The sequence below is a fragment of the Mesorhizobium sp. B2-4-1 genome, from assembly GCF_006442185.1.
GTDB lineage: Bacteria > Pseudomonadota > Alphaproteobacteria > Rhizobiales > Rhizobiaceae > Mesorhizobium.
On the sequence record NZ_VFVN01000019.1, the window covers coordinates 1 to 53,740 of the forward strand.

The 53,740-nt window shown below is 62.2% G+C and carries 65 protein-coding genes and 1 pseudogene (1 of these 66 cut by a window edge); 57 read left to right on the top strand and 9 right to left on the bottom strand.

Translation table 11 applies throughout. From position 1 onward, the window contains the following. The 37 genes and pseudogenes from tuf to FJ949_RS29140 all read left to right on the top strand — a co-directional run. A pseudogene (gene tuf, locus FJ949_RS28960) lies at positions 1-420 on the top strand (elongation factor Tu); the annotation flags it as partial. Between the two features lie 66 nt (positions 421-486). After that, the gene (gene rpsJ / locus FJ949_RS28965) at positions 487-795 is read left to right on the top strand and encodes a 30S ribosomal protein S10 (RefSeq protein ID WP_006205468.1); all 309 of its coding nucleotides are present in this window, start codon (positions 487-489) and stop codon (positions 793-795) included. Positions 796-856: 61 nt separating this feature from the next. Beyond that, on the top strand, positions 857-1,585 hold the full coding sequence (rplC, locus tag FJ949_RS28970) for a 50S ribosomal protein L3 (RefSeq protein WP_140501257.1): 729 nt from the start codon (positions 857-859) through the stop codon (positions 1,583-1,585). Beyond that, positions 1,585-2,205, top strand: coding sequence for a 50S ribosomal protein L4 (gene rplD / locus FJ949_RS28975; protein WP_140501259.1), 621 nt, complete (start codon positions 1,585-1,587; stop codon positions 2,203-2,205). The genes rplC and rplD overlap by 1 nt, the downstream gene beginning before the upstream one ends. Continuing rightward, positions 2,202-2,495: a 50S ribosomal protein L23 gene (locus tag FJ949_RS28980; RefSeq protein WP_006205465.1), complete on the top strand. Its 294-nt coding sequence runs from the start codon at positions 2,202-2,204 to the stop codon at positions 2,493-2,495. Before rplD ends, FJ949_RS28980 begins: the two co-directional genes overlap by 4 nt. Positions 2,496-2,517: 22 nt before the next feature. After that, positions 2,518-3,351 (top strand): 50S ribosomal protein L2, encoded by an 834-nt coding sequence (gene rplB / locus FJ949_RS28985; RefSeq protein WP_140501261.1) that lies wholly within the window; start codon positions 2,518-2,520, stop codon positions 3,349-3,351. 16 nt (positions 3,352-3,367) lie between these two features. Further along, on the top strand, positions 3,368-3,646 hold the full coding sequence (gene rpsS / locus FJ949_RS28990; protein WP_006205463.1) for a 30S ribosomal protein S19: 279 nt from the start codon (positions 3,368-3,370) through the stop codon (positions 3,644-3,646). 2 nt (positions 3,647-3,648) lie between these two features. Next, a complete protein-coding gene (rplV, locus tag FJ949_RS28995) occupies positions 3,649-4,038 on the top strand; it encodes a 50S ribosomal protein L22 (RefSeq protein ID WP_006205462.1) in 390 nt (129 codons plus the stop codon). Continuing rightward, on the top strand, positions 4,038-4,766 hold the full coding sequence (rpsC, locus tag FJ949_RS29000) for a 30S ribosomal protein S3 (protein WP_140501263.1): 729 nt from the start codon (positions 4,038-4,040) through the stop codon (positions 4,764-4,766). Before rplV ends, rpsC begins: the two co-directional genes overlap by 1 nt. A gap of 27 nt (positions 4,767-4,793) precedes the next feature. Beyond that, positions 4,794-5,207 carry a 50S ribosomal protein L16 gene (gene rplP, locus FJ949_RS29005; protein ID WP_027026963.1) on the top strand — a complete coding sequence of 138 codons (414 nt, stop codon included), beginning with the start codon at positions 4,794-4,796 and terminating at the stop codon, positions 5,205-5,207. A gap of 13 nt (positions 5,208-5,220) precedes the next feature. Then, positions 5,221-5,421 carry a 50S ribosomal protein L29 gene (gene rpmC / locus FJ949_RS29010; RefSeq protein ID WP_006205459.1) on the top strand — a complete coding sequence of 67 codons (201 nt, stop codon included), beginning with the start codon at positions 5,221-5,223 and terminating at the stop codon, positions 5,419-5,421. An 11-nt stretch (positions 5,422-5,432) separates the two neighbouring features. Continuing rightward, positions 5,433-5,672 carry a 30S ribosomal protein S17 gene (gene rpsQ / locus FJ949_RS29015; protein ID WP_010909280.1) on the top strand — a complete coding sequence of 80 codons (240 nt, stop codon included), beginning with the start codon at positions 5,433-5,435 and terminating at the stop codon, positions 5,670-5,672. An 85-nt stretch (positions 5,673-5,757) separates the two neighbouring features. Further along, the gene (gene rplN / locus FJ949_RS29020) at positions 5,758-6,126 is read left to right on the top strand and encodes a 50S ribosomal protein L14 (protein WP_006205457.1); all 369 of its coding nucleotides are present in this window, start codon (positions 5,758-5,760) and stop codon (positions 6,124-6,126) included. Positions 6,127-6,138: 12 nt separating this feature from the next. Further along, positions 6,139-6,453, top strand: coding sequence for a 50S ribosomal protein L24 (gene rplX / locus FJ949_RS29025; RefSeq protein WP_006205456.1), 315 nt, complete (start codon positions 6,139-6,141; stop codon positions 6,451-6,453). Continuing rightward, positions 6,446-7,024, top strand: a complete 579-nt coding sequence (rplE, locus tag FJ949_RS29030; protein ID WP_140501265.1) for a 50S ribosomal protein L5 — start codon at positions 6,446-6,448, stop codon at positions 7,022-7,024. The genes rplX and rplE overlap by 8 nt, the downstream gene beginning before the upstream one ends. 27 nt (positions 7,025-7,051) lie before the next feature. Beyond that, positions 7,052-7,357 carry a 30S ribosomal protein S14 gene (gene rpsN / locus FJ949_RS29035; RefSeq protein WP_013895695.1) on the top strand — a complete coding sequence of 102 codons (306 nt, stop codon included), beginning with the start codon at positions 7,052-7,054 and terminating at the stop codon, positions 7,355-7,357. A 12-nt stretch (positions 7,358-7,369) separates the two neighbouring features. Continuing rightward, entirely contained in the window at positions 7,370-7,768 is a 399-nt protein-coding gene (gene rpsH / locus FJ949_RS29040; protein ID WP_140501267.1) for a 30S ribosomal protein S8, read from the top strand. Between the two features lie 91 nt (positions 7,769-7,859). Continuing rightward, on the top strand, positions 7,860-8,393 hold the full coding sequence (gene rplF / locus FJ949_RS29045) for a 50S ribosomal protein L6 (RefSeq protein ID WP_140501269.1): 534 nt from the start codon (positions 7,860-7,862) through the stop codon (positions 8,391-8,393). 139 nt (positions 8,394-8,532) lie between these two features. Then, positions 8,533-8,892 carry a 50S ribosomal protein L18 gene (gene rplR / locus FJ949_RS29050; protein ID WP_140501271.1) on the top strand — a complete coding sequence of 120 codons (360 nt, stop codon included), beginning with the start codon at positions 8,533-8,535 and terminating at the stop codon, positions 8,890-8,892. Positions 8,893-9,039: 147 nt separating this feature from the next. After that, a complete protein-coding gene (gene rpsE, locus FJ949_RS29055; protein WP_006333394.1) occupies positions 9,040-9,603 on the top strand; it encodes a 30S ribosomal protein S5 in 564 nt (187 codons plus the stop codon). Positions 9,604-9,627: 24 nt separating this feature from the next. Further along, positions 9,628-9,825: a 50S ribosomal protein L30 gene (rpmD, locus tag FJ949_RS29060; protein WP_006205449.1), complete on the top strand. Its 198-nt coding sequence runs from the start codon at positions 9,628-9,630 to the stop codon at positions 9,823-9,825. A gap of 22 nt (positions 9,826-9,847) precedes the next feature. After that, a complete protein-coding gene (gene rplO / locus FJ949_RS29065; protein WP_140501273.1) occupies positions 9,848-10,321 on the top strand; it encodes a 50S ribosomal protein L15 in 474 nt (157 codons plus the stop codon). 191 nt (positions 10,322-10,512) lie between these two features. Continuing rightward, positions 10,513-11,853 carry a preprotein translocase subunit SecY gene (secY, locus tag FJ949_RS29070; RefSeq protein WP_140501275.1) on the top strand — a complete coding sequence of 447 codons (1,341 nt, stop codon included), beginning with the start codon at positions 10,513-10,515 and terminating at the stop codon, positions 11,851-11,853. Beyond that, complete coding sequence (locus FJ949_RS29075; RefSeq protein WP_140501277.1) at positions 11,850-12,458, top strand: adenylate kinase; 609 nt, start codon at positions 11,850-11,852, stop codon at positions 12,456-12,458. Before secY ends, FJ949_RS29075 begins: the two co-directional genes overlap by 4 nt. Before the next feature lie 208 nt (positions 12,459-12,666). Beyond that, positions 12,667-13,035, top strand: coding sequence for a 30S ribosomal protein S13 (gene rpsM, locus FJ949_RS29080; protein WP_006205445.1), 369 nt, complete (start codon positions 12,667-12,669; stop codon positions 13,033-13,035). Positions 13,036-13,191: 156 nt separating this feature from the next. Continuing rightward, entirely contained in the window at positions 13,192-13,581 is a 390-nt protein-coding gene (gene rpsK / locus FJ949_RS29085; RefSeq protein ID WP_006205444.1) for a 30S ribosomal protein S11, read from the top strand. Positions 13,582-13,682: 101 nt separating this feature from the next. Then, entirely contained in the window at positions 13,683-14,693 is a 1,011-nt protein-coding gene (locus tag FJ949_RS29090) for a DNA-directed RNA polymerase subunit alpha (protein WP_023682599.1), read from the top strand. A gap of 43 nt (positions 14,694-14,736) precedes the next feature. After that, a complete protein-coding gene (gene rplQ, locus FJ949_RS29095; RefSeq protein WP_140501279.1) occupies positions 14,737-15,168 on the top strand; it encodes a 50S ribosomal protein L17 in 432 nt (143 codons plus the stop codon). Between the two features lie 162 nt (positions 15,169-15,330). Further along, a complete protein-coding gene (locus FJ949_RS29100; protein ID WP_140501281.1) occupies positions 15,331-16,821 on the top strand; it encodes a DegQ family serine endoprotease in 1,491 nt (496 codons plus the stop codon). Positions 16,822-16,866: 45 nt separating this feature from the next. Continuing rightward, positions 16,867-18,174, top strand: coding sequence for a replication-associated recombination protein A (locus FJ949_RS29105; protein WP_140501283.1), 1,308 nt, complete (start codon positions 16,867-16,869; stop codon positions 18,172-18,174). A gap of 134 nt (positions 18,175-18,308) precedes the next feature. Next, complete coding sequence (locus FJ949_RS29110; RefSeq protein ID WP_140501284.1) at positions 18,309-18,692, top strand: DUF930 domain-containing protein; 384 nt, start codon at positions 18,309-18,311, stop codon at positions 18,690-18,692. A 161-nt stretch (positions 18,693-18,853) separates the two neighbouring features. Beyond that, positions 18,854-19,684 (top strand): aspartyl/asparaginyl beta-hydroxylase domain-containing protein, encoded by an 831-nt coding sequence (locus FJ949_RS29115; RefSeq protein ID WP_140501286.1) that lies wholly within the window; start codon positions 18,854-18,856, stop codon positions 19,682-19,684. Positions 19,685-19,751: 67 nt separating this feature from the next. Continuing rightward, positions 19,752-20,126, top strand: a complete 375-nt coding sequence (crcB, locus tag FJ949_RS29120) for a fluoride efflux transporter CrcB (protein ID WP_140501288.1) — start codon at positions 19,752-19,754, stop codon at positions 20,124-20,126. Between the two features lie 60 nt (positions 20,127-20,186). Then, positions 20,187-21,167: an RluA family pseudouridine synthase gene (locus tag FJ949_RS29125; RefSeq protein ID WP_140501290.1), complete on the top strand. Its 981-nt coding sequence runs from the start codon at positions 20,187-20,189 to the stop codon at positions 21,165-21,167. 2 nt (positions 21,168-21,169) lie between these two features. Continuing rightward, on the top strand, positions 21,170-22,093 hold the full coding sequence (locus tag FJ949_RS29130; RefSeq protein WP_140501292.1) for a DMT family transporter: 924 nt from the start codon (positions 21,170-21,172) through the stop codon (positions 22,091-22,093). 1 nt (position 22,094) lies between these two features. Beyond that, a complete protein-coding gene (locus FJ949_RS29135; RefSeq protein ID WP_140501294.1) occupies positions 22,095-22,886 on the top strand; it encodes an ATP12 family chaperone protein in 792 nt (263 codons plus the stop codon). 171 nt (positions 22,887-23,057) lie between these two features. Further along, positions 23,058-24,947 (top strand): MFS transporter, encoded by a 1,890-nt coding sequence (locus FJ949_RS29140; RefSeq protein WP_140501296.1) that lies wholly within the window; start codon positions 23,058-23,060, stop codon positions 24,945-24,947. Positions 24,948-25,024: 77 nt separating this feature from the next. Here FJ949_RS29140 and FJ949_RS29145 read toward each other — a convergent pair whose 3' ends face one another. Beyond that, positions 25,025-25,219 (bottom strand): DUF2735 domain-containing protein, encoded by a 195-nt coding sequence (locus FJ949_RS29145; RefSeq protein ID WP_140501298.1) that lies wholly within the window; start codon positions 25,217-25,219, stop codon positions 25,025-25,027. 311 nt (positions 25,220-25,530) lie between these two features. Here FJ949_RS29145 and FJ949_RS29150 point away from each other — a divergent pair, with 311 nt between their 5' ends. Next, on the top strand, positions 25,531-26,571 hold the full coding sequence (locus tag FJ949_RS29150; RefSeq protein ID WP_140501300.1) for a glutamine synthetase beta-grasp domain-containing protein: 1,041 nt from the start codon (positions 25,531-25,533) through the stop codon (positions 26,569-26,571). 851 nt (positions 26,572-27,422) lie between these two features. Here the strand turns inward: FJ949_RS29150 and glnA are convergent. Continuing rightward, positions 27,423-28,832 (bottom strand): type I glutamate--ammonia ligase, encoded by a 1,410-nt coding sequence (glnA, locus tag FJ949_RS29155; RefSeq protein WP_140501302.1) that lies wholly within the window; start codon positions 28,830-28,832, stop codon positions 27,423-27,425. A gap of 58 nt (positions 28,833-28,890) precedes the next feature. Then, a complete protein-coding gene (locus FJ949_RS29160; RefSeq protein WP_006205430.1) occupies positions 28,891-29,229 on the bottom strand; it encodes a P-II family nitrogen regulator in 339 nt (112 codons plus the stop codon). A gap of 335 nt (positions 29,230-29,564) precedes the next feature. On the opposite strand from FJ949_RS29160, the gene FJ949_RS29165 reads away from it, so the two are divergent. Beyond that, on the top strand, positions 29,565-31,094 hold the full coding sequence (locus tag FJ949_RS29165; RefSeq protein WP_140501304.1) for an NAD(P)H-hydrate dehydratase: 1,530 nt from the start codon (positions 29,565-29,567) through the stop codon (positions 31,092-31,094). A gap of 17 nt (positions 31,095-31,111) precedes the next feature. On the opposite strand, the gene FJ949_RS29170 is transcribed toward FJ949_RS29165, so the two are convergent. Then, on the bottom strand, positions 31,112-32,644 hold the full coding sequence (locus FJ949_RS29170) for an acyl-CoA carboxylase subunit beta (RefSeq protein ID WP_140501306.1): 1,533 nt from the start codon (positions 32,642-32,644) through the stop codon (positions 31,112-31,114). Positions 32,645-33,042: 398 nt separating this feature from the next. Between FJ949_RS29170 and FJ949_RS29175 the strand changes: the two genes are divergently transcribed. Then, complete coding sequence (locus tag FJ949_RS29175) at positions 33,043-34,458, top strand: DEAD/DEAH box helicase (protein ID WP_140501308.1); 1,416 nt, start codon at positions 33,043-33,045, stop codon at positions 34,456-34,458. Positions 34,459-34,566: 108 nt separating this feature from the next. Here FJ949_RS29175 and FJ949_RS29180 read toward each other — a convergent pair whose 3' ends face one another. Together FJ949_RS29180 and FJ949_RS29185 are read right to left on the bottom strand one after the other, a co-directional pair. Next, positions 34,567-35,541 (bottom strand): alpha/beta fold hydrolase, encoded by a 975-nt coding sequence (locus FJ949_RS29180; protein ID WP_140501310.1) that lies wholly within the window; start codon positions 35,539-35,541, stop codon positions 34,567-34,569. A 92-nt stretch (positions 35,542-35,633) separates the two neighbouring features. Next, positions 35,634-36,455: an SDR family oxidoreductase gene (locus tag FJ949_RS29185; protein ID WP_140501312.1), complete on the bottom strand. Its 822-nt coding sequence runs from the start codon at positions 36,453-36,455 to the stop codon at positions 35,634-35,636. A 230-nt stretch (positions 36,456-36,685) separates the two neighbouring features. Here FJ949_RS29185 and FJ949_RS29190 point away from each other — a divergent pair, with 230 nt between their 5' ends. The 6 genes from FJ949_RS29190 to FJ949_RS29215 all read left to right on the top strand — a co-directional run bounded on the left by FJ949_RS29190 (position 36,686) and on the right by FJ949_RS29215 (position 41,227). Next, positions 36,686-37,720, top strand: a complete 1,035-nt coding sequence (locus FJ949_RS29190) for a cysteine synthase A (RefSeq protein WP_140501314.1) — start codon at positions 36,686-36,688, stop codon at positions 37,718-37,720. After that, positions 37,720-38,463 carry an alanyl-tRNA editing protein gene (locus FJ949_RS29195; protein ID WP_140501316.1) on the top strand — a complete coding sequence of 248 codons (744 nt, stop codon included), beginning with the start codon at positions 37,720-37,722 and terminating at the stop codon, positions 38,461-38,463. Before FJ949_RS29190 ends, FJ949_RS29195 begins: the two co-directional genes overlap by 1 nt. A gap of 81 nt (positions 38,464-38,544) precedes the next feature. After that, a complete protein-coding gene (sseA, locus tag FJ949_RS29200) occupies positions 38,545-39,396 on the top strand; it encodes a 3-mercaptopyruvate sulfurtransferase (protein ID WP_140501318.1) in 852 nt (283 codons plus the stop codon). A 2-nt stretch (positions 39,397-39,398) separates the two neighbouring features. After that, entirely contained in the window at positions 39,399-39,962 is a 564-nt protein-coding gene (locus FJ949_RS29205) for a GNAT family N-acetyltransferase (RefSeq protein ID WP_140501320.1), read from the top strand. A 96-nt stretch (positions 39,963-40,058) separates the two neighbouring features. After that, a complete protein-coding gene (locus FJ949_RS29210; protein WP_140501321.1) occupies positions 40,059-40,616 on the top strand; it encodes an OmpA family protein in 558 nt (185 codons plus the stop codon). A 143-nt stretch (positions 40,617-40,759) separates the two neighbouring features. Beyond that, a complete protein-coding gene (locus tag FJ949_RS29215) occupies positions 40,760-41,227 on the top strand; it encodes a DUF1203 domain-containing protein (RefSeq protein WP_140501323.1) in 468 nt (155 codons plus the stop codon). Between the two features lie 375 nt (positions 41,228-41,602). Here the strand turns inward: FJ949_RS29215 and ald are convergent, their stop codons facing one another. Beyond that, positions 41,603-42,718, bottom strand: a complete 1,116-nt coding sequence (gene ald, locus FJ949_RS29220; protein WP_140501325.1) for an alanine dehydrogenase — start codon at positions 42,716-42,718, stop codon at positions 41,603-41,605. 158 nt (positions 42,719-42,876) lie between these two features. Here ald and FJ949_RS29225 point away from each other — a divergent pair, with 158 nt between their 5' ends. Beyond that, positions 42,877-43,350, top strand: a complete 474-nt coding sequence (locus FJ949_RS29225) for an Lrp/AsnC family transcriptional regulator (RefSeq protein ID WP_140501327.1) — start codon at positions 42,877-42,879, stop codon at positions 43,348-43,350. 30 nt (positions 43,351-43,380) lie between these two features. Here the strand turns inward: FJ949_RS29225 and FJ949_RS29230 are convergent, their stop codons facing one another. Then, positions 43,381-44,040 (bottom strand): 5-formyltetrahydrofolate cyclo-ligase, encoded by a 660-nt coding sequence (locus FJ949_RS29230; protein ID WP_140501329.1) that lies wholly within the window; start codon positions 44,038-44,040, stop codon positions 43,381-43,383. Between the two features lie 165 nt (positions 44,041-44,205). Here FJ949_RS29230 and FJ949_RS29235 point away from each other — a divergent pair, with 165 nt between their 5' ends. The 7 genes from FJ949_RS29235 (at position 44,206) to FJ949_RS29260 (ending at position 50,662) form a co-directional block, all read left to right on the top strand. Further along, the gene (locus FJ949_RS29235; protein ID WP_140501331.1) at positions 44,206-45,471 is read left to right on the top strand and encodes an NAD(P)/FAD-dependent oxidoreductase; all 1,266 of its coding nucleotides are present in this window, start codon (positions 44,206-44,208) and stop codon (positions 45,469-45,471) included. Positions 45,472-45,623: 152 nt separating this feature from the next. Next, positions 45,624-47,600, top strand: coding sequence for a bifunctional 2',3'-cyclic-nucleotide 2'-phosphodiesterase/3'-nucleotidase (locus FJ949_RS29240; protein ID WP_140501333.1), 1,977 nt, complete (start codon positions 45,624-45,626; stop codon positions 47,598-47,600). A gap of 200 nt (positions 47,601-47,800) precedes the next feature. Next, positions 47,801-47,935 (top strand): hypothetical protein, encoded by a 135-nt coding sequence (locus FJ949_RS31045; protein WP_263496466.1) that lies wholly within the window; start codon positions 47,801-47,803, stop codon positions 47,933-47,935. A gap of 117 nt (positions 47,936-48,052) precedes the next feature. Further along, a complete protein-coding gene (locus tag FJ949_RS29245; RefSeq protein ID WP_140501335.1) occupies positions 48,053-48,343 on the top strand; it encodes a Dabb family protein in 291 nt (96 codons plus the stop codon). Between the two features lie 48 nt (positions 48,344-48,391). After that, positions 48,392-49,282, top strand: coding sequence for a VOC family protein (locus tag FJ949_RS29250; protein WP_140501350.1), 891 nt, complete (start codon positions 48,392-48,394; stop codon positions 49,280-49,282). After that, entirely contained in the window at positions 49,279-50,124 is an 846-nt protein-coding gene (gene kdsA / locus FJ949_RS29255; RefSeq protein ID WP_140501337.1) for a 3-deoxy-8-phosphooctulonate synthase, read from the top strand. The genes FJ949_RS29250 and kdsA overlap by 4 nt, the downstream gene beginning before the upstream one ends. Before the next feature lie 172 nt (positions 50,125-50,296). After that, positions 50,297-50,662 (top strand): PRC-barrel domain-containing protein, encoded by a 366-nt coding sequence (locus FJ949_RS29260; protein ID WP_140501340.1) that lies wholly within the window; start codon positions 50,297-50,299, stop codon positions 50,660-50,662. Between the two features lie 68 nt (positions 50,663-50,730). On the opposite strand, the gene FJ949_RS31050 is transcribed toward FJ949_RS29260, so the two are convergent. Continuing rightward, complete coding sequence (locus tag FJ949_RS31050) at positions 50,731-50,853, bottom strand: hypothetical protein (RefSeq protein ID WP_263483006.1); 123 nt, start codon at positions 50,851-50,853, stop codon at positions 50,731-50,733. 199 nt (positions 50,854-51,052) lie between these two features. Between FJ949_RS31050 and eno the strand changes: the two genes are divergently transcribed. From eno to pdhA, 3 genes are all read left to right on the top strand, one after another. Beyond that, complete coding sequence (eno, locus tag FJ949_RS29265; protein ID WP_140501342.1) at positions 51,053-52,327, top strand: phosphopyruvate hydratase; 1,275 nt, start codon at positions 51,053-51,055, stop codon at positions 52,325-52,327. Between the two features lie 157 nt (positions 52,328-52,484). Then, positions 52,485-52,808: a septum formation initiator family protein gene (locus FJ949_RS29270; protein ID WP_140501344.1), complete on the top strand. Its 324-nt coding sequence runs from the start codon at positions 52,485-52,487 to the stop codon at positions 52,806-52,808. A gap of 214 nt (positions 52,809-53,022) precedes the next feature. Beyond that, on the top strand, positions 53,023-53,740 hold the 5' portion of the coding sequence (gene pdhA / locus FJ949_RS29275; protein ID WP_140501346.1) for a pyruvate dehydrogenase (acetyl-transferring) E1 component subunit alpha. 320 nt of this gene lie beyond the right edge of the window; only the first 718 of its 1,038 coding nucleotides appear in the window; the start codon lies at positions 53,023-53,025; its stop codon lies beyond the right edge, outside the window.

Below are 53,740 nucleotides of genomic sequence, written 5' to 3' on the forward strand. Positions count from 1 at the left end.
TGCACGGGCGTCGAGATGTTCCGCAAGCTGCTCGACCAGGGCCAGGCGGGCGACAACATCGGCGCGCTGCTGCGCGGCGTCGACCGTGAAGGTGTCGAGCGCGGCCAGGTTCTGGCCAAGCCCGGTTCGGTGAAGCCGCACAAGAAGTTCGTGGCCGAAGCCTACATCCTGACCAAGGACGAGGGCGGCCGTCACACGCCGTTCTTCACCAACTACCGTCCGCAGTTCTACTTCCGCACCACCGACGTGACCGGCATCGTGTCGCTGCCGGCCGGCACCGAGATGGTGATGCCTGGCGACAACATCACGGTCGACGTCGAGCTGATCGTGCCGATCGCCATGGAAGAGAAGCTGCGCTTCGCCATCCGTGAAGGCGGCCGCACCGTCGGTGCCGGCATCGTCGTCACCATCAAAGAGTAATTTGGACTTAAACCGATCTGTCGCGGGCGCGGGTGCCCGCGCCGCGCCAGAACAAGGAAGTGACGCATGAACGGACAGAATATCCGCATCCGCCTGAAGGCGTTTGATCACCGGGTGCTCGACGCCTCGACGCGCGAAATCGTGTCGACGGCCAAGCGCACCGGTGCCAACGTCCGCGGCCCCATTCCGCTGCCGACGCGGATCGAAAAGTTCACGGTCAACCGGTCGCCTCACGTCGACAAGAAGAGCCGCGAGCAGTTCGAGATGCGCACGCACAAGCGTCTGCTCGATATCGTCGATCCGACCCCGCAGACCGTCGATGCTTTGATGAAGCTCGATCTGGCCGCCGGTGTCGACGTCGAGATCAAGCTCTAAGGGAATGAGAGCGCGGTAAGGGGCGGTGCCCCTGGCCCGGAACTCTAAAGGAATTGAACCGATGCGTTCAGGTGTGATTGCAAAGAAGGTGGGAATGACCCGCATCTACAACGATGCCGGGGAACATGTTCCCGTCACCGTTCTCCAGATGGAGAACTGCCAGGTCGTGGCGCAGCGCACGCAGGAGAAGAATGGCTACACCGCCGTTCAGCTCGGCGTTGGCCTTGCCAAGGTGAAGAACACGTCGAAGGCGATGCGCGGCCATTTCGCGACCGCTTCCGTCGAGCCGAAGGCCAAACTTGCCGAGTTCCGCGTCTCCGCCGACAACATGATCGATGTCGGCGCCGAGATCACCGTCGAGCATTTCGTCGCCGGCCAGAAGGTCGACGTCACCGGCACGACGATCGGCAAGGGTTTCCAGGGCGTCATCAAGCGCCACCATATGGGTGGTGGCCGCGCGACCCACGGTAACTCGGTCTCGCACCGCACGCACGGCTCGACCGGCCAGCGCCAGGACCCCGGCAAGGTGTTCAAGGGCAAGAAGATGGCCGGCCACATGGGCGACACGCGCGTCACCACGCAGAACGTCGAGATCGTCTCGACCGATGCCGACCGCGGCCTGATCCTGATCCGCGGCGCGGTTCCCGGGTCGAAGGGTGCCTGGATCCTGGTTCGCGACGCCGCCAAGGTGGCGCTTCCGGCCAATGCGCCGAAGCCCGCCGCGATCCGCCCAGTTGCTGCCGGTATGGGCACGAAGAATGAGGCTCCGGCCACAGAGGGAGCGGAATAATGGATCTCAAGATCACAACGCTGGGCGGCAAGGACGCCGGCAAGGTGAAACTCTCCGAGGAGATTTTCGGCCTTGATCCGCGCGAGGACATTTTGCAGCGCGTCGTGCGCTGGCAGCTCGCCAAGAAGCAGCAGGGCACGCACAAGGCCAAGGGCCGCGCCGAGATCGCGCGCACCGGCGCCAAGATGTACAAACAGAAGGGTACGGGCCGCGCCCGTCACCATTCGGCACGCGCTCCGCAGTTCCGCGGCGGCGGCAAGGCTCACGGCCCGGTCGTTCGCAGCCACGAGCACGAGCTGCCGAAGAAGGTCCGCGCGCTCGGCCTCAAGCATGCTCTCTCGGCCAAGGCCAAGAGCGCGTCGATCATCGTCATCGACGAGCTGAAGCTGACCGAGGCGAAGACCAAGGCGCTGATCGCGAATTTCGCGACGCTGGGCCTGACGAACGCCCTGGTGATTGGTGGCGCCGAGCTCGACCGGAACTTCAAGCTGGCCGCGACCAACATCCCGAACATCGACGTGCTGCCCATCCAGGGCATCAACGTCTACGACATTCTGCGCCGCGGCACGCTGGTCCTTTCGAAGGCCGCCGTCGAGGCTCTCGAGGAGCGCTTTAAATGACCGACCTTCGTCACTACGACGTAATCGTCAGCCCGGCGATCACCGAAAAGTCGACCATGGCTTCCGAGCAGAACCAGGTCGTCTTCAACGTCGCCAAGAAGGCGTCGAAGCCGGAAATCAAGGCCGCCGTCGAAGCGCTGTTCGGCGTCAAGGTGATGGCCGTGAACACGCTTGTCCGCAAGGGCAAGATCAAGCGCTTCCGCGGCACGATCGGCCGCCAGAGCGACGTCAAGAAGGCGGTAGTGACGCTGGCCGACGGCCAGTCGATCGACGTCGCGACGGGTCTCTGAGCAAGGCCGCGAGGACAGGACAATGGCACTTAAAAAATTCAACCCGATAACGCCGAGCACCCGTCAGCTGGTCATCGTCGACCGCTCGGGCCTCTACAAGGGCAAGCCCGTCAAGGGTCTGACCGAGGGCCTGACCAAGTCGGGCGGCCGTAACAATTACGGCCGCATCACTGCACGCTTCATCGGCGGCGGTCACAAGCGTTCGTACCGCATCATCGATTTCAAGCGCCGCAAGTTCGACGTCGTCGGCACGGTCGAGCGCATTGAATACGATCCGAACCGCACCGCCTTCATCGCGCTGATCAAGTATGACGATGGCGAGCTGTCCTACATCATCGCTCCGCAGCGCCTTGCCGCCGGCGACAAGATCGTGGCTGGCGAAGCGGTCGACGTGAAGCCGGGCAATGCGATGCCGCTGGCCTCGATGCCGGTCGGCACGATCGTCCACAACATCGAGCTGAAGCCGGGCAAGGGCGCCCAGGTCGCCCGTTCGGCTGGCGGTTACGCCCAGCTCGTCGGCCGCGACCAGGGCATGGCGATCCTGCGCCTCAACTCGGGCGAGCAGCGTGTCGTTCACGGCTCCTGCATGGCTACCGTCGGTGCCGTGTCCAACCCGGACCACGGCAACATCAACGACGGCAAGGCCGGCCGCACGGTTTGGCGTGGCAAGCGCCCGCACAATCGCGGCGTGACCATGAACCCGGTCGACCACCCGCATGGCGGTGGTGAAGGCCGCACCTCCGGTGGCCGCCATCCGGTCTCGCCGTGGGGCAAGCCGACCAAGGGCAAGAAGACGCGGTCCAACAAGGCGACCGACAAGTTCATCCTGCGCTCGCGCCATCAGCGCAAGAGCTAAGAAGAGGTAACGCCAAGTGACTCGTTCTATTTGGAAAGGCCCCTTCATCGACGGCTACCTTCTCAAGAAGGTGGACAAGGTTCGTGAAGGTGGTCGCAATGAGGTGATCAAGATGTGGAGCCGTCGCTCCACCATCCTGCCGCAGTTCGTCGGCTTCACCTTCGGTGTCTACAACGGCCAGAAGCATGTTCCCGTCTCGGTGAACGAGGACATGGTCGGTCACAAGTTCGGTGAATTCGCTCCGACGCGGACCTACTACGGTCACGGCGCGGATAAGAAGGCGAAGAGGAAATAATCATGGGCAAGGCCAAAGCTCCGCGCAGGCTTGCTGACAACGAAGCGCGCGCCGTACTGCGCACGATCCGTATCAGCCCGCAGAAGCTGAACCTGGTTGCCGCGCTGATCCGCGGCAAGAAGGTCGCGACAGCGCTTTCCGACCTGGAATTCTCGGCCAAGCGGATTTCCGGCACGGTCAAGAAGACGCTGGAATCGGCAATCGCCAACGCGGAAAACAACCACGACCTCGACGTCGATGCGCTGATCGTGGCGGAAGCCTATGTCGGCAAGTCGATCGTCATGAAGCGGTTTCATGCCCGGGGCCGTGGTCGCGCCAGCCGTATCGAGAAGCCGTTCTCGCACCTCACGATCGTCGTTCGTGAAGTCGAAGAAAAAGGGGAGGCCGCATAATGGGCCAGAAAGTCAATCCGATCGGTCTTCGCCTCGGCATCAACCGCACCTGGGATTCGCGCTGGTTCGCGAACACCGGCGAGTACGGGAAGCTGCTGCATGAGGACATCAAGATCCGCAAGTACCTCGAAAAGGAGCTCAAGCAGGCTGCCATCTCGAAGGTCGTGATCGAGCGTCCGCACAAGAAGTGCCGCGTCACAATCCATGCCGCGCGTCCGGGTCTGATCATCGGCAAGAAGGGCGCCGACATCGAGAAGCTTCGCAAGAAGCTGATGGAGATGACCAAGTCCGAGACGCACCTCAACATCGTCGAAGTGCGCAAGCCGGAAATCGACGCGACCCTGGTCGCCCAGTCGATCGCCCAGCAGCTCGAGCGCCGCATCGCGTTCCGCCGCGCCATGAAGCGTGCCGTGCAGTCGGCGATGCGCCTCGGTGCCGAAGGCATCCGCATCAACTGCTCGGGCCGTCTCGGCGGCGCCGAAATCGCGCGCATGGAATGGTACCGCGAAGGCCGCGTGCCGCTGCACACGCTGCGCGCCGATGTCGACTACGGCACGGCCGAGGCGAATACGGCGTACGGCATCTGCGGCGTCAAGGTGTGGGTGTTCAAGGGCGAGATCCTCGAGCACGACCCGATGGCTTCGGAGCGCCGCGCGACCGAGGGCGATCATGCGCATGGCGGTGGTGGTGGTGATCGCGAACGCGGTCGTCGTCGCGAAAACGCCTGAGACATTTAGGAATTTGGAGTTAGAACGATGCTGCAGCCAAAGCGCACAAAGTTCCGCAAGCAGTTCAAGGGCCGCATCCACGGTACCGCCAAGGGCGGCACCAACCTGGATTTCGGTGGTTTCGGGCTGAAGGCACTTGAGCCGAACCGCGTCACCGCGCGCGAGATCGAAGCGGCCCGCCGCGCGATCACCCGCGAGATGAAGCGCGCCGGCCGTGTCTGGATCCGTATTTTCCCGGATCTGCCGGTCACCTCGAAGCCGACCGAAGTCCGCATGGGCAAGGGCAAGGGCGCGGTCGACTACTGGGCGGCGCGCGTCAAGCCCGGCCGGATCATGTTCGAGATCGACGGCGTCAACGAAGAAACCGCCCGTGAGGCACTGCGTCTCGGCGCGGCCAAGCTCTCGGTCAGGACGCGCTTCGTACAGCGCATCGCAGAATAAGGACGGGCTGATCATGAAAGCCGAAGACATCCGGACCAAGACCCAGGACCAGCTGACCGACGACCTGGCCAGCCTGAAGAAGGAGCAGTTCAACCTGCGCTTCCAGAAGGCGACCGGCCAGCTCGAAAAGACCGCGCGCGTGAGGCAGGTCCGCAAGGACATTGCGCGTATCAAGACCATCGCTGCGGAAAAGTCCGCGGCTAAGAAGGCTTAAGGACGAAAACCATGCCAAAGCGCATTCTGCAGGGCACCGTCGTCAGCGACAAGAACGAGAAGACGGTTGTCGTCAAGGTCGAACGGCGCTTCACGCATCCCGTGATGAAGAAGACCGTGCGCATGACCAAGAAGTACAAGGCGCACGACGAGAACAACGCCCACAAGGTTGGCGATCAGGTGTTCATCCAGGAATCGAAGCCGATTTCCAAGGACAAGCGCTGGATTGTCGTGTCTTCGGACCAAGCCTGATCTCTGGGCGTAAACAAACGAATTTTGGACAGACCGGGGAGGGGTGAAGAACCCGTCCCGTTAGAAAAGAAGAAGGCGGCCAGTCATGATTCAGATGCAAACAAACCTCGACGTCGCGGATAATTCCGGCGCCCGTCGTGTCATGTGCATCAAGGTGCTGGGCGGCTCGAAGCGGAAATACGCTTCCGTAGGCGACATCATCGTGGTGTCGATCAAGGAAGCCATCCCGCGCGGCCGCGTGAAGAAGGGCGATGTGATGAAGGCGGTCGTGGTTCGCACGGCCAAGGACATCCGCCGCCCGGACGGCAGCGTGATCCGTTTCGACAAGAACGCGGCCGTTCTCGTCGACAACAAGAAAGAGCCGATCGGCACGCGTATCTTCGGACCGGTTCCGCGCGAACTCCGCGCCAAGAACCACATGAAGATCATCTCGCTCGCGCCTGAAGTGCTGTAAGGAGCCGGACCAATGCAGAAGATTAGAAAAGGCGACAAGGTCGTCGTGCTGGCTGGCAAGGACAAGGGCCGTTCGGGCGAAGTCCTGTCGGTTCAGCCGAAGGACGACACCGCGCTGGTGCGCGGCGTCAACATGATCCGTCGTCACCAGAAGCAGTCCCAGTCCCAAGAGGGCGGGATCATCACCAAGGAAGCGCCGATCCAGCTGTCGAACATCGCGCTGGCCGACCCCAAGGATGGCAAGCCGACCCGCGTCGGCTTCATCTTCCAGAAGGACGGCAAGAAGGTGCGCGTCGCCAAGCGCTCGGGAGAAGTCATCAATGGCTAAGGCTCAAACCAAGCAGGCGACTGCCCAGAACACGCCGCGCCTCAAGCAGGTCTACAACGATACCATCCGCAAGGCCTTGCAGGAGCAGTTCGGCTACGACAACGAGATGCAGGTTCCGCGCATCGACAAGATCGTGCTGAACATGGGCGTTGGCGAAGCGACCGGCGATTCGAAGAAGCCTTCGATCGCGGCCGAGGATCTGGCGATGATCGCCGGCCAGAAGGCCGTCGTCACCCGCGCCCGCAATTCGATCGCGGGCTTCAAGGTCCGCGAGAAGATGCCGATCGGCGCCAAGGTCACGCTGCGCAAGGAGCGCATGTACGAGTTCCTCGACCGCCTCGTGAACATCGCGCTGCCGCGTGTCCGCGACTTCCGCGGACTGAATCCGAAGAGCTTCGATGGTCGTGGCAACTACGCCATGGGCATCAAGGAACACATCGTGTTCCCGGAGATCAACTACGACAAGGTTGATCAGATCTGGGGCATGGACGTCATCGTTTGTACGACTGCGAAGACGGACGACGAAGCCAGGGCACTGCTCAAGGCCTTCAACTTCCCCTTCCGCCAGTAACGGCAGCGAGAAAAGGAAAAATCTGAAATGGCAAAGACCAGCTCAGTCGAGAAGAACAACAGGCGCCGCAAGCTTGCCGACCAGTACGGTCCCAAGCGCGCTGCCCTGAAGGCGATCATCATGGACCAGTCCAAGCCGATGGAAGAGCGCTTCCGCGCTCAGCTCAAGCTTGCCGCCATGCCGCGCAACTCGGCCAAGATCCGCATCCGCAACCGCTGCGAAGTCACCGGCCGCCCGCGTGCCTATTATCGCAAGCTCAAAGTATCGCGCATCGCGCTTCGTGATCTCGGCAATAACGGCCAGATCCCGGGCCTGGTCAAGTCGAGCTGGTAAGGAGGACATAACATGTCATTGAGCGATCCTCTCGGCGATATGCTGACCCGCATCCGCAACGCCTATGGCCGCAAGAAGTCGAGCGTGTCGACGCCGGCCTCGCGTCTGCGCACCCGCGTCCTCGAAGTGCTGAAGGCTGAAGGCTATATCCGCGACTACAGCCAGACCGACTTCGACAACGGCAAGTCCGAAATCGAGATCGAGCTGAAGTATTTCGATGGAGCGCCGGTCGTGCGCGAAATCGCCCGCGTCTCGAAGCCGGGCCGCCGCGTTTACGTTTCGGCCAAGTCGATCCCGCATGTCGCCAACGGCCTCGGTATCGCCATCCTTTCGACGCCGAAGGGCGTGATGGCCGACCACGAAGCGCGCGAACAGAACGTCGGTGGCGAGATCCTCTGCCAGATCTTCTGATCCGGCAGCGTGATCCCGAAAAATGGAATCCGGTCTTCGGATCGTTCCGAAGACAGAGACCTGAAACAAGAGAAGTGACGAGGACAACAAAATGTCTCGTATTGGAAAGAAACCCGTTTCGCTGCCGCAGGGCGTGACCGCGACCGTCAACGGCCAGACCGTGACGGCGAAGGGCCCCAAGGGCGAGCTGAAGTTCGTGGTCAACGACGAAGTGCTGGTCAAGATGGAAGGCAGCGAGATAGCTGTCGAGCCGCGCGACCAGTCCAAGACCGCCCGCTCCAAGTGGGGCATGTCGCGCACGCAGATCGTCAACATCCTGCAGGGCGTCAAGGACGGCTTCGAGAAGAAGCTCGAGATCACCGGCGTCGGCTATCGCGCCGCCTTGCAGGGCAAGAACCTGCAGCTGGCGCTCGGCTTCAGCCACGACGTCGTCTACGAGACGCCGCAAGGCATCACCATCACCGTGCCGAAGCCGACCGAAATCACCGTGGCCGGCATCGACAAGCAGCAGGTCGGCCAGGTGGCTGCGGAAATCCGCGAATACCGTGGTCCCGAGCCCTACAAGGGCAAGGGCGTCCGCTACGCAGGCGAGAAGATCGTCCGCAAGGAAGGCAAGAAGAAGTAGTGGGTTTGGCCCCGGGAAGGTGCAGACTTTTCGGAAGGGGCCAAGCCAGGAAGTGTAACGCCGCGGGGAGCGGTCGCGGGAGGCGCTTTCGCCTACCGCACAGGGCGGCCCCCGTTTTCTGAAGGCAAGGAAGACCATCATGGGTACCAAGGAAGCCACTCAGCGTCGCGCGCAGCGCGTCCGCCGCCAGATCAAGAAGGTCGCCGGCGAGCGTCCGCGCCTGTCGGTTCACCGCACGTCGAAGAACATCTACGTCCAGGTCATCGACGACGCCAAGGGCCACACCATCGCTGCCGCCTCGACCCTCGAGAAGGACCTCAAGGGTTCGCTCAAGACCGGTGCAGATACCGCTGCCGCTGCCGCGATTGGCAAGCTGATCGCCGAGCGTGCCGCCAAGGCGGGAGTCAAGGAAGTCGTCTTCGACCGCGGCCCGTACATCTATCACGGCCGCGTCAAGGCGCTGGCCGAGGCGGCTCGTGAAGGCGGCTTGAGCTTCTAAGCCTGATCCGGACCGAAAGTCGGCAGAAAGTTGCAGACTTTTCGAAACGGATCATGCAAGGGAGTGATGATTTTCACCGTCGGCGACCCGCAATGAGGCGTCGGCATTCAGCAACCCGTGCTTCCGGAAAAGAACAAGGAACAGGATATGGCACAGGAACGTAGGGATGGCGGCCGCGGCCGCGATCGTGAAGAACGCGATGACGGCATGGTCGACAAGCTCGTCCACATCAACCGTGTCGCCAAGGTCGTCAAGGGCGGCCGCCGCTTCGGTTTTGCAGCACTCGTCGTCGTCGGCGACCAGAAGGGCCGCGTCGGCTTCGGTCACGGCAAGGCGCGCGAAGTGCCGGAAGCCATCCGCAAGGCAACCGAATCGGCCAAGCGCGACATGATCTTCGTCCCGCTGCGCTCGGGCCGCACGCTGCACCACGATGTCGAGGGACGCTGGGGCGCCGGCCGTGTTCTCCTGCGCGCCGCCAAGCAAGGTACCGGCATCATCGCCGGCGGCCCGATGCGTGCCGTCTTCGAGACGCTCGGCATGCATGACGTGGTCGCCAAGTCGATGGGTTCGTCGAACCCTTACAACATGGTTCGCGCCACTTTCGACGCGCTGAAGAGCCAGATGCATCCCAAGGATGTGGCTGCCGCGCGCGGCATCAAGTATTCGACCCTTCAGGCCCGCCGCGGCACCGCCGTCGCGGCTGAAGAATAGTCGATCTGACCAGGGATTTTGACCATGGCCAAGAAAGCAACCAAGACCATCACCGTTGAGCAGATCGGCTCGCCGATCCGTCGCCCGAAGGAACAGCGCGCGACGCTGGTCGGCCTCGGCCTCAACAAGATGCACAAGCAGCGCACGCTGGAAGATACGCCTTCCGTGCGCGGCATGATCGCTGCCGTCCAGCATCTCGTCCGCGTCGTGGACGAGGGCTGAGCACAGGCGCAGGAGAAGCAAGATGAAACTCAACGATCTGCGTGACAAGGACGGCGCGACGCATTCGAAGAAGCGTCTCGGCCGCGGCATCGGCTCCGGTTCCGGCAAGACTGCCGGTCGCGGCGTCAAGGGCCAGAAGGCGCGCTCCGGCGTCGCCGTCAACGGCTTCGAGGGTGGCCAGATGCCGCTCTATCGGCGCCTGCCGAAGCGTGGCTTCAACAACATCTTCGCCAAGAGCTTCACCGTCGTCTCGCTGGCCCGTATCCAGGCCGCTGTAGACGCCAAGAAGCTCGATGCGAAGGCGACCGTGACGGCCGAGGCGCTGGTAGCCGCCGGCGTCATCCGTCGCGTGAAGGACGGCGTGCGCGTGCTGTCGGACGGCGATCTCAAGGCGAAGCTCGCCTTTGACGTCGCCGGGGCCTCCAAGGCCGCGATCGAGAAGATCGAAAAGGCCGGCGGTTCGGTCAAGCTGCCGCAAGAGGCGGCCGCCGAGTAACAGCAATTTGAAGCGCGCTCGGCAAGGCCGGATCCGGTTTTGCTTTCGATCGCGCTTCGACCTGTTCAATATGGCGGCCGCGTCAACGCGGCCGCTTGCATGTTTACAGTCCGGAGCTTATCTCGTGAGCTTCGGTGACACGCGCCGCCTGACCTTAGGGCCATCAAGCGTGACCAAGCGGAGAATCGGGCATGGCTTCGGCTGCTGAACAACTAGCCTCGAATCTGAATTTCTCAGCCTTCGCCAAAGCGGAGGACCTGAAGAAACGAATCTGGTTCACCGTCGGCGCGCTGCTCGTCTACCGCCTCGGCACCTACATCCCGCTTCCCGGCATCAATCCCGATGCCTTCGCGCAGGCCTTCTCTTCGCAGAGCAAGGGCGTGCTGGGCATGTTCAACATGTTCGCCGGCGGCGCCGTGCAACGCATGGCGATCTTCGCGCTCGGCATCATGCCTTACATTTCCGCTTCCATCATCATGCAGCTGATGACCTCGGTCATCCCGTCGCTGGAAGCGCTGAAGAAGGAAGGCGAGCAGGGCCGCAAGGTCATCAACCAGTACACGCGCTACGGCACGGTGCTCCTGGCGCTGGTGCAGGCCTATGGTATTTCGGTCGGGCTTGAAGGCGGCAACGGCATCGTCAGCGATCCCGGCATGTTCTTCCGCATCTCGACCGTCGTCACGCTGGTCGGCGGCACCATGTTCCTGATGTGGCTCGGCGAGCAGATCACCGCGCGCGGCATCGGCAACGGCATTTCGCTGATCATCTTCTCCGGCATCGTCGCCGGCCTGCCGCATGCCATTTCCGGCACGCTGGAACTCGGCCGCACCGGAGCGCTGTCGACCGGCCTGATCCTGGCGATCATCGTGCTGGCCATCGTCGTCATCGCGCTCATCGTCTTCTTCGAGCGCGCCCAGCGGCGTCTGCTGATCCAGTATCCGAAGCGCCAGGTCGGCAACCGCATGTTCCAGGGCGACACTTCTCACCTGCCGCTCAAGCTCAACACGTCGGGCGTCATCCCGCCGATCTTCGCCTCGTCGCTGCTGTTGCTGCCGGCCACCGTCGCCGGCTTCTCGCAGACGACGAACATGCCGGCCTGGGCCAGCACCATCCTGGCCTCGCTCGGCCATGGCCAGCCGCTCTATATGTTGTTCTACGCGGCGATGATCGTGTTCTTCGCCTTCTTCTACACCGCGATCGTCTTTAACCCGAAGGACACCGCCGACCAGCTCAAGAAGCACTCCGGCTTCATCCCCGGCTACCGTCCGGGCGAGCGCACCGCCGACTATATCGACTACGTTCTTACCCGCATCACTGTCGTCGGTGCCATCTATCTGGTGCTGGTCTGTCTGCTGCCGGAGTTCCTGATCTCGGCGACTGGCGTACCATTCTACCTTGGTGGCACATCGCTTCTGATCGTGGTCAGTGTCACGCTCGACACGGTTGCGCAGATTCAGGGCCACCTGATCGCGCACCAATATGAAGGCCTGATCAAGAAGTCGAAGCTGCGCGGGGGGAAGAAAGCCAGATGAGGTTGATTTTGCTTGGGCCGCCAGGAGCGGGCAAGGGGACACAAGCACAAAGACTGGTAGAGAGACACGGCATCCCCCAGCTTTCCACGGGCGACATGCTGCGCGCCGCGGTCCAGGCCGGTACCGAAGTCGGCAAGCGCGCCAAGGCGGTCATGGATGCCGGCGAGTTGGTCTCGGATGCCATCGTCAACGCCATCGTGGCCGAGCGCATTGACCAGCCCGATTGCGCCAATGGTTTCATCCTGGACGGCTACCCGCGTACGCTGGTGCAGGCTGATGCGGTTGAATCGATGCTTGACGAACGTGGCATCGCGCTCGACACCGTCATCGAGCTTGTCGTCGATGACAAGGCGCTGGTCGGCCGCATCGTCAAGCGCGCCGATGAGGCCAAGGCAGCCGGTCAGCCGGTGCGCAAGGACGACAATCCGGCGGTGTTCGAGGAGCGCCTGCGGGAATATTACAAGAAGACCGCTCCGCTGATCGGCTATTATTATGCCAAGCGCCGGCTGAAGAGCGTGGACGGCATGGCTGGTATCGATGCCGTGACGTCGGAGATCGAAGCCGTGCTCGCGGCGACGGTGAAAGAGGCCGCCTCGGCCAAATAGCGATTGTGCTTGACTGAAGCGGTCCGCTGGGGTATGGCGGCCCGTCTTCCTGTCAGGCATGGAGTTTGCTTGCCCGCAAGGGCGGGGCAGCCGTTTTTGACCAGGAAACTCCCGCAAGGGCCGGCCTCCACCGGACGCGGGGCAACGCAGACAGCGCCGGGCCTACCTTGTTTTGAAGGTGGCCGGCCCATATGGAGATGAGAAGAACATGGCTCGTATAGCCGGCGTCAACATTCCGACCAACAAGCGCGTTGTCATCGCGCTTCAGTACATTCACGGCATCGGCAAGAAGTTCGCCCAGGAAATCGTCGACAAGGTCGGCATCCCGGCCGAGCGCCGCGTCAACCAGCTGACCGACGCGGAAGTGCTGCAGATCCGCGAGACGATCGACCGCGACTATCAGGTCGAGGGCGACCTGCGCCGCGAAGTGTCGATGAACATCAAGCGGCTCATGGACCTCGGCTGCTACCGCGGCCTGCGTCACCGTCGCTCGCTGCCGGTTCGCGGCCAGCGGACGCACACCAATGCACGCACCCGCAAGGGCCCGGCCAAGTCGATCGCCGGCAAGAAGAAGTAATTTAGGGCAGTAAGGGAGTAGGGGAGTAAGGCAGTAGGGAATGCCCGGCAATCGGGTCGCACTTTCCCTACTCCCTTACTGCCCTATTCCCCACTCCCTTACCAAGGTGGAGCCGCTGGCATTACGGCGGTGTAGAGATCAACTGAAAGGAATACCATGGCCAAGGAAGCCGCTCGTGTTCGCCGTCGCGAACGCAAGAACATCTCGTCGGGCGTTGCCCACGTCAATTCGACCTTCAACAACACCATGATCACCATCACTGACGCACAGGGCAATTCGATCGCCTGGTCGTCGGCCGGCGCCCAGGGCTTCAAGGGTTCGCGCAAGTCGACCCCCTTCGCCGCCCAGATGGCTGCCGAGGATGTTGCCAAGAAGGCCCAGGAACACGGCATGCGCATGCTCGAGGTCGAGGTCTGCGGACCCGGCTCCGGCCGTGAATCGGCGCTGCGCGCCCTGCAGGCGGCTGGCTTCACCATCACCTCGATCCGTGATGTGACCCCGATCCCGCACAATGGCTGCCGTCCGCGCAAGAAGCGTCGCGTCTAAGGAATTACCGAACGCCGCGTGAACGCCAGAAGCGTTCCTCCGCGGTTTTCCAGGTCGCCCGCCACGATTGGATGGTGGCGGGTCAACGGAAGGAAAGCATCATGATCCAGAAAAATTGGCAGGAACTGATCAAGCCGAACAAGATCGAGTTCTCGTCGAAGAAGAAGACGCTGACCACGCTGGTGGCCGAGCCGCTCGAACGCGGCTTCGGCCTCACGCTCGGCAACGCGTTGCGTCGCGTGCTTCTGTCCTCGCTGCGCGGCGCGGCAGTCACCGCCGTACAGATCGACGGCGTCCTGCATGAATTCTCGTCCATCGCCGGCGTGCGCGAGGACGTGACCGACATCGTCCTCAACATCAAGGAAATCGCCATCCGCATGGAAGGCGACGGCCCCAAGCGCATGGTTGTGCGCAAGCAGGGCCCGGGTGCGGTTCTCGCCGGCGACATCCAGACGGTGGGCGACGTCGAGATCCTCAATCCGGATCACGTCATCTGCACGCTGGACGAGGGCGCTGAAATCCGTATGGAATTCACTGTCGATACCGGCAAGGGTTACGTGCCGGCCGACCGCAACCGCGCCGAGGATGCGCCGATCGGCCTGATCCCGGTCGACAGCCTCTATTCGCCGGTCAAGAAGGTCTCCTACAAGGTCGAGAACACCCGTGAGGGCCAGGTTCTCGACTACGACAAGCTGACCATGACCATCGAGACCGACGGTTCGATCTCGGGCGAGGACGCGGTGGCTTTCGCCGCCCGCATCCTGCAGGACCAGCTTGGCCTGTTCGTCAATTTCGACGAGCCGCAGAAGGAAGTCGCCACCGAAGCCGTCACCGAGCTTGCCTTCAACCCGGCGCTGCTCAAGAAGGTCGACGAACTCGAGCTTTCGGTGCGTTCGGCCAACTGCCTGAAGAACGACAACATCGTCTACATCGGCGATCTCATCCAGAAGACCGAAGCCGAGATGCTGCGTACCCCGAACTTCGGCCGCAAGTCGCTGAACGAGATCAAGGAAGTCCTGGCGGCGATGGGCCTGCACCTCGGTATGGAAGTGCCGGACTGGCCGCCGGAAAACATCGAAGACCTCGCCAAGCGTTACGAAGATCAATATTGAGGCTCCGAGGAGCTTCTCGAACCCGGAATGAAGGAGAAGAGCCATGCGCCATGGATTTAAAGGCCGCCGGTTCGCCCGCAGCATAAGCCATCGCAAGTCGATGTTTGCCAACCTTGCCGTGTCGCTGCTCGAACACGAGCAGATCGTCACCACCTTGCCCAAGGCGAAGGACCTGCGTCCGATCGTCGAGAAGCTGGTGACGCTCGGCAAGCGCGGCGACCTGCACGCCCGCCGCCAGGTGATCGCGCAGATCGGCAATGAAGGCGTCGTCAAGCGCCTGTTCGACACCATCGCGCCGCGCTACGCCACCCGCAACGGCGGCTATCTGCGCATCATGAAGGCGGGCTTCCGCCACGGTGACAATGCCGCGATGGCGGTCATCGAATTCGTAGACCGCGACACGGAGGCCAAGGGCGCCGGCGACCGCGCCCGCCTCGAAGCCGAAGGCACCGATGCGGAAGCCGCAGCCGCTTAAGGCTTCGCTTTTCAAATGATTTAAAGGGGCCTGCGGGCCCCTTTTTCATATTCTGGCCGCCTCGGCTGCTCCTGCGTCAAAATAATTCGATTTAATCGCCTTAGCCTTTCATTTTGCACATTCGTCGGGACAATGCGCCCCAACTCGCACGGAGGATTCGCAATGCGCGCTAAAAGACTGTCCCTGGTTCTGCTCTGCGCCTTTATGGCGTTCGCAACCACGCCGACAGTCCGGCAGGCATTGGCCGAGGATGCCCCCAAAGCCGATCCGGGCCTCTCCGACGTGCTCACCGACCTGCTGCACGGCGTCGAGGGCGAAAACGCCACCTCGGGCCCCGACAAGCGCGTGCCGTTCGGCCGTGAGGAGGTGCAGTTGTCGTTCGCGCCATTGGTCAAGCAGACGGCGCCAGCCGTGGTCAATGTCTATGCCTCGCAAACGGCCAAGGTCGTTTCGCCCTTCGAAGGCGATCCGTTCTTCGAAGAATTCTTCGGTCGCGCGCAGCCGCGCGCGCAGTCCTCCCTGGGCTCGGGCGTGCTTGTCGATCCGAGCGGCGTCATCGTCACCAATTTCCACGTCATCAAGAATGCCGACGAGGTGAAGGTCGCGACCGCCGACGGGCGCGAATTCACCAGCAAGGTGATGCTCAAGGACGAGACGCTCGATCTTGCCGTGCTCAAGATCGAATCCGACAAGCCATTCCCGGTCATCGCCATCGGCGATTCCGATGCGCTCGAAGTCGGTGACCTGGTGCTGGCCATCGGCAATCCTTTCGGTGTCGGGCAGACCACCACGAGCGGCATCGTTTCCGCACTTGCCCGCAGCCATATAGGCGTTTCGGATTCGGGTTATTTCATCCAGACGGACGCTGCCATCAATCCCGGCAATTCCGGCGGCGCGCTGATCAACATGGGCGGCCAGCTGGTCGGCATCAACACCGCCATCTTCAGCCGCAGCGGCGGCTCGATCGGCATCGGCTTTGCCATTCCTGCCAACATGGTGCGCGCTTTCGCCGATGCCGCCAAGGCCGGTCTCGATTTCTTCGAGCGGCCTTACATCGGGGCCGAGTTCGAAGCGGTGACGCCGCAGATCGCTGAATCGCTCGGCATGGAAAAGCCTGCCGGCGCGCTGGTCTCGTCCGTTGACGCGTCCGGACCGGCCGGCAAGGCCGGATTGAAGCCTGGCGATGTCGTCCTGCAGATCAACGGCAGGCCGGTCGAGAGCATCGAGGCACTGGACTATCGCATGGCGACGCTGTCGATCGGTACAAAGGCCAATTTCGCGGTGCTGACCAAAGGCCAGCAGGCGGCGATGGACATCGCGCTGGAACGCGCGCCCGAGGGTGCAAAACCCTCGGAGGTGACGCTGCATGGCCGCAGCCCCTTCTCGGGCGCCAAGGTTGCGGAATTATCGCCGCGGCTGGCTCAGAAGCTCGGCCTGCGCACCGACATCAAGGGCGTCACCGTGGTCGACATCAATCGCGATTCGCCGGCCGCCGATTTCGGCTTCCAGCCGGGCGACATCGTGCGCGAGGTCAACGGCACGACAATCGATACGGCGGCGACGCTGGCGCAGGCTTCCCAGCAGGATACGCGCTGGTGGCGCTTTACCGTCGAGCGCGGCGGGCAGATACTGCGCCAGGTGTTGCGTTACTGAGCTCGATCGCTGAAGAGATCGCGCTCCAAACCCAAAAAGAAGTGCATGGCCGATCTGTTCAGTGTCGATGAACCGGAAAAGGCGCCGCCAGGCCGGCCGCTGGCAGACAGGCTGCGCCCGAAAAACCTTGGCGAGGTCGTCGGCCAGGAGCATCTGACCGGCCCCGATGGCGCACTGACCCGGCTGATTAATTCCGGTTCGCTCGGCTCCATGATTTTCTGGGGGCCGCCCGGCACCGGCAAGACCACGGTGGCGCGCCTGCTTGCCGGTGAAACCAGCCTTGCCTTCGAGCAGATTTCGGCGGTTTTCTCCGGCGTAGCCGAGCTGAAGAAAGTGTTCGAGGCGGCCAAGCTGCGCCGCGCCAATGGCCGCCAGACCCTGCTGTTCGTCGACGAGATCCACCGCTTCAACCGCGCCCAGCAGGACGGCTTCCTTCCAGTCATGGAAGACGGCACCGTCGTGCTCGTCGGCGCCACCACCGAAAATCCGTCCTTCGAGCTCAATGCAGCTCTGCTGTCGCGTGCGCGCGTGCTGGTTTTCCATTCGCTTGGCGAGGAAAGCATCGCAAAGCTTCTGGCCAGGGCCGAAGAGACGGAGGGCAGGGCGCTGCCGCTCGATGATGAGGCGCGAACGATGCTCATCCGCATGAGCGACGGCGATGGCCGGGCCTCGCTGACGCTGGCGGAAGAAGTTTGGCGCGCCGCCAAATCAGGCGAAGTGTTCGGTCCCGAAGGCTTGCAGCGCATCATCCAGCGTCGGGCGCCGATCTACGACAAAGGCCAGGACGGTCATTACAATTTGATCTCGGCGCTGCACAAATCCGTGCGCGGCTCCGATCCCGATGCCGCGCTCTACTACCTCGCGCGCATGTTCGACGCCGGCGAGGATCCGCTCTATCTCGGCCGCCGGCTGGTGCGCATGGCGATGGAGGACATCGGGCTGGCCGATCCGCAGGCATTGGTCATCGCCAACGCGGCCAAGGACGCCTACGATTATCTGGGTTCGCCCGAAGGCGAACTCGCCTTCGCCGAGGCCACCGTCTATCTCGCCACTGCGCCCAAATCCAACGCGGTCTACACCGCATTCAAAGCCGCCACGCGCGCCGCCAAGGAGCACGGTTCGCTGCTGCCGCCCAAGCACATCCTCAACGCGCCGACAAAGTTGATGAAAGACGAAGATTACGGGGCCGGCTATCGCTACGATCATGACGAACCGGACGCGTTTTCCGGCCAGGACTATTTTCCGGAAAAGATGGGCCGCCAGACCTTCTACGACCCACCCGAACGCGGTTTCGAGCGCGATATCAGGAAACGGCTCGACTACTGGGCGAAGCTGCGCAAAGAGCGGGAATAGCAGGCTTGCGGCGGCCGGTGGCGGTTGCGGTACGAAACGAGGCGCGTGAGCCAGAGGTGCCGGCCACGCAGGCGCCTGAACCGCCGCCGCCCGCTCCCGCTGCCGTTCAGCCTCGACCTCCCGCTGCACCGGCCATGATCCGCCCGACGCAGATGCTGTCGGCCAGGGCGCTCGCTGATCCGCGCAGCCGGCAGGCGCGCGCCGATCTCAAAACCTTCGCCTCGGATGAGCGCATGGTGCAGTTGTGCAATCTCGAGGCCATGGATCAGATCCGCCAATGGCGCGCGGATTTCCAGCCGGACCGGGTGGTGCCTTATGCGACGGCACAGGAAAAGGTCACCGGGACGACAATCGCCGCAAACGGTGCGGCTTTCCGCAGTCGCGGAAAATGGTATGGTCTGAAATTCAGATGCCAACTGGCTGGGGGCGGCGAAAGCGTCGTCGGCTTTCAATTCCTCGTTGGCGATCCCGTGCCCAGGGAAAAATGGGATGAGCTTGGCTTGCCGGCGGTGCATTGACCCCAACCGGCAAACTTGACAAGGCAGTCAGCCGGCCACGATGCCGTGGCCGTTGTGCGGCAACCCAAAAGACCTTATCAAGGCGCACGGCCGGGCGGTGGTCGTTGTCGTGATTTTGGCACTATTCATTCGCAACAGGATCGCGCTCGGCGCGTGGAAAAATGACAAAAACCCTTCGCAAGACCCTTCGCAAATTCGCCATTGCCATCCCGCTCCTTGCCCTTGGCTTCTATTTCATTCCGATCCTCACGACGATTTTCGTGGTTTGCGGCCTGATCGACGTGCTGCGCAACGACCGCAAGAATCTGTCCCTGTTCAGCGGCTATTTCCTGGGCAATGGCCTCTTCACCTGGCTGCTTTCGCCATTCAACCTGCTGGTCGACCTCCTGTGCTACAGAAATCCGGGCGTGTGGAAGCTGGAGCAGTTCCCTCAGGATTATCAGCGCGAAGTCAACGAGGTCTTGGATGTCTTCAAGGCGCGCAAGGCCGAAATCATCGCCGACATCGACGCCAATTTCGGCGCCGGCCGGCGCGGCATGTATGTCTACCAATGGTATGGCAAGCACAGGATAGACAACGTCGCCGAGTTCAACAAGGATTTCAAATACATCAAGACGATTGCCGTCTCGGTCTTCAGCAAGCGCGAATCGACCTCCTGGCACTTCGGACCGTTGCGGCTCAGCCTCCGCATCCTCTACAACCTCATTCCGATGAAGTCAGAGATCTTCGTCGAGTGCGGCAACGTCAAGAACTACTGGTACGACAATCCGCTGTTCATTTTCGACGACACGCTGCTGCATCGCTCGGTCAACGAGTATGACGGTCGTCGCTACTGCGTATTCATGGACATTATCAGGCCGTCCCCGGTCCCCAGGCTCATCGCCGGCCTTCTCGCCATCGTCTCGGTGAGCGTCGAGAGGATCAATTCGATGTTCTACAAGAACTGGAAGATGATCGGCTCGACCAAGCCGAAAAAAGCAGAAACCACCTGAGCTGGCAAGTTTTCGAACGTAGCCGGCGCGCCGGATAGGTATGAATAGTCGGGGACAGTATACGGCGATGTTCAATCTGCTTCTCGTGGCCGCCGGCGGCGGCATTGGCGCCGGCGTTCGCCATCTGACCAATATGGGCTCGCTGCGCCTTGTCGGTCCCAACTATCCCTGGGGCACGATGGCGATCAACATCGTCGGTTCGTTCGCGATGGGCCTGTTCATCGCCGCCCTGGCGCGCCGCGGCGGGTCTAACGAACTCAGGCTGTTTGTTGCCACCGGCATCTTAGGCGGCTTCACGACCTTTTCCGCCTTTTCGCTCGATTTCGCGACCTTGTGGGAGCGGGGAGCCACCTTGCCGGCGTTTGGATATGCGCTGGCCAGCGTGATTGGCGCCATCACTGCCCTGTTTTTGGGTCTTTGGCTCGCAAGAAGCCTGCCTTAATGCTATTGCCGCGCCGAGAGCAGGCCTGGGCCTGCCAGGAAACGGGTAAGCGAAAACAATATGGCAGGCGTTGAACAGATCACGGTGGAGGCCGGCGAGGCGGGCATGCGGCTCGACCGCTGGTTCAAGACCCATTTCCCGGGCCTTGGCTTTGGTCATCTGCAGAAGCTGCTTCGGTCCGGGCAGATCCGCGTCGACGGCGGCCGCGTCAAGGCCGACACCCGTGTCGAGCCTGGCCAGACGGTGCGCATTCCACCGCTGGAAGTGGACAAGAAGGGCGAAAGCCCGCTGACCGGCCATTCGATCCGCAACCAGGGCGACGCCGACGTCCTGGCAAAAATGCTGATCCATGAGGATCCGAAGGTCTTCGTCTTCAACAAGCCGGCTGGTCTTGCCGTGCAGGGCGGCTCGGGCGTCACCCGTAACGTCGACGACATGTTGGAAGCCTGGCGCAACCAGAAGGGCGAGAAACCGCGGCTGGTGCACCGGCTCGATCGCGACACGTCTGGCGTGCTGGTCGTCGCCCGCACCCGGCTGGCGGCGATGAAGCTCTCCGAGGCGTTTCGCGCCCGCGAAACCAAGAAGACCTATTGGGCCCTGGTCAAGGGCGTGCCGCCCAAGCGCGAGGATAAGATATCGACCTGGCTGATCAAGGAAGCCACGCCGGATGGCGATCGGGTGCGCATTGCCAAGCACGGCGAAAAGGGCGCCGACCATGCCGTATCCTACTATCGCATCATCGAGCAGGCGGCGCAGGCGCTGACCTGGCTGGAGATGGAGCCCTATACCGGCCGCACCCATCAGTTGCGCGTTCATGCCGCCCATATCGGTTGTCCCATCATCGGCGATCCCAAATATTTCGAGGCCGACACCAACTGGGATTTTCCGGGGGGGATGCAGAATCGCCTGCATCTGCACGCGCGCCGCATCGTCATCCCGCATCCGGACCAAGGTTTCATCGACGTCACCGCGCCTATGCCGCCGCATATGCGCCAGAGCTGGAACCTGATCGGCTTCGACGACGCCAGTGCGGAGGATTGACCATGAGCGGCGCTGCCGATGCGCTCGACCGTCGCGATGCGGTTGACATGGCGGCCGCCGCCATAATGGTCGGCCTGACGTTCTCCTGGGGCCTGAATTACGTCGCTGCCAAGATCTCCTATGCCGGCTATGATCCGGTTTTCCTGTCGATCGCGCGCTCGGTTATCGGCGGGCTCTGCGTCTTCCTCTGGTGCCGCTGGCGCGGCATTGCGCTTTTCAACGGGGACGGGACATTGCTCGCGGGCATTGCAGTCGGCGTGCTCTTCGGCATCGAGTTCCTCTGCCTTTATGTCGGGCTGGAGCACACCACGGTCGCCCGCAACACGCTGCTGGTCAACACCATGCCGTTCTGGATGCTGCTGGGAGGGCATTTCCTGCTCGGCGAGCCGATCAGCCTGCGTAAATCCCTTGGCCTTCTGCTTGCCTTTGCCGGCCTCGCCGCGGTCTTTTCCGACAAGCTCGGCGGCGGCGGGGACATGCTGTTCGGCGATCTGCTGAGCCTTGGCTCCGGATTCGTCTGGGCCTTGACCAATATCCTCATCAAGCGCTCGAAGCTGGTCGAGGCGAGCGCCGAAAAGCTGCTGCTCTATCAACTCTCCGGCGCTGCGATCGTCGGCGTCCTGGTGTTGCCTCTGGCCGGCCCCTCCGTGCGCGATCCCACGCTGTTGCCGACTTTGGCCCTGCTTTTCCAGGCACTCTATATCGTCGCCTTCACCTATGTTTTGTGGTTCTGGCTGCTGCGGCGCTATCCCGCCTCCAGCCTGTCGAGTTTCACGTTCCTGTCGCCGGTCTTCGGCGTGCTGTGCGGCGCCCTGTTCTTGAACGAGCCGCTGACCATACGCATTTTTCTGGCACTTGGTCTCATTGCCGCCGGTCTGGTCATCGTCAACAGACCGCCGCGCCAGCAGACGGCCGAAGGAGGCTGACATGCGCGATATTCTCAGCGATCTCGAGGCGGGGAAACTGCTCTCCGACCCCGATCCGGTGCGCCGCGCCCAAATTCAGATGAAGAAGCCGCTGCCGAAGCGTTTTTACAAGGCCGTTTCGGTCGCGCCGGCCGATGATGGCTTTGCCGTCCATCTCGACGGCAAGCCGGTGCGCACGCCGGGCAAGGCGCTGCTGACGCTGCCGACCGAGAAGGCGGCATCGCTGGTCGCCGATGAATTCGCCGCCCAGGGCGAGAGCGTCGATCCGGTGTCGATGCCGGTGATGCGTCTCGTCAACACCGCGCTCGACGGCGTCGCCAGCGATCCGCAGGCGGTGCTGGAGGACATACTGCGCTTTGCCTCGTCGGATCTGCTCTGTTATCGCGCCGAGGCACCACAAGGCTTGGTCGAGCGGCAGAACGAGCTGTGGGATCCTGTCCTCGACTGGGCGCAGGCAGCACTCGGCGCTCGCTTCAACCTTGCCGAGGGCATCATTCACGTCGATCAACCGCGCGAAACCATTGCTGTGCTGGGTGCGCATCTTGCCCAGCGCGCCGAGCCGCTGCGCCTGGCAGCGATCCACGTCATGACCTCGCTGACCGGTTCGGCGCTGCTGGCGTTGGCCGTGGATTTCGGCGAACTCGGCGGTGAGGCGGCCTGGACTGCCGGCCATGTCGACGAGGATTGGCAGATCGAGCATTGGGGACAGGATGCGGAAGCTGTCGCGCGACGCTCCGCCCGTAAGCGCGACATGATGGCTGCCGTCGGTCTGATCGAGGCGCTCGAAGGCTGACCGGCCACCGCACCGCACCTAATACCAAAGTCATAATCCCAAAGTCATCTGCCGTTGGCAGGCGCTTTCTGTCATTTTTCCCGTGATTGCTGCCGCGAGTCTGCGTTCGGAGAGAATGCGAACGCAAGGGCGCTGCATCGAGCACAAGGGTCTCACGGGAGGAGCATCTCAATGGCTATCGCATCGACCGCCAGCGGAAAGAGCCGCGGCATGACGCGAGAGGAGAAGAAAGTCATCTTCGCTTCTTCGCTCGGCACTGTTTTCGAATGGTACGATTTTTATCTCTACGGGTCGCTGGCGGCCTTTATTGGTTCGACCTTTTTCAGCCCGACCATTCCGGAAGCGACGCGCAATATTTTCGCGCTGCTGGCTTTCGCCGCCGGCTTCCTCGTCCGTCCGTTCGGCGCTTTGCTGTTCGGCCGCATCGGCGACCTTGTCGGCCGCAAATATACCTTCCTCGTCACCATGACGATCATGGGCCTGTCGACCTTCCTGGTGGGCTTGCTGCCTGGTTATGCGAGCCTCGGCATCGCGGCTCCGGTGATCCTGATCATCCTGCGCATGCTCCAGGGCTTGGCACTGGGCGGCGAATATGGCGGCGCGGCCACCTATGTCGCCGAGCATGCGCCGGACGACCGGCGCGGCTACTATACGTCGTGGATCCAGACGACCGCCACACTCGGCCTGTTCCTGTCGCTGATCGTCATCCTGATCGTCCAGGGCTCCATGAGCAAGGAAACCTATGCCGCCTGGGGCTGGCGCGTTCCTTTCATCGTGTCGTTCCTGTTGCTCGGCATTTCCATCTGGATCCGGCTGTCGCTTTCCGAATCCCCCACCTTCCAGCGCATGAAGGAAGAAGGCAAGGGTTCCAAGGCACCGCTCTCGGAAGCCTTCGGCCAGTGGAAGAACGCCAAGATCGCGCTGCTGGCACTGCTCGGCCTTACGGCTGGCCAGGCCGTGGTCTGGTATAACGGCCAGTTCTACGCCCTGTTCTTCCTCCAGAACGTGTTGAAGCTGGACGCACAGTCGGTCAACATCATGATCGCCATCGCGCTTGCGCTGGGCTCCATCTTCTTCGTCGTGTTCGGCTGGCTGTCCGACAAGATCGGCCGCAAGCCGATCATCATGGCCGGGCTCGCACTCGCGATCGTCTGCACCTTCCCGCTGTTCAAGGCATTGACCTGGGCCGCCAATCCGGCCCTTGCCGAGGCACAGCAGAGCACCCGCGCGACGGTGACCGCGGCACCCGGCGACTGCAGATTCCAGTTCAATCCGGTGGGTACCGCGAAGTTCACGACGTCTTGCGACATCGCGACCTCGTTCCTGACCAAGAACTCGGTGCCCTATGACGTCGTTTCCACGGCGGCACCGGGTACGGCTGCTTCGGTCAAGATCGGCAATGAGACGGTCGCATCCTACGATGCTGTCGCCGCGGGCGACCAGGCCAAGGCCAAGGAGGCCGCCTTCGTCAAGGCCGTCAACATGTCGTTGCAGGACGGCGGATATCCGCTGAAGCGTGCTGCGATCAAGATACCGGACCAGAAGCTCGACGCGTTTGTCGCTGCCAATCCCGAACTGAAGCTCGACGCCGCCGTCATCCGCGCCGGCGAGAAGGCGACGGTTCCTACCGATCAGGCGATCAAGGACAAGCTTTTGACCGCCGACGAGGCTGCCGGTGCGCCTGAGGTCACCGTCTACAACATACCCGGCGGCGGTGCCTTCGCCATGTTCGCCGACCCTGCGGCCGTGAACTGGCCGATGACGATCGCCATCCTGTTCGTCCTCGTCCTGTTCGTGACCATGGTCTACGGTCCGATCGCGGCCATCCTGGTCGAGATGTTCCCGACCCGCATCCGCTACACCGGCATGTCGCTGCCCTACCATATCGGCAATGGCTGGTTCGGCGGGTTGCTGCCGGCGACGGTGTTCGCGCTCAGTGCCTACAGGGGCGACATCTATTATGGCCTCTGGTATCCCGTGATAATCGCGGCGATGTCGCTCGTCATCGGCATGATCTTCGTCAAGGATACGCTGGGCACGAACCTGGAGACCAAGCAGTAACGGGTCGGATCCACATGCATGAGAAAACCCGGCGCGAGCGATCGCGCCGGGTTTTCATATCGAGGCTGAAGATGCGTTCAGCTCTTCGGCTGCTGGTTTTCTTCCTCGACAGCGGCCTCGTGATACCAGCCATCGAAATCGGCATGCGTGTTACGCAGCGAGGCAAGCTCTGCCGCGAACTTGGCCTTCGCGCCTAAATTTGAGGCAGATACGCGGCCTGCAAGCGGGAACATCAGGATCTTTGCCGACGGACGGGCGAGGGTGACTTCCATTGGCGGTCTCCTTTCTTCTCCGAGGGTCAGTTGATTCAGCTTTTCCTCAAAATAGGTTCTGCGATTCATTTAGGCAATATGCTTATGAAAAGATCAGTTATTGCCTATTATTTGCGCAATCTCTGCGTCTGATCGATCCCGGCGCATTGCTGGGGCGGTGCAGTGAATTCACGGGAATCTTACGACCATTTTGTCGCACCGGTCGATGCCAGAGTGGCATATGAATTGCTTTTTACCACTCGGCAGGTCGGCTTGCTCCGGCCATGCGTCGACACCGCGTGCGGTGGTCAAGCACAACGAGAGGCTCTAGAATGACCAAATACAAGCTCGAGTATATCTGGCTCGACGGATACACCCCGGCCCCCAATCTTCGCGGCAAGACCCAGATCAAGGATTATGCCGAGTTCCCGAAGCTCGACCAGCTGCCGCTGTGGGGCTTCGACGGCTCGTCCACCATGCAGGCCGAGGGCCGAAGCTCCGATTGCGTGTTGAAGCCGGTCGCGCTTTATCCCGATCCGGCCCGCACCAACGGCGTTCTCGTCATGTGCGAAGTCATGATGCCCGATGGCGTCACGCCGCACGTGTCCAACAGCCGCGCGACCATTCTCGACGACGAGGATGCCTGGTTCGGTTTCGAGCAGGAGTACTTCTTCTACAAGGATGGCCGTCCGCTCGGTTTCCCCGAGAGCGGTTATCCCGCCCCGCAGGGCCCGTACTACACCGGCGTCGGCTATTCGAACGTCGGCAGCATCGCGCGCCAGATCGTCGAAGAGCATCTCGACCTCTGCCTTGCCGCGGGTATCAACCATGAAGGCATCAACGCCGAAGTGGCCAAAGGCCAGTGGGAATTCCAGATTTTCGGCAAGGGCTCCAAGAAGGCCGCCGATCAGATGTGGATGGCCCGCTACCTGCTCCAGCGCCTCACCGAAAAGTACGGCATAGATATCGAGTTCCACTGCAAGCCGCTCGGCGACACCGATTGGAACGGCTCGGGCATGCATTGCAACTTCTCGACCAAATATATGCGCGAAGTCGGCGGCAAGGGTTATTTCGAGGCCCTGATGGCGCAGTTCGAAAAGAACCTGATGGACCATATCGCCGTGTACGGCCCGGACAACGACAAGCGTCTGACCGGCAAGCACGAGACGGCCCCCTGGAACAAGTTCAGCTATGGTATCGCCGACCGCGGCGCCTCGATCCGCGTGCCGCATTCGTTCGTCAAGAATGACTACAAGGGTTATCTGGAAGACCGCCGCCCGAACTCGCAGGGCGACCCCTACCAGATCGCTTCCCAGGTCCTGAAGACGATCTCGCAGGTTTCGACCGGCGCATCGGTTTCGGCCGCTGCTTGATATTTCACGTCGGGCCTCAAGATCCCCGACAACCATGACGCGAGCCCCGGCGGGAGTTGCCGGGGCTTTTTCGTGTGACGATGGCGGGCACTATCGCATGCCGCTGTTTCCGTTCGCCGCTCCTCGTCTTCCTGGCTCCTGGCCTGGCAAAGCAAATTCCCCCAAAAAAAGTCAGGTTAAAAAGGGCGGCTCAAACCCATCCCGACAAGGCGGCTTTGGGCTGACGAAAGCATACCTTGGCGCCGGGCCGCAGGCTTCGAAATCCTCGAAAAAGCCCGGAAATCCGGCCATTCCGGCAAGAATGCCTGTCGACCGATCCTTTCATAAGCCCCTGTTCATACACCAAAATCGACCGTCTCGACGCCCGGCAGGCGACATTGACAGGCTGCGGCGCAACATGCGTATTCGCAGGCATTGGGGGATACGCCAAGCGGTGCTGTTCGAACGGGGCGGGGTTTCTTGAACGACAGCATTGGCGGGGGCGCCGGACGAGCGGGCATTGCAGCCTGAGGCAGTGTGCCGCTCGCTCCTGGCTTATCCCTTTACTTGCAAAAAGCGCATGCCGGATCGCGTGGCAGCCCAGCTTGGCTGGCTCAAGCCGGTCTGTGCCTCAGCGCAATCGACACGTGTGACGTGACCAGCCGACGGAACCTCAGCAGCCGGTGCGCCTTTCCAGTCGCTGGATCGGGCAGCATCCGATCGAACGCGTCAGTGTCCGCGGATTTGGCTGAACGGAAGCCTCGATATGAGCAAACAAAGAGGCCGGAAGAGGTTCATCTTCCGGCCTCGCATTTGCAGGCTGAATTGAAGCCGCTGGATCCGGGTTATGCCGGGTCCAGGGAGATCAAAAATCAGACCGAATAGTACATGTCGTATTCGACGGGATGCGGTGTCATTTCGAAGCGCATCACCTCGGCCATCTTCAACTCGATGTAGCTGTCGATCTGGTCGTCGTCGAAGACGCCGCCGGCCTTCAGGAATCCGCGGTCCTTGTCGAGGCTCTGGAGCGCTTCACGCAGCGAGCCGCAGACGGTCGGGATCTTCTTCAACTCCTTCGGCGGCAAATCGTAGAGATCCTTGTCCATCGGCTGGCCGGGATGAATCTTGTTCTTGATCCCGTCGAGGCCGGCCATCAGCATGGCGGCAAAGGCGAGATAGGGGTTCGCACCCGGATCGGGGAAGCGGACCTCGACGCGCTTCGACTTTGGCGACGAGCCGAACGGGATGCGGCAGGATGCCGAGCGGTTGCGCGCCGAATAGGCGAGCAGCACCGGCGCCTCGTAGCCCGGCACCAGACGCTTGTAGGAGTTGGTCAGCGGGTTGGTGAAGGCGTTGATGGCCTTGGCGTGCTTGATGATGCCGCCGATATAGAACAGGCAGCTTTCCGAGAGGCCGGCATACTCGTTGCCGGCGAAGGTCGGCTTGCCGCCTTTCCAGATCGACTGGTGGACATGCATGCCCGAGCCGTTGTCGCCGAAGATCGGCTTCGGCATGAAGGTGGCGGTCTTGCCATAGGCATTGGCGACCTGATGCACGACATATTTGTAGATCAGCATCTTGTCGGCGTTGCGGACCAGCGTGTCGAACTTGATGCCGAGTTCGTGCTGGGCCGCGGCCACCTCGTGGTGATGCTTCTCGACCCGCACGCCCATCTCGGCGAGCACGGTCAGCATCTCGGAGCGCATGTCCTGCGCCGAATCGATCGGCGGCACCGGGAAATAACCGCCTTTGATGCGCGGACGGTGGCCGAGATTGCCGGTTTCGTAGTCGGTGTCGTCATTGGACGGCAGTTCGGTGGAATCGAGCCTGAAGCCGGTGTTATAGCGATCGGCTTTGTACTTGACGTCGTCGAAGACGAAGAACTCGGCTTCCGGGCCGACATAGATGGTGTCGCCGATGCCTTCCGACTTCATGTAGGCCTCGGCCTTCTTGGCAGTGCCGCGCGGGTCGCGGTTATAGGATTCGCCCGAAACCGGATCGAGGATGTCGCACAGGATGACCATGGTCGACTGAGCGAAAAACGGATCCATATGGACCGTTTCAGGATCGGGCATCAGCACCATGTCGGACTCGTTGATCGCCTTCCAGCCGGCGATCGAAGAACCATCGAACATCACGCCATCGGCGAACATGTCTTCCTCGACCTCGATGACATCCATCGTCACGTGCTGCAGCTTGCCCTTCGGGTCGGTGAAGCGCAGGTCAACGAATTTCACGTCGTTGTCCTTGATCTGCTTCATGATGTCTTTGGCTGTCGTCATGTCATGTATCCCTGTGTGACGTTTTTTAATGATGACGTTTCAAAATATGGGCGAGGCGTCAGACGGCATCCATGCCGGTTTCGCCGGTGCGGATGCGCACAACTTCCTCGATGTTCGAGACGAAGATCTTGCCGTCGCCGATGCGCCCAGTCTGGGCCGCCTTGCGGATGGCTTCGATGGCGCCTTCGACCGCATCGTCGCCGAGCACGACCTCGATCTTCACCTTGGGCAGGAAGTCGACGACATATTCGGCGCCGCGATAAAGCTCGGTGTGGCCCTTCTGGCGTCCAAAACCCTTGGCCTCGGTCACGGTGATGCCTTGCAGTCCGGCCTCCTGAAGCGCTTCCTTCACTTCGTCCAGCTTGAATGGCTTGATGATCGCTTCGATCTTTTTCATGTAAAAAGTGGCCTCCACTGCCAAAAAAACGGGTTGTGAGCCCCCGCTTGCGCCTCCATCAAGCACGAATTGTGCCAATTGGCGGGATTTCAAGCGGTGTCATTCGATTCCAGAACCATGCCGCACGAAGATGCAAATTCGCATCGTTCACTGCATCCAGCGCGCGACGGATGGCTGCAAACCTACGCGGCGTCGGTGTTTATGTCTGCCCGATATTTAGGCGTATTGTTTATTTGGTAGGCATTGCTCAGCTTGGCTGGGACCGCGCCAACTCCTCTGCGTTTGCGTCGAGCCGAAAACTGGACAATGCTTGATCGAATGCGGATCGGCAATCCATGAGCAACGAACTTCTTTCTCCCGAGGAGATGAGCGAGGCGGATCGGTTGACGATTGCCGCCGGCGCAATCGACGGCATCGGCCTGATGCGCCGTGCAGGCGAAGCCGTCGCGGCCGAAATTTTCAGGCGCTATCCGGCGGCGAAGCGGGTCCATGTGCTTTGCGGTCCCGGCAACAATGGCGGCGATGGCTATGTCGTGGCCCGCTGCCTGGCAACCGCTGGTGTCGACACGGTGGTCTGGGCGTCGGGCACGCCGAAGCCGGGCAGCGATGCCGCGCTCGCCGCCGGTGAATGCCCGGTCAAACCTCGGCCGCTGGCGAATTTCGCGGCCGAAGCCGGCGCTGTCGTCGTCGACGCTCTTTACGGAGCAGGGCTGTCCAAACCGCTGTCCGGTGAAGCGGCGAGAACGGTTGGCATTGTGGCAAGCCTGGCCTTGCCGGTCGTCGCGGTCGATCTGCCATCAGGCGTTTCCGGAGGCAGCGGCCAAGTGCTCGGCCAGGCTTTTCGCGCTGGGGTCACCGTCACCTTCGCACGCAAAAAGCCTGGCCATCTTCTGCTCCCCGGGCGCAAGCTGTGCGGGGAGGTCGTGCTGGCCGATATCGGCATCACCGACGGTGTCATTGCGCGGATTCGACCCCAGGCGTTCGAGAACACGCCGGCGCTTTGGCTCGACGTTTTTCCGATTCCGGGTGTCGATACGCACAAGTACAAGCGCGGCCATGTCGGCGTCTTTTCCGGTGGCCCGAATGCCACCGGCGCGGCGCGGCTTGCGGCGCTTGCCGCGGCCCGTATCGGGGCAGGAGCGGTGACGGTCCTATCCCCGGCGAACGCCATGCAGGTGAATGCCGCGTATCTGACCTCGATCATGCTGCGCAAAGCAAATGACAGCGCCGACATCGACGCCTTCATCGGCGAACGCCGGCCCTCCGCTTTTGTGCTGGGCCCTGGCTTCGGTGTCGGTGAAAGAACGCGGAATTTTGCTCTCACGCTGCTTGCCGCTGGCCAGCAGCGGAACGTTTCCGCCTCGGTCGATGGTCTGGTGTTCGACGCCGACGCGATCACCTCGTTTCGCGAGAAGCCGGATGCCCTGTTCGAAGCCTCGCGCCAGCCGGGCGCGCCGTCGCTGGTGATGACGCCGCATGAAGGCGAGTTCGCCAGGCTGTTTGCTGACATCGCGGGTGGCGCCGTTTCGTCCAAGTTGGGCAGGGCTCGTATGGCCGCCACCCGTGCCAATGCCGTGATCGTCTATAAGGGCGCCGACACCGTAATCGCTGCTCCCGATGGCAGGGCTGCGATAAACTCCAATGGTGCGCCGTGGTTGGCAACCGCCGGCTCGGGCGATGTGTTATCGGGCCTCGTGGCCGGCTTCCTGGCGCAAGGCATGCCGGCCTTCGAGGCGGCGTGCGCGGCGGTGTGGATCCATGCCGAGGCCGGCAGCCGGTTCGGGCCGGGGCTGATCGCCGAGGACTTGCCGCTGGCGCTGGTGCCGGCGTTGCACGAACTGGTGGCGGCTCGCGGCGCGCGCTGACCGGCTCGACATTCAGCTCACAGCGGAATGTTGTCGTGCTTTTTCCAGGGGTTCTGCATGTCCTTGTTGCGCAGCATCCGCAGCGCGCGGGCAATGCGGCGGCGGGTCGAATGCGGCATGATCACCTCGTCGACATAGCCGCGCTCGGCGGCGACGAAGGGTGACAGGAAGCGGTCTTCGTAAGTCTTTGTATGGGCAGCGATCTTTTCGGCGTCTCCGATGTCCTTGCGATAGATGATCTCGACCGCGCCCCTGGCGCCCATCACGGCGATCTGCGCCGTCGGCCAGGCATAGTTCATATCGCCACGCAGGTGTTTCGAAGCCATCACGTCATAGGCGCCGCCATAGGCCTTCCTGGTGATGACGGTGATCTTCGGCACGGTCGCCTCGGCATAGGCGAAGAGCAGTTTGGCGCCGTGCTTGATCAGCCCGCCATATTCCTGCGCCGTGCCCGGCAGGAAGCCCGGAACGTCGACGAAGGTGACGATCGGAATCGAAAAACAGTCGCAGAAGCGCACGAAGCGCGCCGCCTTGCGGCTGGCGTCGGAATCGAGCACGCCGGCCAGCACCATGGGCTGGTTGGCGACGAAGCCGACCGTGCGGCCTTCAATACGTCCGAAGCCGGTGACGATGTTCTTGGCGAAACTTTGCTGGATCTCGAAGAAATCACCCTCGTCGGCGACTTTCAGGATCAGCTCCTTGATATCGTAAGGCTTGTTCGCGTTGTCGGGGATCAGCCGGTCGAGCGACAGATCGTGATCGGTGACCGACTGGTAGCATTCGATCTCGGGAATCTCCGATGTGTTCGAGGCCGGCAGCAAATCGACCAGCCGGCGCATCTGCAGCAGTGCTTCGACGTCGTTGTCATAGGCGCCGTCGGCGATCGAGGATTTCGTCGTGTGAACGGAAGCGCCGCCGAGGCTCTCGGCGGTCACCGTCTCGTTGGTGACGGTCTTCACCACGTCCGGTCCAGTAACGAACATGTAGGAGGTGTCGCGCACCATGAAGATGAAGTCGGTCATGGCCGGCGAATAGACGTCGCCGCCAGCGCAAGGCCCCATGATCACGGAAATCTGCGGAATGACGCCCGACGCCAGCACATTGCGCTGAAAGATCTCGGCGTAGCCGCCGAGTGCAGCCACGCCTTCCTGGATGCGGGCACCGCCGGCATCGTAGAGGCCGATGATCGGCGCGCGGTTGCGCAGCGCCATCTCCTGCACCTTGATGACCTTTTCGGCATGCGCTTCCGACAGCGAGCCGCCGAACACGGTAAAATCCTTGGCGAAAAGGTAGACGGGACGGCCGTTGACGGTGCCCCAGCCGGTGACAACGCCATCGCCGGCGATCTTGGTCTTTTCCATGCCGAAGTCGGTCGAACGGTGCTCGACATACATGTCGAACTCCTCGAACGAACCCTCGTCGAGAAACACCTCGATGCGTTCGCGGGCGGTGAGCTTGCCCTTCTTGTGCTGCGCGTCGATGCGAGCCTGACCGCCGCCCATGCGGGCGATCTCGCGACGACGCTCGAGTTCCTTCAGCACGTCCTTCATTCTCGATCTCCTGCGCGGGCTGCTTTGTGGTAATGATGCCCGCAGGTGAGCGCAAGCGTCGCTTTTTCGAGGCGTTTTGTTGCGCTGCAACATGATGCCCTTGCATTTCAGAGCGAACTCAGCCATATGCACGGCATAGGCGCTTGGGCCGGACCGATCCGGCCTTCTCCTCGAATGAGACTGGTTGCGTCTGTTTTCCCTCTTTCCTGCTGATCGACCCCGATTGGTTAGCAAGGTGGCGAAAAAGCCCCGTGGCATGATGCCTGCGGGCACGACAGCGCAGCCGCGCGGACGAACACGTCCGCCGCCTTGTCGTTCCATGACAATTGATTCGACGGCAGGTTGCGCCCTGCCGCCATTGATGTTTGCGGCCAGAGGCCGCGTGAAAGAAGAATATTTTGACCAACGAAAACACTTTGCCCGGCAACGACACTGGAGAACTCTCCGGTTTCGCAGCACTGGGAATCACGGGTGCGCTGCTCAAGGCCACCCATGCCGCCGGCTTCACCGATCCGAAGCCGATCCAGGCTCAGGCGATCCCGCCGCAGATGGAAGGCCGTGACATTTTCGGCATCGCCCAGACCGGCTCCGGCAAAACTGCGGCCTTCGCGCTGCCGATCCTGTCGAAGATCATTGCGCTCGGCACCAAGCGCCGGCCGAAGACGGCACGCGCGCTGATCCTGGCGCCGACTCGTGAGCTCGCCGTGCAGATCGAGGACACCATCAAGATCCTCGCCAAGGGCGCGCATGTCTCGACCGCGCTCGTGCTGGGCGGCGTCTCGCGCTTCAGCCAGGTGAAGAAGGTTGCGCCTGGTGTCGACATCCTGATCGCCACGCCTGGCCGGTTGACCGATCTGGTGCGCGAAGGCGACCTCATGCTTGCCGACACCAAATGGCTGGTGCTCGACGAGGGCGACCGCATGCTCGACATGGGCTTCATCAATGACGTCAAGCGCATCGCCAAGGCGACCGCGCCGGACCGTCAGACGGTGCTGTTCTCCGCGACTATGCCCAATGAAATCGCCGAACTGGCGAAAGGCCTGCTGAAGAACCCAATCCGTGTCGAAGTCGCGCCGCAAAGCACGGCGGCGGCCGAGATCGCGCAGAGCGTCGTCCTTGCCCGCACCAAGCAGAAGCGCCAAGTGCTGTCGACGATGCTCGCCGACGAGGCGATGAAGTCCGTCATCATCTTTTCGCGTACCAAGCACGGCGCCGACCGGGTAACCAAGGACCTCGAGCGCGACGGCTTCAAGGCCGCTGTCATCCACGGCAACAAGTCGCAGAATGCGCGGCAGAAGGCACTGAACGATTTCCGCGAGGGTTCGGTGCGCATTCTGGTGGCCACCGACATCGCCGCGCGCGGCATCGACGTGCCCGGCATCAGTCATGTCGTGAATTTCGACCTGCCTGATGAGGCGGAGAGCTATGTCCACCGCATCGGCCGCACCGGCCGCAACGGCCGGGACGGCATTGCGATTACGCTCTGCGATCCGTCCGAGAACAGCAAGCTGCGCCAGGTCGAACGCATCATCCGCGCCAAGCTGCCTGTTGTCGCCGACCATCTCGGCAGCCCCGATCCGCAGCGCAACCCGGCTGAGAAGAACGAGCGCTTCGAGCCTGCCAATGACCGCAACGAGCGCAATGGCCGTCGCGACGGCAGGCGGCCGGGCGGCCAGAACAACGGCTCGGGCAAGAAGCGCTTCGGTGACAAGCCGGCCTTCGCTGGCGACCGCAAACCGGAAGGCGCCAAGCCCTTCAAGGGCAACAATAAACGCCGCTTCGGCGGCAAACGGCCCGCGGCGCGGGCCGCGTAGGCAGGCCGCTTCGTATTGGCCGGGCATTTGCGTGCCCGGCTGGTCACCAGTGAGATAAAGGGCGACCGCGGTGAGGCTGCGGTCGCCCTTTCCGTATGGAAGCTCGGGCTACTTCGCGACCGCCTCGATCCAGACGGCAATTCTTTGTGCAAGGAAGGTCGTGGTCGATGGCGACAGGGCGTCGCCGGCGATGACGTGGTTGTCGGGATCGCCGGTATCGTCGACCGGAACCAGCTCGTGCGGCGCGCCCCAACGCCCGGCGATTTCACGCGTGCGGTCAGGCCGCACCACGCTGTCCGAATCCGAAAAGATGAAGAGGGCAGGGACCACCGCTTTCTCCACCGGCGCGCCATAGGCAAGTTCCGTCAGCGCCTGCATCGGCAGCGTCGCGGCAAGGGGATATCTGGTGGTCCAGAATTTCTCGTGCAGCGCGTTGCGCGGCATGAAGCTGCGCTCCTTGCCGGCGACGAGTTCGGCTATTTGTTTGCCCCATCGCATGGTCAGGATCCCGGCGCCCGACGCCTTGACGCCGAAATTCGGCGAGATGAACGCGATCGCCGCCACGCCGTCCGAAGCGCCCGGCTGTGTTGCCGCCCAGGCCGCCAGCGAGCCGCCGGTCGAGGTAGAGATGACGATCACCTTGTCGCCGATGGCCCGGCCGATCGCGAGCGCCTCCTCATAGTCGTTGATCCAGGCATTGAGGCTGCCTTGCGTCATGGCCGCGCCATCCTGCCCGTGGCCGGTGAGGCGGGTGAAGAACAGATTGGCGTCGAGTTGGTCGGCAACCTCGTCGGGCAGCGGGCGGAGCTCGCCCTTCGACGCCGAAAAGCCGTGGATATAGACGATGGACAGCCGTGTCCTGGCATGCACCATCGGATTGGCCCAGATGATCTCTTTCTCCAGCCCGTCACGGATGCCGGATATCGCCGCTTCCGTCCTGGCCACGTAGGCCTGCGGATCGTCGCCGATTGCGGATGGATCGAAGCGGATCGTGGTGTCGACGGGAACCCGCGGGCCGAGCACGAAGGCCAGTGCGAGGATGGCGACTAACCCCAGCACAGCAAGCACGATTCGTCGCCCCATCGCAGACTCCAAACGCAACAACAACAAACCTACGGCGGTGGCGGGGAACAGGCAACGACCGGCCGGCGATGAAGCCGCCGATCCGCTGGCTTCTATTCGCTCGGCGGCTTGCGGTCGTAATTCAGCGGCCGTGCCTTCCAGCTCGTCATGAGGCTGATCACGCCTCGGTACACCGGTCTCGGCAACAGGCTGAGCAGCTTCAGGGGCCAGCTCGTCCGGCGCGGGAATGTGACCTCGAAGCCGCCGGATTTGATACCCCGCACCATGCGCCGCGTCGCTCGGCTGACCGGCATCAGCCCCGGCATGGGCAGCATGTTCTTCTCGGTCAGCGGTGTGTCTATGAAGCCCGGATTCATGACCTGGACGCGCACGTTCATCTTGTCGAAATCATATTTCAGCGATTCGGCCAGGATGTTGATCGCCGCTTTGGTGCCGCCATAGGCGGCGGTCGTCGGCCAGCCGAAATAAGCGGTGACCGAGCCGACCAGCACGATATGGCCGCGCGCCCGCACGCGCATGCGTTCGACGACCGGCACCAGCCCGTTGATGATGCCGAAATAGTTGACCTCGAAAGACCGGCGAAAATCGCTGACGACGAGAGCCTCGCCAGGCGTGGAAATGTAGTTGCCCGCGTTTAAGACGGCGAGCACGATGGGGCCAAGCTCGTTCTCGATTGCAGCGACGGTTCTTGCCATGCGCGGCTCGTCGGTCACGTCGCAGGGAAAAGCCTTGACCTTGCCTGGCATCTGCGCGGTCTCGACAATCAGCGTGTCGATGGGATCGCCATCGGGTGCCGTTACGGCCACCGCATAGCCCTGGGACGCAAGGTCCCTGGCCAGCGAACGGCCGATGCCGCTGCTGCCTCCCGTGACCCAGGCGACGCCATGCTTCGGGTCGGCCCGATAGAGTGTCATGCTGCGCCCCCGTCGAATTGTTCTTGGCTTTTGCTCTAACCGCGAAGAAATCGAATGAAAAGAGCGGTTTTCGATGCCGGTCCCAAATGAACCGCGCGGATACGCCCGGCACCAGGGAGAGGCCGGCGCAAATGCAGTGCAGAAAATGCCACTGGACCAGGCAAATTCTTGCCTTGAAACCGAAGCTTCGGGTTTCTAGGGTTTCGCCGCAGCTACACAAGGACTCCCGAATGCCCCGCTCCGTGATCGACGCTATCGGCAACACGCCATTGATCCGCCTCAACAGGGCTTCGGAAGAAACCGGCTGCGAGATCCTGGGCAAGGCCGAATTCATGAATCCCGGACAGTCGGTCAAGGACCGCGCCGGCCTGTTCATCATCCGCGATGCCGAAGAGCGTGGGCTGCTCAGGCCGGGCGGCGTCATTGTCGAGGGCACGGCCGGCAATACGGGCATCGGGCTGACGCTGGTCGCCAAGGCGCTCGGCTACCGCACCGTCATCGTCATTCCCGAAACGCAGAGCCAGGAGAAGAAGGACACGATCAAGCTGCTCGGCGCCGAGCTGATCGAGGTTCCGGCCGTGCCGTACAAGAACCCCAACAATTACGTGAAATTGTCGGGGCGGCTGGCTGAGCAAATGGCGCGTTCGGAGCCGAACGGCGCTATCTGGGCCAACCAGTTCGACAATGTCGCCAACCGCGACGGGCACATCCGCACCACGGCGCAGGAGATCTGGAGCCAGACCGGCGGCAAGGTCGACGGCTTCGTCTCGGCGGTCGGCTCGGGCGGAACGCTGGCCGGCGTCGCTTTCGGACTGAAGGCGAAAAGCAAGGACGTAAAGATCGCTCTCGCCGATCCGCTGGGCGCTGCGCTCTACAGTTTCTATACCAGCGGTGAGCTGAAATCCGAGGGCAGTTCGATCACCGAAGGCATCGGGCAGGGACGCATCACCGCCAACCTCGATGGGTTCACGCCCGACTTCTCGTTCCAAATTCGTGATGAGGATGCGTTGCCGATCGTCTTCGACCTGGTCCAGGAGGAAGGCCTTTGCGTCGGCGGTTCGACCGGCATCAACATAGCGGGCGCGATCCGGCTGGCGCGTGAACTCGGCCCCGGCCATACCATCGTGACCATTCTTTGCGACTACGGCACACGCTACCAATCGAAACTGTTCAATCCCGAATTCCTGCGCGAAAAGAAGCTGCCGGTGCCCGGCTGGATGGAAGAGAAATCAGATATTTCCGTGCCGTTTGAAAAGGTCGTGTGATGGCGCACAAGACCGAAGCGCTGTTTCGCGACGACGCCTATCTCAGGACGGCCGATGCCGTGGTGGTCGCCGTCAACGAGCGCGGCGGCATCGTTCTGGACCGCACCATCTTCTATGCCACCTCGGGCGGGCAGCCGGGCGATAGCGGCTATCTCCAGCGCGCCGATGGCAGCCGCATCGTCCTGGCCGCTACCATCACCGGGGAAACAAAGGACGAGATCATCCACGTGCCGGCGCCGGAACAAGCCGCGCCTGCGGTCGGCGAGCGCCTGAAGCTCGCAATCGACTGGGAGCGACGTCATCTCTTGATGCGCATGCATGCCGCTTGCCATTTGCTCACCGTCGTCTGCCCGTTTCCGATCACCGGCGCGGCGGTTTCGGAAGACGACAGCCGTGTCGATTTCGACATTCCCGACGCCAGCTTCAGCAAGGAAGACGTGACGGCTGGCCTGATGGGCCTGGTGCGGGCCGATCATCCGATCTTTACCAGGCTGATCAGCGACGAGGAACTGGCCGCCAATCCGGGTCTGGTGAAGTCCAAGAATGTCCGTCCGCCGCTAGGTACCGGCAAAATCCGGCTGGTCTGCATCGGCGAGAATGCTTCGGTGGACAGTCAGCCCTGTGGTGGCACCCATGTCAAAAGCACCGGCGAGATCGGCGAAATCCATATCGGCAAGATTGAGAAGAAGGGGCGTGAAAACCGGCGCTTCCGCATCCGGTTTGGACCGATGCCCCAAACATGATCTCGAAAGCTACGATGTTTTCGGACAAGATCATGCGGCAAGGCAAGACAACGTCTGGTCAATGGCGGCAGGAGAACCACAATGGCTGAAGACAGTCCTTTCACCGTCGACGCTGACTGGTTGCAGGAGCGTTTGGGCCAGCCTGGCCTGACGATTGTCGATGCATCCTGGTATCTTCCGGCGCAAAACCGCGACGCGCGCGCCGAGTATGACGCTGGGCACATTCCGGGCGCCCGCTTCCTGGATCAGGACGCGGTCTCCGATCCGGACGCCGCGCTGCCGCATACGCTGCCGTCGCCGCAGCATTTCGCGCAGTATGTCGGCGCGATGGGCGTTTCGGCAGATGACACGATCATCGTCTATGACGGCCCGGGCTTTTTCTCGGCACCTCGGGCATGGTGGATGTTCCGGGTGATGGGCGTCTTCCAGACGTATATCCTTGACGGTGGTTTCGATGGCTGGAAAGCGGCCGGCCGGCCGGTGACGGCCGAACCGACCAAAATCGCGCCCAGCGTGTTCCACGCCGATTTCGACGCCGGCCGGGTCGCCAGCCTTGCCGATATGCGCCGCATCGTCGGAACCCGGGAAAGCCAGATTGCCGATGCGCGCGGGGCAGGGCGCTTCACCGGCGCGGAGCCGGAGCCGCGCGCGGGCGTCCGTTCCGGCCATATGCCGGGCGCGCGCAACTTGCCTTATTCGGCGCTGTCGGAAAACGGCGTGCTTCTGCCGAAGGAGCGGTTACGCAAGGTGGTCGAGGACGCCGGCCTCGATCTGTCGAAGCCTATCGTCACTTCCTGCGGCTCCGGCGTTACGGCGGCGGTGATCACGCTTGCGTTGGAAACGCTTGGCCATACCGACAACAGGCTTTACGACGGCTCATGGACCGAATGGGGCGGTCTCTCCGACACACCAGTCGTGACAGGCAAGGAATGACGATGGAAAACGGCGAGCTGAAGGACATCGAAGTCACGGTGACGTTCCTCGAGATGCATGCGCCACCGGCCGTGTCGCCGCCCATGCCCTACAACCGCCAGGTCGCACTCCTGAAAACTAAAGACATTCCGCTGCATTTCTACCGGTACCTGATGGATCGGGTGGGGCGTAAATGGCACTGGGTCAATGTGCTGAGGCTGGATGACGACGAGCTTTCGGCCGGCATCCACCGCGAGGATCGCGACATCAGGGTGCTCTATCTCGATGGCGCACCCGCCGGTTTTTTCGACCTCAAGCCGCATCTGCCGGAAGAAGTCGAGCTCGCCTATTTCGGCATGATGGAACACGCCACCGGGCAAGGCATCGGCCGCTGGTTCCTGGGATCGGCGATCGCCGCGGCTTGGTCGTATGGACCGAAGCGGGTGACGGTGCAGACCTGCACGCTCGACCATCCTGCTGCCTTGCCGCTCTACCAGAAGCTCGGCTTCGCGCCGGTGGCGCAGAAGAAGGAGACCGTTCACCCTCTGCCCTTCGCCGAGCGCTCGGCCAGCGTCATGCGGCCATAGCGACGCCCTCACAAAAGCTGAACCTCTCGTTCATCCGCGCTTCAGCCTGTCTCTGCCATCTTGCCCGCACATAATACGGGCCGAAGGAGAAAAGACATGCTGACCCGCCGTACCCTTGCCGCCGCGCTGATCGCGGCAATCGCAATGCCCGGTCTCGCCGCCGCGCAGGCGACAACGCCTTCGGCCGCAACCATCGAACGAAAGCTCGAGGCGGCACCCCGCGTGAAGCTGCGCCCGAACGAGCGCGTCACCATCCGTGAGTTCAAGCGCCGGCCGGACCTGCGCCGCATGGCCCGGTCGATCGATATCCAGTCGATCAATTTCGCTTTCGGCTCGGCCGCGATCTCCAGCTCGCAATACGACAAGATCGACACTATCGCCGATGCGTTGCAGCGTATCCTGCGCCGCAACCCCGGGGCGCGCGTCCTCATCGAGGGCCATACCGACGCCGTCGGCTCCTTCCAATCGAACCGGATCCTGTCGGAACAGCGCGCCGCCTCGCTGAAGCGCACGCTGGTGCGCGAGTTCGGCGTGCCGGCCTATGCTTTGGAGACGGTCGGTTATGGCGAGGAATTCCTGCTGGTGCAGACGCAGAACGAAAACTGGCGGAACCGGCGGGTCACCCTCCGTCGCTTTGACGACTTCATTCGCTGAGGGAGTTCCGACAATCCGGTGAAGTTCGCCTTGCCTTGGTCGGCTGGAACAAGCCGACCAAGGGCCAATGATTGTCAGGAATCGGGTGGGAGGCGGGGGCTGATGCGCATAATTTCCGATCAACGACATCGGAGATTTTCGCCATGACCATCCAGTTCAAAGCCTTGCCGACACAAGATATACGAGCGCTTCAGCGCGGCGGGCCCGATGCCTATGGAAACACGCCCGAGCGTAAGGTCTCCGACGGCGACGGCATGCCATGCCGGCATTGCCTGAAGAACATCGCCGACGGAGACGACTATCTCATCCTGGCCTACCGGCCATTCCCCAAACTTCAGCCCTATGCCGAGACCGGACCGATCTTCCTTCACGCGCAGGAATGCGAGCGCGCCGCGGAATCTCAGGCACTTCCCGAAATTCTCGAAGGCCCGGACTATATAGTGCGCGGCTACGGCAGGGATGACCGCATCGTCTATGGCAGCGGTGGCGTCATTGCGACCGATGCGATCGCCGCGCGCGCCGAGGCTCTCTTGGAACGCGACGAGATTGCCTACGTGCATGTCCGCTCGGCGCGCAACAATTGCTTCCAGTGCCGGATCGAACGTGTCTGACGGGCGCATGTGGCGGTGCGATAGCGGAGCGCTGTCGTACTCCTGTCATACCATTGCGGTACACGGGTAGCCGTCGATCGATTTGTCGACCGCGGATGAACCGGCGGCAAATCTCGACATCGAGGAAGCGGGGCCTTGGCTCCGCTTTTTGTTTGCCTGAACCTTCCACAGAAATTTTCTGCGCAAAGAAGCATATGGGCTTCGACTATTTGCCTGGAGGGCTCAGTTAAACTTGCAATTGGCGCCGAGACGCAGGTTGCAGCGCATGTTTCAGGCCCGAGCCTGGTGCAGGCCTGACAGCCGCCAATCTGGAAAGAAAAAACCCGCCGGGAATGACCGGCGGGCTGACGGGAGGCAGGTATCCTCTCAGGAGAATCAGGCCGCGAGAACCGCCTTCGGCTCGACCAGTTCGTAGCCGAGCGCTTCGGCGACCGCACGGTTGGTGATCTTGCCTCTGTGGACGTTGAGTCCATTACGCAGATGATGGTCGTCGACCAGCGCCTTCAGGCCCTTGTCGGCGAGCTGAAGGCCATAGTGCAGCGTCGCGTTGTTGAGTGCATGTGCTGAGGTGACCGGCACGGCGCCCGGCATGTTGGCGACGCAATAGTGGATGACGCCGTCGACCTCGTAGGTCGGCTCGGCATGTGTGGTCGCGTGCGAGGTCTCGAAGCAGCCGCCCTGGTCGATGGCAACGTCGACCAGCACCGACCCCTTCTTCATGCCCGAAAGCATTTCGCGCGAGACCAGCTTCGGCGCCGCAGCACCCGGGATCAGCACGGCGCCGACAACGATGTCGGCGGAAAAGCACTCTTCTTCCAGAGCCTCCACGGTCGAGTAGCGGGTATGGACGCGGCCGGCAAAGAGGTCATCGAGCTGGCGCAGGCGCGGGATCGAGCGGTCGATGATGGTGACGTCGGCGCCCAGGCCAGCCGCCATCCTGGCTGCGTGCAGGCCGACGACGCCGCCGCCGAGCACGGTGACCTTGCCGGGCAGCACGCCGGGCACGCCGCCGAGCAGCACGCCGCGGCCGCCATTGGCCTTCTGCAGCGCCGTGGCGCCGGCCTGGATCGACAGGCGGCCGGCGACTTCCGACATCGGCGCCAGCAACGGCAGGCCGCCCCGGTCGTCGGTCACCGTTTCATAGGCGATGGCGGTAACGCCCGAAGCGAGCAGGCCCTTGGTCTGTTCCGGATCCGGAGCGAGGTGAAGATAGGTGTAGAGGATCTGGCCATCGCGCAGTTGGGCCCATTCGTTAGGCTGCGGCTCCTTGACCTTGACGATCATATCCGACTTGGCGAACACATCGGCCGCCGTCTTGGCGATGGTGGCGCCGGCGGCGCGATAGGCGTTGTCGTCGGCGCCAATGCCAGCCCCGGCGCCGGTCTCGACCAGCACCTCATGTCCGTGGGCGACATATTCGCGGACCGAGCCGGGCGTAAGTCCGACGCGATATTCATGGTTCTTGATTTCCCGGGGGCAGCCGACGCGCATTTTCTTTTCTCCTGACACGGCCCTTCGGGGCTCGTTCCCTGTATTGACGCAGTCAACCACGAATCGTTGCGTAAGTGTTTGCGAATGCACTTGCAGGAGGGCTCGCTATTCGATAATTGTTGCGTAAAATGCATAAAAATTCGCAGGAATCACGAAGAATGCCGCTCGACAGGATTGATATCGCCATTCTGGAGACACTGCAGAAGGATGGCCGGATGCCGAACGCCGCCCTTGCCGAAAGGGTCGGCCTGTCGCAGTCGGCCTGTTCGCGCCGGCTCGACAATCTGGAGAAATCCGGAACCATCCGCGGCTATCATGCCCGGCTTTCCAATGCAGCACTTGGTCACCAGATGACGGCGATCGTGCACATATCGCTGTCGGGCCAGTTCGAGAAGACGCTGTCGGATTTCGAGGCTGCGATCAAGCGCTGCCCGAACGTGCTGTCCTGCCACCTGATGTCGGGCGAGTACGACTACATCCTCAGGATCGCGGCCAAGGACCTTGCCGACTACGAACGCATCCACAAGGAGTGGCTGTCGGCGATGCCGCATGTGACGAAGATCAATTCGTCTTTTGCCCTGCGCGAAATCGTCGACCGGACGGCGATGGGCCTGAAGCCCGAAATGGCCTGAGCATTCTCAGCCTTCCACGCCTTCAGCCGTCTACGCCTTGGCAGCCTCCGTCACGATCCGGTCCATCGGGATATCGTGCGGCTGCGGGTAGATGGTGGCGATTCGCTGCAATTCGTAGCCGACGCCGATGACCAGCGGCTTGAACGGCATCGCCGCCAGCGTTCGGTCGTAGAACCCGCCGCCATAGCCCAGGCGATAATTGCCGGAATCGATGCCGACGATCGGCGAGATGACGATGTCGGGCAAGACCGGTTCGCCCTCGGCCGGAATCGGAATGTTCCACACGCCCTTCTCCAGCCGGTCGCCCGGAACATAGGCCCGGAAGATCAGCGGCTGTGCCTTTTCGATGACGACGGGCAGCGCGGTGCGCCCGCCTCGTTCATTGATGGCGGCCATCCATGGCCGCAGGTCCGGCTCGCCGCGAAACGGCCAATAGAGGCTGACCATGCGGCCGGCGATATCGCCGATCGCCGCGTCGAGGGCTCCGGCGATGCTCTGCGACATCGCCGTTCGCGCATCGGCGGAAACCGCGAGACGCGCCGCGATCAGGCGTTCCCGTTCGGCCTTGCGCCATCGTCTGACGTCGGTCCAATCGGATATCGGCGCGTGAAACGCGGGATCGAGTTCGTGCATGAAGCATGGCGGCGAGGAATATTGCGCCGGACCCTGGTCGTCGTGATCGTTGGCCATGCTTCACCTCATCGCTGTTTTCCATAACGCTATACCCGGCGGGGGGATGCGACATGTGCATTCACGACATGGAACGACGAGTCTCGGGCACGGCCTTCGTGTTGTTGCATTGCACAAAAGCTCCTACATCAAAGGCATGCGATATTGCTGGTCAGGGTGAATGCGATGGATCAAGCCAATCACCATGTCGTCGTCGTAGGGGCGGGGTTCGGCGGCCTCGAATTCACCCGCGCTCTCGCCGGTGCGCCCGTGCGCATCACCATGATCGACAAACGCAATCACCATCTTTTCCAGCCGCTGCTCTACCAGGTCGCAACGACGGCGCTGGCGACCTCGGAGGTCGCCTGGCCGATCCGCCACCTGCTGCGCAAGCGCAAGGACGTGACGACGCTGCTCGCCAATGTCACCGGCATCGACCGAGCCGGAAAACGCGTGCTGCTCGATGACGGCAGCACCGTCGCCTACGACACGCTGGTGCTCGCCACCGGCGCCCGACATGCCTATTTCGGCCACGACGAATGGGAGCCGTTCGCGCCAGGGTTGAAGACGCTGGAGGACGCCACCACCATCCGACGGCGCATTCTGCTCGCCTTCGAGCAGGCCGAACGGGAAACCGATCCTGCCAGGCGCCAGGCGCTGCTGACGATCGCGATCGTCGGCGGCGGTCCGACCGGTGTCGAACTTGCCGGCACCATTGCCGAACTGGCGCACGACACACTGCGCGGCGAATTCCGCAACATCGACACGCGCGAGACGCGTGTGGTGCTGATCGAGGCTGGCGACCGCATATTGGCCAATTTCGCACCGAAACTGTCCGATTATGCCGGAAAGGCGTTGAAGCGGCTCGGCGTGACGATCGAACTCGGCCGGGCGGTCACGCGCTGCGACGCCGAGGGCGTCGTCTTCGGCGACACGCATCTGCCGGCGAGGACCATATTGTGGGCGGCGGGCGTTGCCGCTTCGCCGGCAGCCGAATGGCTGGGCGCCGCCGCCGACCGGGCGGGAAGGGTGCTGGTTGAACCCGATCTCACCGTGCCGGGCAGCCCCGAGATTTTCGTCATCGGCGACGCCGCTCTCGTGCTGCGGCCCGATGGACGGCCCGTTCCCGGCGTGGCGCCTTCCGCCAAGCAGGAGGGCCGCCATGTTGCCGCGACCATCAAGGCCAGGCTTGCCGGCGATACGAGCGTACGGCCGTTCCACTACAAGCATGCCGGAGACCTGGCCACGATCGGCAAGCGCGCCGCGGCGATCGATTTCGGCTGGATCAGGCTGACCGGCTGGCCGGCCTGGTGGCTGTGGGGACTGGCGCACATCTATTTCCTGATCGGCTTCCGCAACCGGCTCGCGGTGTCGCTGAACTGGCTATGGATCTACGTCACGGGCCAACGCAGCGCCCGCCTGATCACGCAGGGCGACGACGACAAGGGCTGATCTTCCGCGCTTGCGCCCGTTCATCCGCGCGTCATCTGTTGCTGATCGACTGACAGCTCCGATGCGCGCAACTTCTTGAATGGACTCGAATAGGTTTCAGCGCGAAGTTCGCTTCGGGCCAGGGTCTTTCGTGTCGTCGAAAAGGAGAAAACATGTCGCCGCTCCATTCCGTCTCCCGCCGCGGTCTCCTCGCGGGCGCCGCCGCCACAGGCGCGCTGATTGCGCTTCACCCTTTCTCCGCCCGCGCCCAGGCCAACCAGGCGCATCTCCGGATCATGGAGACCACCGACATCCATGTGAATGTGCTGCCCTATGACTATTACGCCGACAAAGCGAATGACACGATGGGACTGTCGCGCACGGCCTCCCTGATCGACGCGGTGCGCAAGCAAGCCGTCAATTCGATGCTGATCGACAATGGCGACCTGCTGCAGGGCAATCCGATGGGCGACTACATCGCCTATGAGAAGGGCATGAAGGACGGTGACCTGCATCCGATCATGAAAGGCATGAACCTGCTCGGCTACGAGTGCTCGACGTTGGGCAACCACGAATTCAACTACGGCCTGTCCTTCATGGACAAGGTTCTGGCCGGCGCCAATTTCCCCTTCGTCTGCGCCAACCTGATCCGCGGCACCGAGCTTGCCGCGAACCCGCGCGACGACAAGCTCTACCTCAAGCCCTACGTCATCCTCGACAAGAAGATCAGCGACGGTTCAGGCACCGAGCAACCGATCAGGATTGGCATCATCGGCTTCGTGCCGCCGCAGATCATGGTCTGGGATCTCAAGAACCTCGAAGGTAATGTCAGAACGCGCGACATTGTCGAGGCCGCCAAGGCCTGGGTGCCGCAGATGAAGGAAGAGGGCGCCGACATTATCATCGCGCTCTCGCATTCTGGCATCGACGTCAAGCAGGGCGATATGATGGAGAACGCATCGTTCTTTGTCGCCGGCGTCGAAGGCATCGACGCGGTGTTCACGGGTCACCAGCATCTGGTGTTCCCTGGCAAGAAGGATTTTCAGGCGCTCGAAGGCGTCGATGCGCAAAAGGGTACGCTGCAGGGCAAGCCGGCCGTCATGGGCGGCTTCTGGGGCTCGCATATGGGCCTGATCGACCTGATGCTGGAGCGCGACGGCTCGAAATGGAAGATCGTGTCCGCCACCTCGGAAGCGCGGCCGATCTTCGAACGTGTCGACAACAAGAACAAGCCGACTGTCGCGGACGACAACCGCATCATCGCCGCGCTCGAGCAGGACCACCAGGCAACGCTCGCCTATGTGCGTCGTCCCGTCGGCAAGACCGCAGCGCCGCTCTATTCCTATTTCGCGCTGGTCGCCGACGATCCGTCGGTTCAGGTCGTCAGCCAGGCGCAGACCTGGTACCTTCAGGACATCCTGAAAAACACACAATGGAAGGACGTGCCGCTGCTGTCGGCGGCAGCCCCCTTCAAGGCCGGCGGGCGCAACGGCGCCGACTACTACACCGATGTGCCGGCAGGCGACATCGCCATCAAGAACGTCGCCGACCTCTACCTTTATCCCAACACCGTGCGGGCCGTTGAGATCACCGGAGCGCAGGTCAAGGAATGGCTGGAAATGTCGGCCGGCATCTTCAACCGGATCGAACCTGGCAAGGCCGACCAGGCGCTCATCAACACCGACTTTCCGTCCTACAATTTCGATGTTATCGACGGCGTCACCTACAGAATAGATCTGTCGCAGCCGCCGAAATACGATGCCAAGGGCGGGCTGGCGAATGCTAGTGCCAATCGCATCGTCGGCCTGATGTTCGACGGCAAACCGATTGATCCCAATCAGAAATTTGTCGTTGGAACGAACAACTACCGGGCCGGCGGCGGCGGCAATTTTCCTGACATCGACGCTTCCAAAATTATCTACGAAGCGCCAGACACCAACCGCGACGTCATCGTCCGCTACATCGTCAAGCAGGGCACCATCAACCCGTCGGCGGACGGCAACTGGTCGTTCGCGCCGCTGCCCGGAACCAGCGTCGTGTTCGAGACAGGGCCCAAGGCGAAGGACCTCATCGCCGAAGTGAAGTCATTGAAGATCGAGCCGGCGGGCGCCGGCGAGGCAGGATTTGCGAAATACCGCATCCTTCTCTGACCGCCATTCGCAATTGGGACGCGGGCCATTTCTGGATCATGTCCGGCCAGTCGCCGGCGACGAGATCGAAGGCGCGCCGGCATAGATTTGGCAGTTCCAGGTGCCGAGAGCTCACATACCGGACGAGGGTCGACACGGATCCCATCTTTGCCTGGCGGAAACGTCTATGAGCACAGCCGGGCTTATGCGATAGATTAGCCATGCGTTATGTCATCGTCATCGCCGCCGTTGCGTTTTTCCTGATCTGGGACGGTCTCTACAACCAGGGCCGGTACCTCGATATGACGGTGAGGAATGTCTCTCACGTGGTGCGTTACGTCACCAGCAAGGTCTAGGCCCGTTCAGGTCTCATGCATCCCGGGCGCGTCGCAAGGACGCGCGGCACCCTGAACGGTTGACCTGACGGTTTCGTCGTCACAAAAGACCCCGGATTTTTGATCGAGGAGGCGGGGTTGATCCGGCATATCGTTTTCTTCAGCGCGCGGCGTGGCGAGGATGTGGAGGCAGTGCGCTCTGGGCTGCTGGCGCTCGGCGGCATTCCCCATTCCAGCCTGTTCGAGGTGACGCTGAACACCAAGGTCGATCCGCTGTCGGATGAGATCGACGTGGTCGTCTATGCCGAATTCACGGATGCCGCCGCATTGGCCGCCTACAAGGCGCATCCGCTCTATGCGCAGACCACCAGCAGGGTCAAGCCATTGCGCGAACTGCGTTATTCCGCCGATGTGGTGGCCGGAAGCTGATTCGGGCGCCCTTGAACCCTTTTGCGCAATGATGCACACCGCGCTGGCATGATCCAAACACCACCCACAGGCACTCATCCGCTCGATCACCTCGTGCTGCCGACCTCGAGCCTGGATGTGGCGCGGGCGCGGCTAACGGCCCTCGGCTTCATCGTCGCGCCGACAGGCATCCATCCATTCGGCACGGAAAATTGCTGCGTCTTCCTCGCGGACGGCACCTATCTGGAACCGCTGGCTGTAGGCGATGATCAGGCCGCGATGAAGGCCGCCGGCCAGGGCAATGTCTTCGTCGCGCGCGACCGGCTCTATCGTGACCGCAATGGCAATGAAGGTTTTTCCGCCGTGGTCCTGACCACGGACGACGCCGATGCGGACCATGCACGCTTTGTCGATGCGAGCCTGTCGGGCGGGGACATGCTGGGCTTTTCGCGGGCGTTCACCGACGCTGCCGGCAAAAGCGACATGGCGTCATTCAAACTGGCCTTCGCGTCGACCGGGGGTTCAACCGATGCGTTCCTGTTCGCCTGCCAGCGCGTCAACGCGCCGGAAGTGGACCGCACGGCGCTGCAGGCTCATGCCAACGGTGCCACGGGAATTGTCGAGATCGTGGCGATCAGCGACGAGCCCGCCGAGCAGCGCCGGCTGATTTCCGTGGCAGTAAACGATCCGACGGCTGACGCGCGCGCCTCCATTTTTCGTCTACCTAACGCTATCTTGGCTGTACTCGACCCGGCCTCTTTCACGGCACGCTTTGGCGTGCCCGCCGGTAAGCCGACGCAACTCCGCTTCGCGGCAGTCGTCTTTTCGGTTCGGCGTGCCGCTGTGGCGGCAGGTCTGCTTGCAGCCAATTCCATCAGATACGATATGTCGGGCAGTGATATCGTCGTGCAGCCGACATCCGGGCAGGGCGCGGCCTTCATCTTTCGGGAGATACAATGAGCAACGCCTTGGCGCCCAATTCATCGGTAACCGTCGGCAATGTCGTCTTCGACAACGCAGCACCGCTGTCGCTGATTGCCGGCCCCTGCCAGTTCGAATCACGCCAGCATGCCTTCGACATGGCCGGCGCGCTGAAGGAATTGACAGGCAGGTTGGGCATCGGCCTCGTCTACAAGACCAGCTACGACAAGGCCAACCGCACCTCCCTGTCGGCTACACGCGGTGCCGGCATGGAAGCGGCGCTCCCGGTCTTCGACGAGTTGCGCAAGGAATTCTCCTTGCCGGTACTGACCGACGTCCACACCGAGGAACAGTGCGCCATCGTTGCGCCGCATGTCGACGTGCTGCAGATCCCGGCCTTCCTGTCGCGCCAGACCGACATGCTGGTTGCCGCCGCAAGGACGGGCAAGGTGATCAACGTCAAGAAGGGACAGTTCCTCGCGCCCTGGGACATGAAGAACGTGGTGGCCAAGGTCACTGGCTCCGGCAACGCCAATGTCTTGACCACCGAGCGCGGCGCCTCGTTCGGCTACAACACGCTCGTCTCCGACATGCGGGCCCTGCCCATTATGGCCGACATCGGCGCGCCTGTGATTTTCGACGCCACCCATTCGGTCCAGCAGCCGGGCGGGCAGGGCGGTTCGTCCGGCGGCGAACGCCGCTTTGTCGAGACCTTGGCCCGCGCGGCTGTCGCCGTCGGCGTTGCCGGCGTCTTCATCGAGACCCACCAGGATCCGGATAATTCGACCTCGTCCGACGGACCGAACATGGTGCCGCTGAAGGACATGCCGGCACTTCTGGAAAGGTTGATGGCGTTCGATCGGGTAGCGAAGGCCCGCTGACCCGGCGCAGCTGAAGGTCGTCGCCGCGGAGGGCATATATCGGCCTGCCACGTCAGTAAGAAGTCACCTTTATACAGGTGGAAAAAGTCGAACAGACCGGCGGAAAAGTCGGGAACCTTCGATCTCGCCCCTCATTGTGAAAGTCCAGAGCAACGACAATGAGGAGCACATCATGACAACCCAGGCAGGACACACAGAGGCTATCGCTGCTTCGCGGGTCATCGGCACATCCGTCTATAACACCGAAGGCACGAAGATCGGCAGCATCGAGGACGTCATGCTCGACAAGCTGTCCAACGGCATCATGTTCGCTGTGATCGGTTTTGGCGGCTTTCTCGGCATGGGTGAAAAATATCACGCCATCCCGTGGGCGAGTTTGGATTACGATGAGGATAGGGGCGGCTATGTCGTGCCATTCTCGAAGGACCAGCTGAAAGCCGCTCCCGCCTATTCGATCAACGAGCTGACGGGCGCCGATGGCGAGGCCGCACGTGACGCCTCCTACAATTACTACAAGGTCGAGCCTTACTGGCATTGACCGGCCAGCCTGACGTGAAAAGGCCCCCGCAAACCAGCGGGGGCCTTTTACATGATCGCCTGCCGTGCTTACTCCGCGCTGCGGAGGGTCGACAGTTGCACCGCGCCCTGTGGAGGCTGCTGGTTGTCGCAGGACGTCAGGAACGCCGCCGCGATCAGGAACAAACTCACGATACCGCTTAACTCGGACATGGCGAAACTCCTCCTGTTTCGCCCCGCGCAGCCGCCATCATAGACCGGCGGCCATCCTATGGCGCATGACTTATGATGACAGGAATTTGCGCTTCGTGAATCGCGCCGGCGGCAATAATTGGCGGTGGCCCGATTGCCTTTTGCGCCGCTTTGGCTAAGACGGGCGCGACGTTTCGTCAGATCAATCGGGGACATCGCAATGACCGCCATCATCGACATTGTCGGGCGTGAAATCCTGGACAGCCGTGGAAATCCGACCGTCGAGGTCGATGTCGTGCTCGAAGACGGTTCGATGGGCCGCGCGGCCGTGCCGTCTGGAGCTTCCACCGGCGCGCATGAAGCCGTCGAACTGCGCGACGGCGGCGCCCGCTATCTCGGCAAGGGCGTGCTGCGGGCCGTCGAGGCGGTCAACGGCGAACTGTTCGAGGCAATCGGCGGCATGGAAGCCGAAAACCAGATCCACATCGACCAGACCATGATCGAACTCGACGGCACGCCCAACAAGAGCCGGCTCGGCGCCAACGCTATTCTCGGCGTGTCGCTGGCGGTGGCCAAGGCCGCGGCCGAAGCCGCCGGCCTGCCGCTCTATCGTTACGTCGGCGGCACCAAGGCGCATCTGCTGCCGGTACCGATGATGAACATCATCAATGGCGGCGCCCATGCCGACAACCCGATCGATTTCCAGGAATTCATGATCCTGCCGGTCGGTGCGCCAACGCTGCGCGAAGGCGTGCGCTGGGGTTCTGAGGTCTTCCACACGCTGAGGAAGAAGCTGAAGGACGCCGGCCACAACACCAATGTCGGCGACGAAGGCGGCTTTGCCCCGAACCTGAAGAGCGCGCCGGTGGCGCTCGATTTCATCATGGAGTCGATCGAGCAGGCCGGCTTCAAGCCGGGCGAGGAGATTGCGCTCGGCCTCGATTGCGCTGCGACGGAATTCTTCAAGGACGGCAACTACGTCTATGAAGGCGAGAAGAAGACACGCGATCCGAAGGCGCAGGCGAAATACCTGGCCAAGCTCGCCGCCGATTATCCGATCATTTCGATCGAGGACGGCCTTGCCGAGGATGACTGGGAAGGCTGGAAATATCTGACCGACCTGATCGGCAAGAAGACGCAGCTCGTCGGCGATGATCTCTTCGTCACCAATACGGCGCGCCTGCGCGATGGCATCCGCATGGGGGTCGCCAATTCGATCCTGGTCAAGGTCAACCAGATCGGATCGCTGACCGAGACGCTCGATGCCGTCGAGACCGCGCACAAGGCCGGCTACACCGCCGTCATGTCGCATCGCTCGGGCGAGACCGAGGATTCGACCATCGCCGACCTCGCCGTCGCCACCAATTGCGGGCAGATCAAGACCGGATCGCTGTCGCGTTCCGACCGCATGGCCAAATACAACCAGCTCATCCGCATCGAGGAAGAACTCGGCAAGCAGGCGCGCTACGCCGGCAAGTCGATGTTGAAGGGCTGAGCCGGAGCATCTGACACAGGGATGGCGGTGAGGGGCGGGAATTCCCGCCCTTTTTCGTTGGAGCGCCTGTGGACGCGTCATCCGTAACCGTCCGTTAAGCACAATGGAGCGAAAAAGACCGTGGTCGCCCGAGTTCGCGACTGCGAGGGAACGGACGATGTGGACGCGTCAGCACAAACAGAGAAACACCGGCCGGCTGATTATCCCCTCGCTCTGCGCGGTGTTCCTGGCCTATTTCGGCTTTCATGCCTATCACGGCGAGTTCGGCATCAATTCGAAATACCAGCTGGAGGCCGAGACTGTTGCCCTGCAGGCCCAGCTCGATGCGATCAAGGCGCGCAGGATGGAGCTGGAACGGCGCGTCAAGCTGATGCACGACGGCACGCTGGAGAAGGACATGCTCGACGAGCAGGCGCGTAAGGCGCTGAATTTGTCCCAGGCCGACGAAATCACCATCATGTTGCCGGTCTCGGCAAAGTAACCAATATCAGGTTAATCACCAATATTTTCAATGATTCTAATTGCTTAGTCGCATGCCAGCTATGCAATTTCGACATGGCGGAACACGTTCTCACGTGTTAGCCTCCCCAAAATCAGTGGGGAGAGCTGATCTCCCCTGAGCAGATTTCATCTTGCTCGAGCAGATTTCATCTTGCTCGAAATGTCCGCGAAGAGACGCCAACAGGGAGTGATGCATGGCAACCGCAGCCAGGAAAGCGCCTGCCAAATCGAAATCCGACGGCAAATCGGGCCTTTCCGCGCCCAAACCAGTGGAATTCACCAAGGACGAGGAGCTTGCCGCCTACCGGCACATGCTGCTTATTCGCCGTTTCGAGGAAAAGGCCGGCCAGCTTTACGGGATGGGCTTCATCGGCGGCTTCTGCCATCTCTACATCGGCCAGGAAGCGGTCGTCACCGGTATGAAGATGGCGCTGATCGACGGTGACCAGATGATCACGGCCTACCGCGACCACGGTCATATGTTGGCGATGGAACTGTCGCCGCGTGGCGTCATGGCCGAACTGACCGGCCGCCGAGGCGGCCTGTCGAAGGGCAAGGGCGGCTCCATGCACATGTTCTCCAAGGAGAAGCATTTCTACGGTGGCCACGGCATCGTCGGCGCCCAGGTGTCGCTCGGCACGGGCCTGGCCTTTGCCAACCGCTATCGCAGCAACAACAATGTCACGCTGACCTATTTCGGCGACGGGGCCGCCAACCAGGGCCAGGTCTACGAAAGCTTCAACATGGCTTCGCTGTGGAAGCTGCCGGTGATCTACATCATCGAGAACAACCGCTATGCCATGGGCACCTCGGTATCGCGCTCCTCGGCGGAGACCGACTTCTCGAATCGCGGCGCCTCGTTCAAGATTCCCGGCATCCAGGTCGACGGCATGGACGTGCGTGCTGTCAAGG

Bases quoted from the DNA above. Each gene is read 5' to 3' on its own strand.
- rpsJ (WP_006205468.1), top strand. From the start codon at position 487: ATGAACGGACAGAATATCCGCATCCGCCTGAAGGCGTTTGATCACCGG.
- rplC (WP_140501257.1), top strand. From the start codon at position 857: ATGCGTTCAGGTGTGATTGCAAAGAAGGTGGGAATGACCCGCATCTAC.
- rplD (WP_140501259.1), top strand. From the start codon at position 1,585: ATGGATCTCAAGATCACAACGCTGGGCGGCAAGGACGCCGGCAAGGTG.
- FJ949_RS28980 (WP_006205465.1), top strand. From the start codon at position 2,202: ATGACCGACCTTCGTCACTACGACGTAATCGTCAGCCCGGCGATCACC.
- rplB (WP_140501261.1), top strand. From the start codon at position 2,518: ATGGCACTTAAAAAATTCAACCCGATAACGCCGAGCACCCGTCAGCTG.
- rplV (WP_006205462.1), top strand. From the start codon at position 3,649: ATGGGCAAGGCCAAAGCTCCGCGCAGGCTTGCTGACAACGAAGCGCGC.
- rpsC (WP_140501263.1), top strand. From the start codon at position 4,038: ATGGGCCAGAAAGTCAATCCGATCGGTCTTCGCCTCGGCATCAACCGC.
- rplP (WP_027026963.1), top strand. From the start codon at position 4,794: ATGCTGCAGCCAAAGCGCACAAAGTTCCGCAAGCAGTTCAAGGGCCGC.
- rpmC (WP_006205459.1), top strand. From the start codon at position 5,221: ATGAAAGCCGAAGACATCCGGACCAAGACCCAGGACCAGCTGACCGAC.
- rpsQ (WP_010909280.1), top strand. From the start codon at position 5,433: ATGCCAAAGCGCATTCTGCAGGGCACCGTCGTCAGCGACAAGAACGAG.
- rplN (WP_006205457.1), top strand. From the start codon at position 5,758: ATGATTCAGATGCAAACAAACCTCGACGTCGCGGATAATTCCGGCGCC.
- rplX (WP_006205456.1), top strand. From the start codon at position 6,139: ATGCAGAAGATTAGAAAAGGCGACAAGGTCGTCGTGCTGGCTGGCAAG.
- rplE (WP_140501265.1), top strand. From the start codon at position 6,446: ATGGCTAAGGCTCAAACCAAGCAGGCGACTGCCCAGAACACGCCGCGC.
- rpsN (WP_013895695.1), top strand. From the start codon at position 7,052: ATGGCAAAGACCAGCTCAGTCGAGAAGAACAACAGGCGCCGCAAGCTT.
- rpsH (WP_140501267.1), top strand. From the start codon at position 7,370: ATGTCATTGAGCGATCCTCTCGGCGATATGCTGACCCGCATCCGCAAC.
- rplF (WP_140501269.1), top strand. From the start codon at position 7,860: ATGTCTCGTATTGGAAAGAAACCCGTTTCGCTGCCGCAGGGCGTGACC.
- rplR (WP_140501271.1), top strand. From the start codon at position 8,533: ATGGGTACCAAGGAAGCCACTCAGCGTCGCGCGCAGCGCGTCCGCCGC.
- rpsE (WP_006333394.1), top strand. From the start codon at position 9,040: ATGGCACAGGAACGTAGGGATGGCGGCCGCGGCCGCGATCGTGAAGAA.
- rpmD (WP_006205449.1), top strand. From the start codon at position 9,628: ATGGCCAAGAAAGCAACCAAGACCATCACCGTTGAGCAGATCGGCTCG.
- rplO (WP_140501273.1), top strand. From the start codon at position 9,848: ATGAAACTCAACGATCTGCGTGACAAGGACGGCGCGACGCATTCGAAG.
- secY (WP_140501275.1), top strand. From the start codon at position 10,513: ATGGCTTCGGCTGCTGAACAACTAGCCTCGAATCTGAATTTCTCAGCC.
- FJ949_RS29075 (WP_140501277.1), top strand. From the start codon at position 11,850: ATGAGGTTGATTTTGCTTGGGCCGCCAGGAGCGGGCAAGGGGACACAA.
- rpsM (WP_006205445.1), top strand. From the start codon at position 12,667: ATGGCTCGTATAGCCGGCGTCAACATTCCGACCAACAAGCGCGTTGTC.
- rpsK (WP_006205444.1), top strand. From the start codon at position 13,192: ATGGCCAAGGAAGCCGCTCGTGTTCGCCGTCGCGAACGCAAGAACATC.
- FJ949_RS29090 (WP_023682599.1), top strand. From the start codon at position 13,683: ATGATCCAGAAAAATTGGCAGGAACTGATCAAGCCGAACAAGATCGAG.
- rplQ (WP_140501279.1), top strand. From the start codon at position 14,737: ATGCGCCATGGATTTAAAGGCCGCCGGTTCGCCCGCAGCATAAGCCAT.
- FJ949_RS29100 (WP_140501281.1), top strand. From the start codon at position 15,331: ATGCGCGCTAAAAGACTGTCCCTGGTTCTGCTCTGCGCCTTTATGGCG.
- FJ949_RS29105 (WP_140501283.1), top strand. From the start codon at position 16,867: ATGGCCGATCTGTTCAGTGTCGATGAACCGGAAAAGGCGCCGCCAGGC.
- FJ949_RS29110 (WP_140501284.1), top strand. From the start codon at position 18,309: ATGATCCGCCCGACGCAGATGCTGTCGGCCAGGGCGCTCGCTGATCCG.
- FJ949_RS29115 (WP_140501286.1), top strand. From the start codon at position 18,854: ATGACAAAAACCCTTCGCAAGACCCTTCGCAAATTCGCCATTGCCATC.
- crcB (WP_140501288.1), top strand. From the start codon at position 19,752: ATGTTCAATCTGCTTCTCGTGGCCGCCGGCGGCGGCATTGGCGCCGGC.
- FJ949_RS29125 (WP_140501290.1), top strand. From the start codon at position 20,187: ATGGCAGGCGTTGAACAGATCACGGTGGAGGCCGGCGAGGCGGGCATG.
- FJ949_RS29130 (WP_140501292.1), top strand. From the start codon at position 21,170: ATGAGCGGCGCTGCCGATGCGCTCGACCGTCGCGATGCGGTTGACATG.
- FJ949_RS29135 (WP_140501294.1), top strand. From the start codon at position 22,095: ATGCGCGATATTCTCAGCGATCTCGAGGCGGGGAAACTGCTCTCCGAC.
- FJ949_RS29140 (WP_140501296.1), top strand. From the start codon at position 23,058: ATGGCTATCGCATCGACCGCCAGCGGAAAGAGCCGCGGCATGACGCGA.
- FJ949_RS29145 (WP_140501298.1), bottom strand. From the start codon at position 25,219: ATGGAAGTCACCCTCGCCCGTCCGTCGGCAAAGATCCTGATGTTCCCG.
- FJ949_RS29150 (WP_140501300.1), top strand. From the start codon at position 25,531: ATGACCAAATACAAGCTCGAGTATATCTGGCTCGACGGATACACCCCG.
- glnA (WP_140501302.1), bottom strand. From the start codon at position 28,832: ATGACGACAGCCAAAGACATCATGAAGCAGATCAAGGACAACGACGTG.
- FJ949_RS29160 (WP_006205430.1), bottom strand. From the start codon at position 29,229: ATGAAAAAGATCGAAGCGATCATCAAGCCATTCAAGCTGGACGAAGTG.
- FJ949_RS29165 (WP_140501304.1), top strand. From the start codon at position 29,565: ATGAGCAACGAACTTCTTTCTCCCGAGGAGATGAGCGAGGCGGATCGG.
- FJ949_RS29170 (WP_140501306.1), bottom strand. From the start codon at position 32,644: ATGAAGGACGTGCTGAAGGAACTCGAGCGTCGTCGCGAGATCGCCCGC.
- FJ949_RS29180 (WP_140501310.1), bottom strand. From the start codon at position 35,541: ATGGGGCGACGAATCGTGCTTGCTGTGCTGGGGTTAGTCGCCATCCTC.
- FJ949_RS29185 (WP_140501312.1), bottom strand. From the start codon at position 36,455: ATGACACTCTATCGGGCCGACCCGAAGCATGGCGTCGCCTGGGTCACG.
- FJ949_RS29190 (WP_140501314.1), top strand. From the start codon at position 36,686: ATGCCCCGCTCCGTGATCGACGCTATCGGCAACACGCCATTGATCCGC.
- FJ949_RS29195 (WP_140501316.1), top strand. From the start codon at position 37,720: ATGGCGCACAAGACCGAAGCGCTGTTTCGCGACGACGCCTATCTCAGG.
- sseA (WP_140501318.1), top strand. From the start codon at position 38,545: ATGGCTGAAGACAGTCCTTTCACCGTCGACGCTGACTGGTTGCAGGAG.
- FJ949_RS29205 (WP_140501320.1), top strand. From the start codon at position 39,399: ATGGAAAACGGCGAGCTGAAGGACATCGAAGTCACGGTGACGTTCCTC.
- FJ949_RS29210 (WP_140501321.1), top strand. From the start codon at position 40,059: ATGCTGACCCGCCGTACCCTTGCCGCCGCGCTGATCGCGGCAATCGCA.
- FJ949_RS29215 (WP_140501323.1), top strand. From the start codon at position 40,760: ATGACCATCCAGTTCAAAGCCTTGCCGACACAAGATATACGAGCGCTT.
- ald (WP_140501325.1), bottom strand. From the start codon at position 42,718: ATGCGCGTCGGCTGCCCCCGGGAAATCAAGAACCATGAATATCGCGTC.
- FJ949_RS29225 (WP_140501327.1), top strand. From the start codon at position 42,877: ATGCCGCTCGACAGGATTGATATCGCCATTCTGGAGACACTGCAGAAG.
- FJ949_RS29230 (WP_140501329.1), bottom strand. From the start codon at position 44,040: ATGGCCAACGATCACGACGACCAGGGTCCGGCGCAATATTCCTCGCCG.
- FJ949_RS29235 (WP_140501331.1), top strand. From the start codon at position 44,206: ATGGATCAAGCCAATCACCATGTCGTCGTCGTAGGGGCGGGGTTCGGC.
- FJ949_RS29240 (WP_140501333.1), top strand. From the start codon at position 45,624: ATGTCGCCGCTCCATTCCGTCTCCCGCCGCGGTCTCCTCGCGGGCGCC.
- FJ949_RS31045 (WP_263496466.1), top strand. From the start codon at position 47,801: ATGCGTTATGTCATCGTCATCGCCGCCGTTGCGTTTTTCCTGATCTGG.
- FJ949_RS29250 (WP_140501350.1), top strand. From the start codon at position 48,392: ATGATCCAAACACCACCCACAGGCACTCATCCGCTCGATCACCTCGTG.
- kdsA (WP_140501337.1), top strand. From the start codon at position 49,279: ATGAGCAACGCCTTGGCGCCCAATTCATCGGTAACCGTCGGCAATGTC.
- FJ949_RS29260 (WP_140501340.1), top strand. From the start codon at position 50,297: ATGACAACCCAGGCAGGACACACAGAGGCTATCGCTGCTTCGCGGGTC.
- FJ949_RS31050 (WP_263483006.1), bottom strand. From the start codon at position 50,853: ATGTCCGAGTTAAGCGGTATCGTGAGTTTGTTCCTGATCGCGGCGGCG.
- eno (WP_140501342.1), top strand. From the start codon at position 51,053: ATGACCGCCATCATCGACATTGTCGGGCGTGAAATCCTGGACAGCCGT.
- FJ949_RS29270 (WP_140501344.1), top strand. From the start codon at position 52,485: ATGTGGACGCGTCAGCACAAACAGAGAAACACCGGCCGGCTGATTATC.